A 42,147-nucleotide genomic window follows, 5' to 3' on the forward strand; every position below is an offset into this window, starting at 1 on the left:
ACGACCTCGGCGCGCCCGACCGCGTGGTGCGCAGCCGCATGCACACGCTGGAGGTCATCAACGACCGCTTTGCGCGCGGCCTGCGCGGCGCGCTGCTGAACTTCATGCGCCGCAGCCCCGACATCACGGTCGGGTCGGTGCAGATCCAGCAGTACGGCGAATTCGTCCGGCACCTGCCCGTGCCGGCGAACATCAACATGCTGCACATGAAGCCGCTGCGCGGCACCGCCCTGTTCGTGTTCGACCCGAAGCTGGTGTTCCTCGTGGTGGACAACCTCTTCGGCAGCGACGGCCGCTACCACGTGCGAGTGGAAGGCCGCGACTTCACGCGGACCGAGCAGCGCATCATCAAGCGCCTGCTGGACATCTCGCTGCAGTGCTATGGCGATGCCTGGCAGCCGGTGTACCCGCTGGACTTCGACTACGTGCGCGCCGAGATGCACGGCAAGCTGGCCAACATCGTCGCGCCCAACGAGGTGGTGATCAACACCACCCTCCAGATCGAGTTCGGCCCCATCGGCGGCTTCCTGCACGTGTGCATCCCCTACTCGATGATCGAGCCGATCCGCGACCTGCTGTCCAACCCGATCCAGGACGAGGTCGAGGTCGACAAGCGCTGGGTCAGGCAGATGTCCCGGCAGATGCAGGCGGCCGACGTCGAACTCACGGCGGACTTCGTCACCATGTCATCGACCATCGGCGAGATCCTCCAGCTTCAGGTAGGCGACGTGCTGCCCATCGAACTGCCGTCCAGCGTCACCGCCAGGGTCGACGGCGTGCCGGTGATGGAGTGCGGCTACGGCACGTCGAACGACCGCTACGCACTGCGCGTGCAACACATGATCACTCACCAAGACAGCGACTCGAAGAACGACCATGACTGACAACACCTCTTCGGCCAGCGACGCGGACGACTGGGCCAGCGCCCTGGCCGAGCAGACCGCCGCGGCCTCCGCGCCTGCACCCGAGCCCGCACCGGCGCCAGCGACCGCGCAGGTCTTCCAGCAGATCCAGGAGACGGCCTCCAGCGCCGTCAACGTCTCGCCCGTGGACATCGCGCGGGTGATGGACGTGCCGGTGCAGCTCACGGCCGAGATCGGCCGCACGCGCATCACCATCAAGAACCTGCTGCAGCTCTCGCAAGGCTCGGTGGTGGAACTCGACGGGCTGGCTGGCCAGCCGCTGGACGTGCTGATCAACGGCTACCTGATCGCGCAGGGCGAAGTGGTGGTGGTCAACGACAAGTACGGCATTCGCCTGACGGACATCATCACGCCCTCCGAGCGGATGCAGAAGCTCGCGAAGTAGATGAAGCACCTCCAGCCTCGCCCACTTCGTGTGGCTCGGACACCCCCTTCCAGGGGGCAATCCCGGCGGCCAGGCGGAGCCCGTTCCGCGGGATTTCCGGGCTTCGGCGCGCGCCTGCTGGCGGCGGCGATGACGCTTGCGGCGCTGCCGGTGCATGCGGCGCTGCCCACGGTGCCATCGCATGGCGTCGAGGCATCGGCATCGGCATCGCCGGTGGTCGGTGCGTCGGGCCTGATGCAGGCCGGCCTCGGCATGGCAGTAGTGCTCGGACTGATCTTTCTCTGCGCCTGGCTCGCGCGCCGCTTCGGCCTGCAGCGCTTCGGCGGCGGCCATGTGGTGAAGGTCGTGTCGAGCTCCAGCGTCGGCCAGCGCGAGCGCGTGGTCGTGGTCGAAGTCGGCGCCACCTGGCTCGTGCTCGGCGTCACCCCCAGCCAGATCAACACCTTGCACACCCTGCCGGCGCAGGCCGTGCCCGGCAGCGCGTCTGCCGGCCAGGACGCGCAGGCGTTCAAGCCCATCGACCTGTTCGCGCAGAAGCTGTGCGAATCCCTTACCGGCAAGCCCCGCCCGGCCCCATGATGCGCAGCGCCTTTCGTCGAAGCCTTCAGGGCGGCATGGTGCTGCTCGCGGCCACGCTGCCGATGGCCGCATGGACCCAGGGCCTGCCCGGCCTGATCAGCACCCCCGGCCCCGGCGGCAGCCAGACCTGGTCGCTCAGCGTGCAGACGCTGGTGCTGCTGACCTCGATGTCCTTCCTGCCGGCGCTGCTGCTGTGCATGACGAGCTTCACCCGCATCCTGATCGTGCTGGGCCTGCTGCGCACCGCCATCGGCACCCAGTCCTCGCCGCCCAACCAGATCCTCGTGGGCCTGTCGCTCTTCCTGACCTTCTTCGTGATGTCGCCGGTCTTCGACAAGGTCTACAACGAGGCCTACAAGCCCTTCTCCGAGAACAAGATCGGCACGGACAAGGCGCTGGAGCGCGGCATCGAACCCTTCAAGACCTTCATGCTCCGCCAGACCCGCGAAAACGACCTGGCCCTGTTCGCCAAGCTCGCGAAGGTGCCCGAGATGCAAGGGCCGGAAGACGTGCCCTTGCGCATCCTGCTGCCCTCCTTCGTGATCAGCGAGCTCAAGACAGCCTTCCAGATCGGCTTCACCATCTTCATTCCGTTCCTGATCATCGACCTGGTGGTCGCGAGCGTGCTGATGTCGATGGGGATGATGATGGTGCCGCCCGCCGGTATCGCGCTGCCCTTCAAGCTGATGCTGTTCGTGCTGGCCGATGGTTGGCAGTTGCTGATCGGCGCCCTGGCCCAGAGCTTCTATCAATGAACCACCCCCAGGCTCCGCGCACTGCGTGTCGCTTCGCCACCCCCCTCGAGGGGGCAACGCCAGCGGCCCGGCCAAGCCGGTTCCGCGGCGTTTCACGAAGAGGCGATGGGCGTCTTTTGCGGTACGCGAAGGAGAAATGACATGACACCCGAAACCATCATGTCGATGGGCAACCAGGCGATCCAGGTGTCGCTGGTGCTCGCCGCGCCCCTGCTGCTGGTGGCGCTCGTCGTCGGCCTGGTCATCAGCATCTTCCAGGCCGCGACGCAGATCAACGAAGCCACGCTCTCGTTCATCCCGAAGCTGCTGGCGGTGTTCGCCACGCTCGTCATCGCCGGCCCCTGGATGCTCGGGCAGATGCTGGACTACATCCGCGCGCTCTTCATGAGCATCCCTCAGCTCGTGGGCTGATGCCTCCGGTCTTCTCCGTCACTTCGGCCCAGCTCACCGCGTGGACGGTGATGTTCCTGTGGCCCTTCATCCGCATGCTGGCGCTGGTGAGCACCGCTCCGATCTTCAGCGAATCGTGGGTGCCGCGGCGCATCAAGGTGGCGGTCGCGGCGATGCTCGCGCTGGTGCTCGGGCCCACGCTGGGGCCGATGCCAGCGGTGCCGGTGGTCTCGGCCGGAGGGGTGTGGATCATCGTGCAGCAGGTGCTCATCGGCGCGGCCATGGGTTTCACCATGCGCATGGTGTTCACCGCCGTGCTGGCGGCCGGCGAATACATCGGCCTGCAGATGGGCCTCTCGTTCGCGTCCTTCTTCGACCCCATGAACGGCGGCGCCACGATGGTGGTCGCGCGGCTGCTGAACATGCTGGCGATGCTGATCTTCGTGGCCGTCGATGGCCACCTGATGCTGATCGCGACGCTGGCGGAGAGCTTTCACACCTTGCCCATCGCCGACGCGCCGCTGTCCGGGCAGGGCTGGATGTTCCTCGTGGCCGGCGCGTCCCAGATCTTTGCGAGCGGGCTGATGCTGTCGCTGCCGCTGGTGACCGCGCTGCTCACCCTCAACCTCGCGATGGGCATCCTCAACCGCGCCTCCCCGCAGTTCAGCATCTTCGCGGTCGGTTTTCCGCTGACGCTGCTGGCGGGCATCTGGATGCTGCAGTTGCTGATGCCGCACCTGGGCGCTTTCCTCGAACCGCGCTTTGCGGCGGGGTTCGAGTCCATGATCCAGTTCACCCAGGCATTGCGGCGTTGATCTCTACACGTGGTGGGAATAGTTCAGGTACTCGAACGCGGAAATCGACGGCATTCCGGAATGAATGCCCGAGTCGACATGGCCGTCGGGGCGATGATTGCCGTCCGCGCCCCGAACCTGGTGAAGCGAGAAGTCGCCGCGGATATCCCCCTCGCCGACATGGTCCTTGTGTTCCATCGTGCCGTTGGAGTTGAAGTTCAGCCCGACCCGGTTCCCCGCGGCGCCGAGCTTGTCGAACACCGGCTCGACGATCTCACCCTGGAGCTTTGTCACCGCAGCGTCGATCGCGTTGTCGAGAAGATCCACGCCCGGCAGTGACGTGCCAGTGGCTCTCTCCGTCGAGCGAAGAAGATCGACAGCCAAGTCCACAGGGCTTGCGAACAGATCGATGTCGTGATGCAGGTGGCCTTCGAGGTTGTTGACGGCGTAGCTGTAGACATTGCTCAAGACGTCCTGCACGTCGTCCGGTCCACCGGCTGTCTGCACCTTTCCGTCGTTGTCCCAGATCTGAACCAGGTCATGGGGATCGGAAGCAATGTTCACGAGGATGCCGGCGGATCCTTCAACCACGTTCTCGACGAGATCGGCGGCTTGGCCACCCTTCATCAGGAAGTGGTCTCCCACGATTCCCACGTCCTTGAACACCGTCGACAGCACGTCCGAAGTGATGTCACCCGCGTAACTCAGGACCGGACCTTTCCCAGTCATCCGTTGCGGCGTCTCGATGACGGCTTGCGCAACCTTGTCGTATGCAAACTCGATCGTGTTGTAACCCAGGTTGGAAGAATCGGTGGGATCCGGAATGACCGTCATGACAGCATCCGGAAGAAGGCGTTCAGCGGAAGTGGACGCGAGGGGATTGGACGGCACCAGGAATGGATGCCAGGAGTTTTTGAGATTCATGTGACAGCAATGGACCTTATTGGTTTTAGATTGGCAATTGAAAGCTCCTCATTGGGTCGCAATTGAGAAGCGGCGCCATCATACGATCCACGCAATTGACACTTGATGACCAATTGCGGCGATCATCGGCGTCCGAAAGGGCACGAACGACATGGCCGACAAGATCCTGGTTTTCTACGGTTCCTATCGCTCCGACCGCATGGGCGTGCGTCTCGCCGACTACGTGGTCGCCGGCCTCCGGGCCCGGGGCGCCGATGCGGAACTGATCGACGCCAAGGATGTCGACCTGCCCATGCTCGACCGCATGTACAAGGAGTACCCGCGAGGCACGGCGCCGGCCGCCATGGAAACGCTGGCGGGCAAGATTCGCGGCGCGGATGCGTTCGTCTTCGTGACGGGCGAATACAACTGGGGGCCGCAACCGGGCCTGAAGAACCTGACGGACCATTTCCTCGAGGAGTGGTTCTGGCGCCCGGCTGCGGTCGCCAGCTACTCCGCGGGCCGCTTCTCAGGCGTTCGCTCGGGCACGATCTGGCATTCGATCCTGTCCGAGATGGGAATGGTGGTCGTCTCGAGCACGCTCGCGGTCGGCCCGATCTCCCAGACGCTGGACGCCAACGCCAAGCCCACCGGCGGCGCCGGCGAGGCGCTGGATCGGTCCTTCGGGCGCTTCGCGGATGACCTGGCCTGGTGGACCGAGGCCGCGCGGGAGCAGCGGGCGCGCAAGGCGCCTCCCTACTAAGAAGCGCTACCCCGCATGAGGCAGCACAGGAACATCACAGCCCAGGTCTTGAAGCCGCTTGATGAGGCGGTGGATGGTCTTGGATCGATCCTGGCGGTCGAAGTGGTCGGCGCCGAGGTCGTTGTACTCGGTGCCGTCACGAAGCATGTGGTAGGCGGCGGTGAGCATCGAGGCGGCCACAGCGAGGATGGCTTTCTTGGCTCCGCGGCGTGCCTTGATGCGCAAGAACTGCGCTCGCAGGTAGCTGGTCTTGACGCGCACCGCGGCCCAAGCGGCGGTCACGAGGGTGGTCTTGATCCAGATGCCGCTCTTGCGCACGCGGCTGGAGCGGCGCTTGCCGGCACTCTCGTCGCTGCGCGGACACAGGCCGGCCCAGGAGATCAGATGGCCGGCAGTCGGGAAGCGCGACATGTCCACGCCGATCTCCGCCACCACGACGCTGGCCGTCAGATCAGAGATCCCCGGCATCGTCGCGAGCAGGCGGGCGCGCTGCCGGATCGGCGCCAGCGCTTTTCCCACGGCCGCATCCAGTTCGGCCAATGTGCGCTGCAAGGCATCGATCACCTGCAGGTGCAGCCGCAGCATCGTGCGATGGTGCTCAGTGATGCGTCCGCGCAGCGCCTCGCGCAACTCGGCGCTCTTGTTGCGCGCCGTGCCCTGGGCCAGCGCGGCCAGCAGCGCCGGATCGCTCTGGCCGGCGACGATGGCGTCGAGCATGGCTCGCCCGCTCTTCCCCAGCACATCCGACAGGACACTGCCGAGCTTGAGGTTGGCGTCCTCGAGCACCTTCTGGATGCGCAGCGAGTGCTGGGAGACCTCCCGCACGAGTTGCTTGCGCGTGCGGGTGAGGTCGCGCAGTTGCTGGATGGCCTGCGGCGGCACGAAGCTGGAGCGGATGAGGCCGTGCGCGAGCAGATCAGCAATCCACATCGCGTCGTTGACGTCGGTCTTGCGCCCAGGCACGTTGCGAATGTGCGCCGCGTTGGCCAGCACCAGCTCGAACTCGGCCTCCAGCACGTGCCACACCGGCTTCCAGTACACGCCGGTGGCCTCCATTGCCACGTGGGTGCAGTCGTGCTCGGCCAGCCAATCTGCCAATTCGAGCAGCTGGGTGGTTGTGGTGCCGAAACTGCGCACCTCCTGATGCATGGGCGGCGAGACGCAACGCACGCAGGCCACGATCGTGTCCTTGTGCACATCCAGGCCCGCACAGCGCGGGTAAAGCACTTGCATGAGAACCTCCTGGCAGTGGATGGGCACCGCAGGCAGTCCTCGTCATCGAACTCTACTAAGCGTGCTTCGGGGCGTCGCCGCCCTCTGCCACATTCCGGGGTGCTCGCAGGACTGCGGGTCCAACTACTGAACGGGCTTGTCGCACCAAGGGGAAGCCGACCTCGTCAGCAGCGCCCGAATTCATCCTACAACCGCCCGCCATCTGTCGCCAGCCACGTCCCGCGCTTCATGCCCCGGGGTCGGGCCCGACCGATGGCGAACTACTGACTCGACGCGCACGAGGAGAAACCATGACGCCTGACGCACCGCTCCTCGCCAGCCAGCTCGTCGTGCGGGTCTGTCTCTTCCTGGCAGCCGCCATCGCGCTCTTCGGCGGCACGGTCCAGATGGTCCTCGGGCAACCCGACACCAGCCCGCGCCTGGACAACGTGCACCGCTTCATGGCCGGCATCTACTTCTCGATGGGCGTCATCTGCGCCTGGGCCGCGGTGACCATTCGCCAGCAGGGCGATCTGGTCTACCTGATCGCACTGGGCATTCTTCTGGGGGGCTTCGGGCGGCTCGTTTCCATGTCCAAGGTCGGCTTGCCCCAGCCCAAAGGCGTCTGGATCGCCTACCTCACTCCGGAGCTGGTGCTTCCCTTCGTCATCGCCATCGCGCACCACGCACGCGGCTGAAGCCCGGCCGGCTCAGTTGCCCGACGCGACGGCCTGCTGCGTGCAGTTGCCAAACTCGCAACGCAGCGCCATGGAACGCCCGTCGGCGCATGCCACGCTGTACCGCTCGAAGCCGGGCCCCTTGTCCTCCAGCACGGCTCTGGGCGCGACGCCGCAGTTGTGCGCCTTCGCAAAGTTCTCGGCGACGTAAGTGTCCTGGCCAGTCTTGCGGGCCGGCGACAGCGGGGCGGCCTTGGCCGAAGCCATGTAGGTCACCGTCACATTCGGATCGAGGTTCTTGTAGCCCCTTCGAGCCATGCAGTTGACCAGGGCGGTCTGTTGCATCTTGGGGTCTGCGGGCACGCCGTTCGGGCTCTCGGTCACCACGGCGGCGATGCCGCCGATCGCCGCGGCGGCCAGGACACCCATCGGGAAGACGACTGCCACGCCCACCGCGACGGCGTCCAGGACATCCGTGTTGGTGGGCCCCGTGCGCATGATCCGGATTTTCTGGGCGGCCTCCCGGCAGGCATCGAGATCCAGCGCGTAGGTGGTCGGCGAAACGCCTTCCATGTCCACCATCGGAACGTACGCGGCGCCCTCGCCTTTGCCGGGTTCGGTCGATGTCGGCGCTGTGGCACAGCCGCAGACCAGCGCGGCCACGAAAGTGGCACTCACGACTCTGCGCATTGATCGCTCCTCGTTGATCGCAACTGGGCCGCGATTTGATCACACGATTTGTTACCCGCCTAGGATTTTCCGGGCCGCAAAGCGCCTCACGATGTCGGGCTGTGGAGAAAACAACAGGAGATGCCATGGTCGTCCAAGGCGGTTGCCATTGCGGCAACATTTCCTTCAACCTCAACTGGGAGCCGGAGCCCACCGAGATCCCGGCGCGGGCCTGCGACTGCTCATTCTGCAGCAAGCATGGCGGCGTCTGGACTTCCCATCCCGCCGGCGCGCTGAGCGTCAGGGTCGACGACGAATCTCACGTGTCCCTGTATTCCTTCGGCACGCACACCGCGCAATTCCACGTCTGTTCGCGATGCGGCGTCGTGCCGCTGGTGACCAGCACGGTCGACGGGCATGTCTACGCAGTGGTGAATGTGAATACCTTCACCAACGTGGCGCCGTCACTGCTCCGTGCGGTCCCCGTCTCGTTCGGCGGCGAGAGCACCGAATTGCGGCTCGCCCGCAGGCAACGCAACTGGATTGCAGATGTGCAGTTCGTTGCGGCAGGCCGCTGACCCCGCGCGGACCTCAACGCGTCGGCCGCGAACCCATGGCCGTGAGCACGCCCAGGCCGATGAACGAGGTACCCGCCAGCCGGTTGCCCCAGACGGCGTGCCGCGTCGCACCGCCCAGGCGCGGGCCGATGAGGCTCGCGGTCAGCACGTAGATGAGGTCCGTGCAGGCGGCGATGCCGATGAAGACGCCGCCCAGCGCCAGGGTCTGCACCAGCGGGCTGGCGTGCGAGTCCATGAACTGCGGCAGGAAGGATGCGAAGAACAGGCTCGTCTTCGGATTGAGCATCGCCACCAGGAAGCCGTCGCGGAACACGCGGCGCAGCGGCTGCGCCGGCGGGGTTTCCGGCGTCGCGGCCGCGACGGCCGGCGTGGCACGCCACATCCGGATGCCGAGGTACACGAGGTAGGCGGCACCCGCCCACTTCACCACCGTGAAGGCAGCGGACGAAACGGCGAACAGGGCCGCCAGCCCGAGCGCCGCACCCACGGCATTGGCGAGGTTGCCGAGCGCCACGCCCAGCACGGAGGCCAGCCCGCAGGCGCGACCCTGCGACAGGGTACGAGCAACGATGTAGACGACGGCAGGGCCGGGCGTGAGCGCCAGCACCAGGCTCGCGCCGATGAATGCAAGAAGCAGGGGTGTATCGGGAAGCATGGGAACTCCAGTCCTCGGAACTCGCAAGTATCGCGCAGGCCCCTCACCCATGCATTGCCGTTATGACCATTGGCGCAATTGCCATGGGACATTGGCGGCGCACTGCTTCTAGACTGCTGCCGCCGGCGATCCTCCGGTGCCATCCGTTCTTCGTCCCATGCCCATTTCCCGTGTTCCGTCCGCCCTTTTTTCTCTTCGACGTGCCGTCGCCGCGATCGTGTCGGCCCTGGCCTGCACCACCCCGGCGCTGCATGCGGCGGACGCGCCGCTGCAGCTCGACCTGATCCTCCGTGGCGGCACGATCTACACGGGCGACGACGACGAGCCGGTGACCGGCGACGTGGGCATCGCGGGCGACCGCATCGTGTTTGTCGGCAGGCCGGAGGCCGGCCGCTTCAGTGCGCGCCGCACCATCGACGCCACCGGGCTGGTCGTGGCGCCGGGCTTCATCGACGCGCACACGCATGCGGACCGCGATCTCTTCACCGCCGATGCGAAGAAGCGGCTCAACGCCCCCTTCCTGACCCAGGGCGTGACGACAGCCGTCATCGGCAACGACGGCTTCGGCGGCTTCGACATCGCGGCGCAGGCCGAGCGGCTGCGCAGTTCCGGCGTCGGCACCAATGCCGCGATGTACGTGGGCTTCGGCCCGGTGCGCATCGACCAGTTGGGCGAGGCCAATCGCGCTCCGACGCCCGCCCAGATGGAGGCCATGAGGAAGCACGTCGCCCAGGCCATGTGCGAAGGGGCGCTGGGCTTGTCGACCGGTCTCTTCTACAACCCGCAGAACTTCGCGAAGACGGAGGAAGTGATCGAACTCGCCAAGGTAGCCGCGAAGCACGGCGGCCTCTACGACAGCCACATCCGCGACGAGTCCATGTACAACATCGGGCTCAAGGGCTCCATCGACGAAGTGATCCGCATCGGGCACGAGGCCCGGCTGCCGGTGCACGTGGCCCACATCAAGGCGCTCGGGGTCGACGTGCAGGGCCAGAGCGGCGACATCATCCGGCGCATCGAGGCGGAGCGCTCGCGCGGGCTCGACATCACGGCAGACCAGTACCCGTGGACCGCATCGAGCACGCGCTTCTCGGCTGCGCTGATTCCGCCGTGGGCGCTCGACGGAGGACGCGCAGCGCTCCTGAAGCACATCGACGACCCTGCGGCGCAGGACCGCCTGCGCGCAGGCATCCGCGAGAACCTGCGCCTGCGTGGCGGCCCCGATGCCATCCTGTTCTCCGCGGGCAGCACCAAGTACGTCGGCAAGACGCTCTCCCAGGTGGCCGACTCCACCAAGGCCGATCCGGTCGACGCCGCCATCGCGGTGCTGAAGGAGACGGACCTGCTGATCGCCTCCTTCAACCAGAGCGACGACGACATCCGCGCCTTCATGAAGCGGCCCTGGGTCATGACCTCGTCAGATTCGTCGGAAGGCCATCCCCGCGCCTACGGCACTTTCGCGCGCAAGTACGACCAGTACGTCGCCAAGGAGCACGTCATCGGCCTGGCGCAGTTCATCCGCAGCAGCACCTCGCTGACGGCCGACACGCTGGGACTCGCGAAGCGCGGCCACCTGCGCCCCGGCTACTACGCCGACATCGTCGCCTTCGACCCGGCGCGTTATGCCGCCAAGGCCACCTACACGCAGCCTGCGCTGCTGTCCGAAGGCGTGGTGACGGTGCTGGTCAACGGCGAGGTGGCCGTCGACGGTGGCAAGCCGACCGGCATCGCCGCCGGCCGCCCGCTGCTGCGTACGCCCAAGGCGGGAAGCTGCCCGGCCCGATAGCGCGACACTGGAGGCCATGAAGAACCTCGATGCCACCCAGCTCGCGCTGATCGACACCTGCGCCCAGGCTTCGCTCGAACTCCTGGAGCGCAATCTCACGCCGCACGGCATCCTGGCCGCGAGCCGTACCGAGGCGGCCGTGGCGCGGCGCTACACGCGCGTCTTCGGACGCGATGCCGCGATCTGCGTGATGGCGATGTGCGGCAGCGGCGTGCCGGCGCTGGAGCAAGGCGCCGTGGCGAGCATCGACGCGCTCGCCGCACAGCAGGCGCGCAACGGGCAGATCCCCAAATACGTCGATCCGGAAGGCCACGATGCCGATTTCTGGTACCTGGGCTGCATCGATGCCACCCTGTGGTGGCTGATCGCGGTCGATCACCTGCGCCGCCACGGCAGCGTCGGCCCCACGCACTGGAGCGACGGAGTCGACCGCGCCATCGCCTGGCTGCTGGCGCAGGAGCACCAGCACTTCCGGCTGCTGCAGCAGAACGAGGCCAGCGACTGGGCGGACATCATGCCGCGCTCTGGCTACGTGCTCTACACGAACGCCCTCTGGTATGAGGTGAAGCGGCGATTCGCGCTGGAACACGCCGACGCGACGCAGCACCACTTCAACCATCTGTTCAACCCTTTCCAGCGCGACCTGCCCGAATACCACCGCGCGCGGCTGCTGCGCCACTACGCGCGGCGCGGCCGGCGCGATCCGGGCCTGTACCTGAGCTTCGTGAACCTCTCCGTGGTCGGCGACGAGGGCGATGTGTTCGGCAACATCCTGGCGATCCGGAGCGGGCTGGCCGATTCAGCCACCGCGCGCCGCATCGTCAAGACCATCGCTGCGGCGAATGCCTCCGACCCGTACCCCGTGCGGGTGATCCTGCATCCGCTGACGCGGCAGCACCTGCTGTGGCGGCCCTACATGGCGCGCCACCAGCAGAACATCGTCCACCAGTATCACAACGGCGGCATCTGGCCCTTCGTCGGCGGCTACTGGGTGATGGCGCTCGCGCAGGTAGGCCTGCACGCACGGGCCTGGACCGAACTCGCCCGGTTGGCGCAAGCCAACGAATGGGGCCATTGGCGTTTCACGGAGTGGTTTCACGGCCGCACGCTGGCGCCGATGGGGATGGCGGGCCAAAGCTGGAACGCGGCGACTTTCCTGCTGGCACGGCGCGCGCTCGAAGACGCGTCAAGCGCGCGGGCCTGACGCTTCCGGTCCGGCGTCAGTCACTGTCCGACACCTGGACGGGCGCTTGGCCCTTGCGCAAGGAGGGGCGCGGGCCTAAAAAGGCGGCTTGCCTCGCAAGGACAGCCACCGTGAGTTCAGTCTCCCCGTTCGACGACACCGATGCCTATCTCTTTCGCGAGGGAACGCATTCACGCCTCTATGACACGCTGGGAGGGCGCATCGCCCCCGACGGCGAAGGCGCTTCATTTGCGGTGTGGGCCCCCAATGCACGTTCGGTGTCCGTCATCGGCGAGTGGAACGCCTGGGACGGCTATGCGGATTCGCTCGTACCCCGCTCCGATTCGACCGGCGTGTGGGAAGGCCGCTGCCAGGACGCGCGGCATGGGCAGGCCTACAAGTTCAGGATCGTGTCCCAGGGCGGGCAGGTGCTCGAAAAGGCCGATCCGCTCGCGTTCTACTCCGAAACGCCACCGGCGAACGCCTCCCGGCTCTGGGCGCTCGACTACACCTGGGGCGACGACGCATGGATGCAGACCCGAGCGCCGCGAAACAGCCTCGACGCCGCGATGTCCATCTACGAAGTGCATCCCGGCTCGTGGCGCCGCGAGAACGGCCAACCGCTGGACTATCGCGCGCTGGCCCATGCGCTCGCCGACTATGCGGTGTCCGTGGGATTCACGCACGTGGAGCTCATGCCCATCACCGAGCACCCGTTCTATGGCTCCTGGGGCTACCAGACGACCGGCTACTTCGCCCCGACCGCGCGCTACGGCACGCCGCAGGACTTCATGTACTTCGTCGACCACCTGCACCAGCGGGGCATCGGCGTGCTGCTCGACTGGGTGCCCTCGCATTTCCCGACCGATGCCCACGGTCTCGCGTCCTTCGACGGAACGCAGCTCTACGAGCATGCCGATCCGAGGCAGGGCTATCACCCTGAATGGAATTCGGCCATCTTCAACTACGGCCGCGACGAGGTCCGCAGCTTCCTGATCTCCTCCGGTCTCTTCTGGCTCGACCGCTATCACGTGGACGGCCTGCGCGTGGATGCAGTGGCATCGATGCTCTACCTCGACTACGCGCGCCAGGGCGGCGAATGGATACCCAACCAGCACGGCGGCCGCGAGAACCTCGATGCGGTCGCCTTCCTGCAGGAACTCAATCGCGCCGTATACCGCGAGCATCCGGACGCTTTCACGGTGGCCGAAGAATCGACCGCCTGGCCCCAGGTCTCGCGCCCGACGAACATGGGCGGCCTGGGCTTCGGCATGAAATGGAACATGGGCTGGATGCACGACACCCTTGCCTACATGCACGAGGACCCGGTGCACCGGCGCTATCACCATCACCGGCTGACCTTCTCGATGGTCTACGCCTTCACCGAGAACTTCGTGCTGCCGCTCTCGCATGACGAAGTGGTCTACGGCAAGGGCTCGCTGATCAACAAGATGCCGGGCGACGCGTGGCAGCAGTTTGCCAACCTGCGCTCGCTGCTGACCTACATGTGGGCGCATCCGGGCAAGAAGCTCCTCTTCATGGGTGGGGAGTTCGCGCAGCGTGCCGAGTGGACGCACGAAGGCCAGCTCGACTGGGCCGCCCTCGAATCGCACGAGAACCGGGGCGTACAGCATCTTGTCGGCGAACTCAACCGCCTCTACCGCGCCGAACCGGCCCTGCACGAGCTCGATTTCTCCGCCGACGGCTTCCAATGGCTCGAACCCAACGACCACGAGCAAAGCGTGGTGGCATTCCTGCGGCGCTCGCGTGCCGGAGACGCCGTGCTGGTCGTCAGCAACATGACGCCGGTGCCCCGGCAGAACTACTGCGTCGGCGTGCCCCAAGGCGGAACGTGGCACGAGCTCCTCAACAGCGACGCCGCCACCTTCGGCGGATCGGGCTGGGGCAACCTGGGCGCCGTCGAGGCCGCGCCGATGCGCTCGCACGGGCAGCGCCATTCGGTCTGCCTGACGCTGCCGCCGCTGTCCACGCTCTTCCTGAAGGCCGGCGATGCTTAGCCGGCTTTTCTCCAGGACCGCCACGCCTGAACCCGCCGCCCCGGCGCCGGATGGCCGCAGTCGCGCCGTCGTGGATGCGGTGCTGCCGGTGGTGGACGGCGGACGCTTCGCAGTCAAGCGCGTGGCGGGCGAGGCCGTGCGCATCACGGCGCACGTCTTCACCGACGGGCACGATGTTCCGCGAGTGATGCTCCATTGGTGGAAGGACGGCAGCGAGCGTCGTCACGAACAGCCCATGAAGCTGCGCTACAACGACGAATGGCACGCCGAGTTCACGCCGCCGGTGCCGGGACGGTACGTCTACACCGTCTCCGCATGGGTCGACACCTTCGAATCGTGGCGCCACGAACTGATCCGCCGCGTCGATGCGGACGACATCCGCCTCGCCGCTCGCACCGGTGCACAGGAAATCAAGGCGGCCGCCGAACGGGCGAGCGGTGAAGACAGCGATGCGCTCTCAGGATGGGCACGCGCGCTCGAAGAAGGTGCAGCCGATGCCGCCATGGACGCGACCGACCTCAAGGCACTGGCGCTCGACGAAGCCTATGCCGAAACGGCGGCCCGGCATCCCGACCGGCGGCTCGAATCGCACTTCGCCACGGAGCTTCCCCTGGTGGCGGACCGTGAACGCGCGCGATTCAGCACCTGGTACGAGCTGTTCCCGCGTTCGGCCGGCGACACGCCGGGAGAGCACGGCACCTTCCGCGACGTCGAGAAGCGGCTGCCGCTGGTCGCGGCGATGGGCTTCGACGTGCTGTACTTCCCTCCGATCCATCCGATCGGCCGGCTCCAGCGCAAGGGCCGCAACAACGCGCTTGTCACCGAGCCCGGCGACGTTGGCAGCCCGTGGGCCATCGGCGCGGCCGAGGGCGGGCACAAGGACATCCTGCCGGAGCTGGGCACGCCGGAGGACTTTCGGCACCTTGTGCGCACGGCCGCGCAGCTCGGCATCGACATCGCCATGGACATTGCCTTCCAGTGCGCTCCGGACCATCCCTATGTGAAGGCGCATCCAGAGTGGTTCCGATGGCGCCCGGACAACACGGTGCAGTACGCGGAGAACCCGCCCAAGAAGTATCAGGACATCTACCCTTTCAACTTCGAGAGCACGGACTGGCAAGCGCTCTGGGCCGAGCTCAAGTCGGTGCTGGACCACTGGATCGGCGAAGGCATCACCGTCTTCCGTGTCGACAACCCGCACACCAAGTCCTTCGCCTTCTGGGAATGGGCCATCACCGAGGTGAAGCGGGCGCATCCGGAGGTCATCTTCCTGGCGGAAGCCTTCACGCGGCCCAAGGTGATGCACCGGCTGGCCAAGCTCGGCTACTCGCAGTCGTACACGTACTTCACCTGGCGCAACACCAAGGAAGAGCTGACCGAGTACTTCACGGAACTCTCGCAGGGCCCCGGCAAGGAGTACTTCCGGCCGAATGTCTGGCCCAACACGCCCGACATCCTGCACGCCGCGCTGCAGACCGGCGAGGAGCCTGTCTACAAGGCGCGCCTGGTGCTCGCGGCCACGCTTTCGGCGAGCTACGGCATGTACGGGCCCGCCTTCGACCTGATGGAGCACAAGCCGCGCGGACCTTCGAGCGAGGAGTATCTCGATTCCGAGAAATACCAGCTTCGCCACTGGGACTGGAGCGCCGAGCAGGGCCTGCGCCCCTTCATTGCGCGCGTCAACCACATCCGCCGCTCCAACGATGCGCTGCACTCCGACCACACGCTGAAGTTCCTGCACATCGACAACGAGCAACTCATCGCCTACATGAAGCTGTCGCCCGACGGCGACCGGGCGGTGGTCACGGTGGTCAACCTCGATCCGCACCACACCCAGATCGGATGGCTGCACCTCGACCCGTCCGAGATCGGCGTGCCGGCGGACCGCCCCTTCCAGATGCATGACCTGCTGAGCGACCAGCGCTTCATGTGGCGCGGCAGCCATCACTACATCGAACTCGATCCGCACCGCCTGCCTGCCCACGTCATGGCCGTGCGCCGGCGCGTGCGCGACGAGCGGGACTTCGACTACTACGCATAGGGCCGTGCCGATGAACGCTCCCCTGCCCGCACTCGCGCTCGAAACCACCGAGATCGACACTTCCCACGACCCCACGTGGTACCGCGATGCGGTGATCTACCAGGTCAACGTCAAGGCCTTCGTGGATTCGAACGACGATGGCGTGGGGGACTTCAAGGGCCTGGCGACCAAGCTCGACTACGTCAAGGACCTGGGCGTCAACACCATCTGGCTGATGCCCTTCTACCCGTCGCCCCTGCGCGACGACGGCTACGACATTGCCGAGTACGAGGACGTGCACAAGCAGTACGGCTCGCTCGACGACTTCCGCGAGATGCTCAAGGAAGCCCACCGGCGCGAGCTGCGCGTGATCATCGAGCTGGTCATCAACCACACATCGAGCGAGCATCCGTGGTTCCAGGCCGCGCGCGCGGCGCCGCCGGGCTCGCCCGAGCGCGACTTCTACGTGTGGAGCGACTCCGACACGCTGTACTCGGGCACGCGCATCATCTTCACGGACACCGAGAAGTCCAACTGGACCTGGGACCCCGTCGCCAAGGCGTACTACTGGCACCGTTTCTTCAGCCACCAGCCCGACCTCAACTTCGACAACCCGCAGGTTCTCGAAGCGGTGTTCCGCACCATGCGCTTCTGGCTCGACATGGGCGTAGACGGCTTCCGGCTCGATGCGATTCCCTACCTGATCGAACGCGACGGCACGACCAACGAGAACCTGCCCGAGACGCACGAGGTCATCAAGAAGCTGCGCGCCGCCATCGACGCCAACTACAAGAACCGTTTCCTGCTGGCGGAAGCCAACATGTGGCCCGAGGACGTGCGCGGCTATTTCGGCGAAGGCGACGAATGCCACATGGCCTACCACTTCCCGCTGATGCCGCGCATGTACATGGCGATCGCGCAGGAGGACCGCGACCCGATCGTCGAGATCATGCAGCAGACGCCCGACATCCCCGAGAACTGCCAGTGGGCCATCTTCCTGCGCAACCACGACGAGCTGACCCTGGAGATGGTGACCAACCGCGAGCGCGACTACATGTACACCACCTACGCGGCGGACATGCAGGCGCGCATCAACCTCGGCATCCGCCGCCGCCTGGCACCGCTGATGGACAACGACAAGGACCGCATCAAGCTGATGAACAGCATGCTGCTGTCGATGCCCGGCTCGCCGATCATCTACTACGGCGACGAGATCGGCATGGGCGACAACGTCTTCGTCGGCGACCGCAACGGCGTTCGCACGCCGATGCAATGGAGCCCCGACCGCAACGCCGGCTTCTCGCGCGCCGATCCGCAGCGCCTGTACCTGCAGCCCATCATGGACGCCATGTACGGCTACGAGGCCGTCAACGTCGAGGCCCAGTTGCGCGACAAGAGCTCGCTGCTGCACTGGACACGCCGCATGCTCGCGGTGCGCAAGACCAGCCGCGCCTTCGGCCGCGGGCGCCGCACCTTCCTCAAGCCCGGCAACCGCAAGATCCTCGCCTACCTGAGCGAGCACGACGACGACGTGATCCTGTCAGTGTTCAACCTGTCGCGGGCTGCGCAGCCGGTGGAGCTTGACCTGTCGGCCTTCAAGGGCCGGGTGCCGGTCGAGATGCTGGGTCGAACCTCCTTCCCGCCCATCGGCGAGCTGCCCTACCTGCTCACGCTGACCTCGCATGGCTTCTACTGGTTCAAGCTCACCGACGAGGCGCCGATGCCGAGCTGGCACCAGGAAGGCGTGGCCCTGCTGGACCGCCCGGTGCTCGTGCTCTTCGACGGCTGGACCAGCATGTTCAGGGACCGTGTCGTGCCCTGGCGCATGGGCTTCGCCGAGCGGCTGAGCAAGCAGTTCGAGACCGACACGCTGCCGCCGCACATCGAGGCGCAGCGCTGGTACGCGACCAAGGGATCGCACATCAGCCGCGCGCAACTGGGCGACCACGCGGTCTGGGAGATCGACGGCCATAGCTGGATGCTGCCGCTGCTCTCGCTGAAAGGACCGCCCGAGCCCGCCACTTACTTCATGCCGCTGGCGCTGGCATGGGAAGACACCGACGAGGACCGCATGAAGGCGCTGCAGCCGGCCGCCATCGCCAAGGTGCGACAGCAGGCGCATGTGGGCGTGATGGCCGACGCCTTTTTCGACGCACCCTTCTGCCGCGCCTTCGTGCGCGCCATCGTGCGCGAGACGAAGCTGCCCACGGCCCGCGGCCAGCTGCACTTCCGGCCCACGGCACTCGGCCGCGAGTTCCCGGTCGAGGTCATCGACGAGCTGCCCGTGAGCCCGCCGAGCCCGGTCAGCAGCAACACCGTCGTGACGCTCGGCGAGACGCTGTTCCTCAAGGGCTACCGACAACTGCGCGCGGGCGTCAACCCGGAACTGGAGATGGGCCGCTTCCTGACCGAGGACGCCGGCTTCGTGCACGGCGTGCCGATCGCAGGCGCGCTCGAATACGTGGGCGCGGACGGCACCGTCATGACCCTCGCCCTGCTCCAGGCCTATGTGCCGAACCAGGGCGACGGATGGGAATACACGCTGGCCTACCTGGAGCGCGTGCTGGGCGAACTGCGCGACACCGACGGCGGCCTGCCCCCCGACCCGCACGGCGCCTTCCTCGCGCTGATCCGCATCCTCGGCGCGCGCACCGCCGAGCTGCACAACGCGCTCGGCCTGCGCACCGGCAACCCGGCCTTCGACCCCGAGCCCATGACCGAGGCCGACTTGCGCCACGCCCGCGAGACCGTGCGCGCCGAGGCTGTCGCGACGCTCCGCCAGTTGGGCGATGCCGACCTGTCCAGCCTTCCCGCCAGCGCACGCGAGGATGCCGCCGGCCTGCGCGGCATGAGCGCGGCCATCGACAGCTTCATCGACGCCGTGCCGCTCGAAGGCAAGAACACATGGCGCACGCGCTTCCACGGCGACTACCACCTCGGCCAGGTGCTGCTGACCCGCAACGACTTCGTGATCATCGATTTCGAGGGCGAGCCCGCCCGCCCGATCGAGGAACGCCGCACCAAGCAATCGCCGCTGCGCGACGTCGCCGGCATGCTGCGCTCCTTCAACTATGCACGCTGGAGCGCCTTGCGCCGCGCGGCGCAGAATGCCGATGAACTGGTGCGCCTGGACACCGCCGCGCAAGCCTGGGAGCACGAGACGCGCGCCGCCTTCCTCGCCGGCTACAGCCAGGCCCTGGCGCCGACGGGAGGGCCGGCCGATACGCAATTGCTGGAACTCTTCGAACTGGAGAAAGCGTTCTACGAACTGCGCTACGAGCTGAACAACCGTATCGACTGGGCCCCCGTTCCACTGACGGGCATCCTCGCCCTGCTCAGGCGGACCGCAGTTCGCTGACGGCACCGCACACGCCATCCCGGGAGAACCTCCATGGAAAGCTTCTCGATCCATCTCGAGCCCTTGCGCGCCTTCATGTTCCAGGTCGGCGCCCTGTTGCCGCGGCTGCTCTTCGCCGCGCTGGTCGTGCTCGTCGGCTGGCTGCTCGCCAAGGCCGTGCGCTTCACGGTGATCCGCGGGCTGCGCGCCATCAACTTCCACGTGCTCACCGAGCGCTCGGGCATCGACAACTTCCTGCGCCAGGGCGGCATGGTGTCGGATTCGACGGTCGTCTTCGGTGCGCTGGCCTACTGGCTGGTGATCCTGATCTCGCTCGTGGTGGCCTTCAACGGCCTCGGCCTGAGCTACGTGACGGACCTGCTCGGGCGGGTGATGTGGTTCGTGCCCAATGTCTTCGTCGCGCTGCTGGTGCTGGTCTTCGGCGCCTACTTCGCCAAGTTCGTCGGCGATGCGGTGATCACCTACGGGCGCAACGCCGGTGTGCAGGATGCCGTGCTGCTCGGCAAGGTCGCGCAGTACGCGATCCTGCTCTTCGTGGTGTTGATCGCGCTCGACCAGATCAAGGTCGGAGGCGACATCGTCCGGCAGAGCTTCCTGATCATCCTCGCGGGCATCGTCTTCGCGCTGGCGCTGGCCTTCGGACTCGCGGGCAAGGACTGGGCCGCGCGGCGCATCGAGGAATGGTGGCCGCGCGACCGGGAACGGCCGCCCCCGCGCACCGGCCTGCGCGACGCGGCCCCGCGTGAGCAGCCGCCCGCCGCGCGGCCGCACGTGCCCGCCTGGCCGGCGCGCAGCACCGACCGCGATCGGCCGCATCCGTGAGCAAACACAACAACCACGCCCGGCTGGACGCCGTCTGGCCCGGACGGCCCTATCCGCTCGGCGCGACCTGGGATGGCCAGGGCGTGAACTTCGCGATCTTCTCGAAGCACGCCGAGAAGGCCGAGCTGTGCCTGTTCGACGACAAGGGCCGCCACGAGCGCCAGCGCATCACGCTGCGCGAGCGGACCAACGACGTCTGGCACTGCTACCTGCCCGAAGCGCGCCCCGGCATGGCCTACGGCTACCGCATCCACGGGCGCTACAAGCCCGAGGAAGGCCACCGCTTCAATCCGCACAAGCTGTTGCTCGACCCCTACGCCAGGGACCTGATCGGCGAGCTGCGCTGGAGCGATGCGCTCTACGGCTATTCGGTCGGCAGCAAGCGCCAGGATCTTTCCTTCGACCGCCGCGACAGCGCCGCCTTCATGCCGAAGGGCCGCGTGCTCGAAACCGCCTTTACCTGGGGCGACGACCGCCGTCCCGAGGTGCCGTGGCAGGACATGGTCATCTACGAGATGCACGTGCGCGGCTTCACGATGCGGCATCCCGGCATCCCGGAGCACCTGCGCGGCACCTATGCGGCGCTTGGGTGCGCCCCCGTCATCGACTACCTGCAGCGCCTCGGCGTGACCACGCTGGAGCTGCTGCCGGTCCACGCCTTCCTGAACGACAGGCACCTGGCCGACAAGGGGCTGCAGAACTACTGGGGATACAACACGCTGGGCTACTTCGCGCCGGAGGTACGCTACAGCGCCTCGGGCAAGGTGAAGGAGTTCAAGACCATGGTCAAGACCCTGCACTCGGCCGGCATCGAGGTGATCCTCGACGTGGTCTACAACCACACCTGCGAGGGCAACCACCTCGGCCCCACGCTCTCCATGCGTGGCGTGGACAACGCTTCCTACTACATCGCCAACGCCGCGCAGCCGCGCTACTACGACGACTTCACCGGCTGCGGCAACACCGTCAACCTCGAACAGCCGCGCGCCCTCCAGCTCGTCATGGATTCGCTTCGCTACTGGGCCGAGGAGATGCACGTCGACGGCTTCCGCTTCGACCTGGCCTCCGCCCTGGCGCGCGAGGCAGGCAAGGTCGAGAACCTCGGCGGCTTCTTCGACGCGATCCGCCAGGACCCGACGCTCAACCGCGTCAAGCTCATCGCCGAACCCTGGGATCTGGGCCACGGCGGCTACCAGGTCGGCAATTTCCCGCCGGGCTGGGCCGAGTGGAATGACCGCTATCGCGACGGCATCCGCGGCTGGTGGAAGGGCGATGCGGGCGTGGCAGGCGAAGTCGCGCACCGTCTCGCGGGCTCGCAGGATCTCTACGGCTGGTCCGGCAAGGGGCCGCATGCCAGCATCAACTTCGTGACCGCGCACGACGGCTTCACCCTGCACGACCTGGTCTCCTACAACGAGAAGCACAACGAGGCCAACGGCGAGGACAACCGGGACGGCAACGACAACAACCTCTCGTGGAACTGCGGCGCAGAAGGGCCGACGGACGACACCGAGATCAACGCGCTGCGCGAGCGCCAGAAGCGCAACTTCCTCGCGACGCTGCTGCTGTCGCAAGGCGTGCCGATGCTGCTGGCCGGCGACGAGCGGGGCCACACGCAACGCGGCAACAACAACGTCTATTGCCAGGACAACGAACTGACGTGGCTGGACTGGACGCCCTCGCCCGAAGCCGATTCGCTGCGGGACTTCGTCACCCTGCTGATCCGCACACGGCGGCTCCATCCCTCGTTCCGGCGTCGCAGCTTCTTCCGCGGGCAGCCCGCCGGCGACGGCGAAATCAAGGACGTGGTCTGGCTGCGCCCCGATGGCAACGAGATGACGCCGCCGGACTGGGGCGAGCACGTGCGCTGCCTCGGCATGATGTTCTCCGGCACCGGGATCATCGACGTGGGGCCGCATGGTGAATCGTTGCAGGACGACGATTTCCTGCTGCTGCTCAACGCCTACCACGAGCCGCTGCCCTTCACCCTGCCCTCGCGCCCCGACGATCGCTGGACCCGGCAGGTCGACACTGCGCGGGAGAACTCGCTGTCGCTGCTGCTCACCGAGTCGACCTATTCACTGCAGTGCCGCTCGCTGGCGCTGCTGCGCCGCAGCCTCGTCGCGCCATGAAGCACGCCCATTCGATGCCCTTCGGCGCAGAGTTGCTCGAAGGCGGCGGCGTTCGCTTCCGGATCTGGGCGCCGGACGTGCCGGAGGTCGTCCTCGAACGGCTGCACGGCGGGACGTGGCAGCCGACGTCCATGCAGCGCGGCGATGGAGGCTGGCACGAGCACGTGAGCGCCGAGGCGGCTGCCGGGGACCGTTACCGCTACCGGATGCCCGACGACCTTCGGGTGCCGGACCCGGCATCGCGCTTCAATCCCGACGACGTGCACGGCCCGAGCGAGGTGATCGACCCGCGCGCCCACGAATGGACCGACGACGCATGGACCGGCCGTCCCTGGAAGGAAGCCGTCATCTACGAGATGCACGTCGGCGCCTTCACGCCCGAGGGCACCCTGGCCGCGGCTGCGCAGCGGCTGCCCTGGCTCGCATCGCTCGGCATCACCGTGATCGAGCTGATGCCGCTCGCCGACTTTCCCGGCCGCCGCAACTGGGGCTATGACGGCGTGCTGCCCTTCGCACCCGACGCCAGCTACGGCACGCCGGCCGACCTCAAGGCCTTCGTCGACGCGGCGCACGGGCTGGGGCTGATGGTGCTGATCGATGTGGTCTACAACCACTTCGGCCCCGAAGGCAACTACCTGCATGCCTACTGCCCCCAGTTCTTCAACCCGGCGCACCAGACGCCGTGGGGCGCCGCGATCAATTTCGACGGTGCGCATTCGCGCACCGTGCAGGACTTCTTCGTGCACAACGCGCTGTACTGGGTCGAGGAATACCGCTTCGACGGGTTGCGCATGGATGCCATCCATGCCATCCGCGACGCGTCCACGCCGCCGATCGTCGAGGAGGTCTGCGCCGCCCTCCACCACGGCCCGGGCCGGCATCGGCAGGTGCATGTCGTGCTGGAGAACGACCTGAACGAGGCCCACCGGCTGGAGCGCGACGAGGAGGGATCGCCGCTCGCCGGCACCGCGCAATGGAACGACGATCTGCACCATGCCGCGCACGTGCTGCTGACCGGGGAAGGCGACGGCTACTACGCGGACTACGCGCAGCGCCCGCTTGAACAATTCGGGCTGGCGCTGGCGCAGGGCTTCATCTACACGGGCCAGCCCTCCGCGTTTCGCAGCGGCGAGCCGCGCGGGGAGCCGTGCGATCACCTTCCGCTGGCGGCCTTCGTCTCCTTCCTGCAGACCCATGACCAGGTCGGCAATCGCGCCCAGGGCGACCGCATCGATGCGCTGGCCGACCCCGCGCGCCTGATGGCGGCGCGTGCCTGCGTGCTGATGTCGCCGCACACGCCGATGCTGTTCATGGGCGAGGAATACGGCGCCTCCACCCCCTTCCAGTACTTCTGCGATTTCGGACCCGAGCTGGCGGCGGCGGTGACGGCGGGCCGGCGCGAGGAATTCGGCGGCTTCTCGGCATTCGCCGGCGACACGGCGCAGATGCAGATCCCGGACCCGAACAGCGAGGCAACCTTCGCGGCGTCGAAGCTCGACGAATCGGAACGTGTCCTGCCCGATCACGCGGAGGTGCTCGGCCAGGTGCGCGCCCTGCTCCGGTTGCGGCAGGCCGAGCTGGTGCCTCGCTTCGGCGCCGGCACCCGCATCCATCAGTGGTCGTGCGAGGGCGACGCACTGCGCATCGTCTGGCAACTCGACGAGGCGCACGGCGGCGACGCGGGTTCGCCGGCCTTCCTCCATGTGCTGGCCAACCTCGGCACGGCCGAGGCCGAGGTGGCATGGCCGCCGGGGCGGGTCATCCACAGGATGGGCGCGCAAGCGAGCGAGGTCGGCGGCGCTTCGCTCGTGCTGCCGCCGGGCGGCGTGTGCGCCACGCTCGAAGAGGCGCAGGATGCATGAGCGCGATGTGCCGTCCGGCAGCGAGGAGGACGCGCTTCGCCGGCTGAGTGCGCGCTACGGCATCGCCACCGAGTATGTCGATGCGTTCGGCCATCGGCACTCCGTCACCATGGAAGCGCTCGCCGCGCTGCTCTTCGACGCGGGCTTCGTGGCGCGCGGCACTGACTTCGCGGCGGCCGAGGCGGCTGCCGAGCGCGAACAATGGCTGCGCCCTCTTCCACCCGTCCAGGTGGTGGCCACGGGTTCGGAGTCGTTCTCCGTCGACCTCCGCCTGCCTGCACGGATAGCGCACTTCAAGTGGCGCCTGGTCGATGAAAGCGGCACATTCCATGAAGGCGCCGTCGAGACCGCCCGGCTCCACCTCGCTCAGCGCACACGAATCGACGGGGAAGACTACGCGCTCTACCACCTTCCCCTCGCCCTGCCGCTGCCCCAGGGCTACCACCGGTTGAGCATCGTGACCCTGCCCGGCGAAACCCTCGTCGTCTGCGCGCCGTCCCACTGCCACCAGCCCTCCGTGCTCGAAGGCGATGCGCGGGTCTGGGGGTTCACGCTGCAGCTCCACGGGCTCCGCTCGGCCCGCAACTGGGGCATCGGCGATTTCACCGACCTGGCCGACTTCGTCGAGCATGCCGCCCGCCAGGGCGCGGACGTGGTCGGGCTCAATCCACTGCATGCGCTCTTCCCGCACAACCCGGCGCATGCGAGTCCGTACAGCCCCTCGTCACGCGCACAGCTCAACATCCTCTACATCGATGTCGAGGCGGTGCAGGACTACGTCGACTGCGCGCCGGCACAGGAGCGCGTGCACTCCACCCGCTTCCAGGCGAGGCTGTCCAGGCTGCGCTCCGAAACACTGCTGGACCATGCCGGAGTGGCGGCGGCCAAGCATGAGGTGCTCGATCTCCTGTACCGACGCTTCCGCGAGCGGGACGAGGCCGACCCCGAGGTCCGCGCCTTCGTCCGATTTCGCGAGCAGGGCGACGAGGCGCTGCACCGGCATGCCCTCTTCGAAGCGCTGCAGGCGCACTTCCACGAGGCCGACCCGGGCGTCTGGGGCTGGCCCACCTGGCCACCGGATTTCCGCGATCCGGCGTCTCCGGCCGTGCGGCATTTCGCGCACGACCACGCGGAGCGCGTCGGCTACTTCGAATATCTCCAATGGCAGGCGGCGCGTCAGCTCGAAGCGGCGGGCGCGCGCTGCGCCGCCCTGGGCATGGGCCTCGGCCTCTACCTGGACCTGGCGGTGTCGGTGGATCGCGCGGGTTCGGATGCCTGGCGCCACCGTAGGAGTTTTGCGCTGGATGCCCGCGTCGGCGCACCGCCGGACGCCTTCAACCTCGAAGGCCAGGACTGGGGCCTGCCGCCGCTTCGCCCCGACCGGCTGCGCGAGTCGCAGTACGCGGTCTTCATCGAGTCGCTGCGGGCCAACATGCGCGGCGCTGGCGCGATCCGCATCGACCACGTGATGATGCTGATGCGGCTCTTCTGGATTCCCGCCGACGGCACACCGCGCGACGGTGCCTACGTGCACTACCCGGTCGACGAGCTGTTCGCGATCCTGGCAGTGGAAAGCCAACGCCACCGCTGCCTGGTGATCGGCGAGGACCTGGGCACCGTGCCCGAGACGATGCGCGAGACGCTGCGCCGCTTCGGCGTGCTGTCGTACCGCTTGCTGTACTTCGAGCGCAACGGTGACGGCGGCTTTCGCTCGCCGGCCGACTACCCGCGCGAAGCCGTCGCGGCAGTCAGCACCCACGACCTGGCGACGCTGGCCGGATGGTGGACGGCACGCGACCTGCAAACGCGCCAGGGTCTCGGCCTGATCGCGGACGCGGGGGCTTTCGAAGGGCAGCTTCGCGAGCGCCATGGCGAGCGCCGGCTGCTGGCGGAAGCGATGGGCCGGCAGCATCGGCCAGTGCATCTCGATCCGGCGCAGGCATCGCTCGACGCTCCGGCCATCGCCGCCGTGCACGGCTATCTGGCGGCCGCTCCCTCGAAGGTCATGATGGTCCAGCTCGAGGACGCGCTCGGCGAGGTCGAGCAACCCAACCTCCCGGGCACCACCGTGCAGCACCCGAACTGGCGACGCAAGTACACGCAGCCCGTGGAAGTGCTGTGGCGCGACGAGACGATGCAGCAGGTCTGCGCCGCGCTGGCCCGCGTCCGGCCGCATGCAGCCGCACAGGCGGAGGCCCGGGCCGGCAGCGGCCGGCTTTCGCGCGTGCCTCGCGCCACCTACCGCCTCCAGTTCCACAGCGGCTTCGGCTTCGACGACGCGGTGCGCATCGTCCCGTATCTCGCGACCCTGGGCATCAGCCACGTGTACTGCTCCCCGATCCACCGTGCGCGGCCGGGCAGCATGCATGGCTACGACGTGGTCTCGCACGACGAGGTCAATCCCGAGCTGGGCGGAATTCCCGCCTTCGAGCGCTTCACACGCGCGCTCAAGCAGCACGGCATGAGCCAGCTCATCGACCTGGTGCCCAACCACATGGGCGTGCTCGGCACCGACAACCGCTGGTGGATGGACGTGCTGGAGAACGGCATGGCGTCCCGGCACGCGATGCACTTCGACATCCAGTGGCGCTCGCCGACGCCGGGACTCTCCGGCAAGGTGCTGCTGCCGGTGCTCGGCGACCACTATGGCAACGTGCTGGAGCGTGGCGAGTTGCAAGTGCAGTGGAAGTCGGATGCGGGCGAGTTCGCGGTCCGCTACTTCGACCATCTTTTTCCGTTGTCCGTGAAGACCTGGTCCGCTCTCCTGGATCACGCCGCAGCCTCAGCGGGCGACGATGAAGCGAAGCGCCGGCTGGCCGACATGGCGGCCGCGCTCCATGGCATGCCCGCCGGGCAGCACGGCAGTGACGAAGCATGGGCGGCTGGCGAAGGAGAAAGGCAGCGCTTCAAGTCCCAGCTCGCCGCGCTGGCCGCCGAGCGGCCCGCGGCCGCGCACGGCCTCGCAGAAGCCGCCGGGGCGCTGAACGCGCCCGCGCACCGCAACGCGCTGCACGATCTGCTGGAGGTGCAGGCCTATCGACTCGCCTACTGGCGCACGGCCGCCGACGAGATCAACTACCGCCGCTTCTTCGACGTCAACGAACTCGCGGCGCTGCGCACCGAGCGCAAGGACGTGTTCGAGGCGACCCACGCGCTGGCACTGGAACTGGCCGCGCGCGGCTCGGTCGATGGCCTGCGCATCGATCATCCCGACGGCCTGCAGGACCCGGCGCAGTACTTCGACCGCCTGCAGGACGGCTTCTGCGCGCGGCTGGGCAAGCTCCCGCGGTCGGTCGATATTCACGGACGCCCCGAACGGCCGCTGTACGTCGTGGCGGAGAAGATCGCCGCGCCGCACGAGGACGTGCCAGTCTCGTGGGCCGTGCACGGCACCACCGGCTATCGCTTCGCCAACGTCGCCAACGCCGTGCTCGTCGAGCATCGCTCGGCGCGCCACCTCGAAAGGATCTGGCGCGTCTTCACCGGCATGACGGAGCGCTTCGATGAGGTGGTCTACGGCGCGAAACGCGAAGTCGCGGGCGGAACGCTGGCGTCGGATCTCGAAGTGCTCGCCATCGCCTTGCTGGGCATCGCCAAGAGCAATCGCCGCACCCGCGACTACACGCTCAACACGCTGCGCGAAGTGATCGCGACCGTGGCGGCCTGCTTCACCGTCTATCGCACCTACAACACCGGGGAAGCAAGCCCGCAGGACGTCCACTACGTCGAGCAGGCGATCGACGCGGCGCGCGAGCGGCTGAAGCTGCCCGATGCCACCGTCTTCGACTTCGTGCGCTCGGCGCTTCTCGGCCAGCCCCCGGCCGACGCCGGCCCGGAGACGGCTCGGGACGCCGTGGCCTTCGCGCGCCGCTTCCAGCAGTTCAGCGCGCCCGTCGCGGCCAAGGGGGTGGAGGACACGGCCTTCTACCGCTACTTCCCCTTGAGCTCGCTTAACGAAGTGGGCGGCGAGCCGGACCGCGTCGGTATGACCCGCGCGGAGTTCCACGAGGCATCGGGCGACAGGCAGCGCCGATGGCCGCACACGATGCTGGCGACGTCCACGCACGACAACAAGCGCTCGGAGGACGTGCGGCTGCGCATCGACGTGCTGTCGGAACGCCCTGGGCTCTGGCGGCTGGCGTTGCGGCGCTGGCGCGCGCTGAATGCCCCGTTGCGCGGCACGGTGGCGGCTTCGCACGAGTACCTGCTCTACCAGACATTGCTCGGCACGATGGCGGCCTCCGACGAAGGCCCGGCGGCGCACGAAGCTTACGTGAGCCGCATCGTCGACTACATGCTGAAGGCCGCGCGCGAAGGCAAGGCCGGGACGAGCTGGATTCGCCCCGATGCCGCGTACGAGGAAGCGCTGGAGCATTTCGTGCGAGGTGTGCTCGCACCCGCCGGGCCGGTCTTGCCGGAACTGCAGCGTGCCGCCGCTCGCGTGGACCACTACGGGGCGCTCAATGGCATCAGCCTGACGCTGCTCAAGTACGGCTCGCCGGGCGTGCCGGACATCTACCAGGGCTGCGAACTCATCGACCGCAGCCTCGTGGACCCCGACAACCGCCGTGCCGTCGACTACGACCTGCGCCTGCAACGGCTTCAGGAACTGCAGGCGCTTGCCTCCGCGCCCGATCTGGAGGCAACGGTGTCCGGGCTCGCCGCCTCGGCGCCAGACGGCCGCGCCAAGCTCTGGGTCATCGGCCGCTTGCTCGCGCTTCGCCGGGAGGACCCCGAGCTGTTCCGCGACGGCAGCTACGAGCCGCTTGAAGTGAGGGGCGAGCACGAGCGGCACGTGCTGGCCTTCATGCGGCGACATCACGGTCGCATGCTCGTGGTCCTTGTCGTGCGGCTGTTCGCCACCCTCGACAGGGACGGCGGCAGACAGCTTCCCCTTTCCGCCGCCTGGGGCGACACCGAAGTCCTGCTGCCCGTGGGCCGAGACGCGTGGCAGTTCGAGGATTGCCTCACCGGCGCGTCACACGCCATCACCGGCCATCGGCTTGCCCTGGCGCCCGTGCTTCGCGCATTTCCGGGTGCAGCGCTCGTCGCGCGCGACGCTCCCTGAACCCCGCAACGGGTCCGTAGGAATCGCCCTACGTGCGGCATCGAATACCGCTGCCGGACTATCGCGGCCACAGGCGTATTTAGACGGGTGCGACACACGACGGAGACAAGAGAAATGGCGGAAGCAATTTATTGTTTCGATACGGCGACCGTGAGGTTTGCAATCCACGCGGATGACGGCGCAAGAGTCATTGCGGAGATCAGCGAAGACCCGCTGCGCGACCTTTTCGGAGCAAGGGACGGTGGCGACAGTCTGGTCGCGGCCTATGCCCGGAACGCGATCCTGATCGACGAGCGGGCCATGGAACTCCACCGCATCGGCAGGCGGCCGGTGCTGCTGGAAACACATGATTTCGAGTTGACGACTCAAGACACAGATTGAACCGGGCGTATCCGGGAAGCGCTCTCGCCTTCTCGTGATCGTTCGTCCTACGCCAGCCCGACGGGGATGGCGTTGAGATGCCCGCCATCATGGGCGCTGCACCTCGACAGATCCTTCGCCTTCTTCAAGCTGCGGCGTTCGCGCGCATCCAGTGCGAGTGCATCCGCCTGTCCAGGGCAGGCGGCCCCGAGCGCTTCGACTACCAGCGCCGCATCGTGGCCTACACCCGGGAGCTGGAATTCCTCGACCATGCCCTCGCCCCCGATGAAAGGTCGGCGGTGCGGCTGGAGCGCGCCCTGTTCCTTCGGTTGCTCCTGGCGAGCGCACCGAAGCGCCTGGCATCGTGGAGCGACAAGGAGACTCTGGACGACATGCCGCCCTCCCACCTCTTCGAGTGGGTGGCGCATGACGACGAGCGCATGGAACTGGCCGAGATCGAACGCACCATGACTCCGCAGGAGGCGTTGCGGTACGCACACGCCCGCCTTCACCTAGCTTCGCAAAATTCGAATTGAAACCCTTCCAGGAGGTCCCCGAAATGTCACTCTTGCAGAACGAGGCCCCTTCATTCGACTCCATCGACGTCCCACGAACCGGCCAGGCCGGCTACGTCATGGAATGGGTCATCGACCCTGCCAACTATTGCAGCGAGCATGAACTGATCACGCGCCGCGCCTTGGCCGAGCGCATCTCCGGACTGCTGGGCATGCAGTATTTCGGCCCTGTGAGCCGTCGTCCGCCGCCCTCGGGGCCGCTGTACTTCATTCCGAGCGATACGGTGGAGAGCCATCGCGCGCAGGCGATCGGCATCCGCAGCGAGAGCGATTTCTTCGGCGGCGCCGTGCCATTTGCCTATGTTGCGACCAAGGCCATCAGCCACGCGCTGCACGATCAGGGCGCCGCGTGCCCGCGGGATTGGGTGGAGTCCTTTGCACCGCGAGTCGCCAAGTGCGTGCTGCCCGGCTATTCGGCCTTCAGCGAGGACGACGCGCGCACAGCGGGCCGGGCGCTCCTGCGCGACGGCGCCGTGCGCGTGAAGCCGGTGCGCGCCACCGGCGGCAACGGCCAGACCGTCGTGCAGGACGCGGCATCGCTGGACCGTACCCTTGCCGGCGTGCCCCACATGGATACCGATGGCGTGGTCCTCGAACGCAACCTCCGTGACCCCCGCACGCTCAGCATCGGCCAGGTGAAGGTCGGCGCGCTGACGATGAGCTACTACGGCCTGCAGCGACTCACGCGCAATCATCGCGGCCACTGCGTCTACGGCGGGTCCGACCTGACCGCAGTGCGCGGTGGCTTCGACGCGCTCAACGCGATGCAGCTCGAACCATCGCTGCGCCTGGCCATCGAACAGGCCGCGGTCTATCACGCCGCGGTGGTCGAGAGCTATCCTGGATTCATGGCATCGCGCATCAACTACGACGTGGCTCAGGGCCCTGACGATACGGGGCAGTGGTGCTCCGGCGTGCTGGAACAATCCTGGCGCGTGGGTGGCGCGACCGGCGCGGAAGTGGCGGCGCTGGAGGTCTTCAAGTCCCAGCCTGAGCGCTCGCTGGTGCGCGCTTCCTGCTTCGAGGTCTTCGGCGAAACGGAGCTGCCGCCGGGGGCCTGCGTCAACTACAGCGGGCATGACCCGGAGGTGGGCCGGCTGACCAAGTACAGCTTTGTGGAAGCGCATGCCGACGCGACATAAGCAGGTCGACATCGCCGTCGACGGGCAGCACATCGACGGCACGCTGGTGGCGGCATCCAACGCCGTGCCGGGCGTGCTGCTCGTGCACGGCTGGGACGGCAGCCAGGAGCAATACAAGGCGCGTGCCCATGAAATCGCCGCCCTGGGCTGCGTCTGCCTCACCTTCGACCTGCGCGGCCACGCCCGCCATGCTGCACAGCGGCAATCGGTCAGCCGGGAAGAGAACCTGCGAGACGTGCTCGCGGCCTATGACGTGCTGGTCCACCATCCGACCGTGGACCCGGAGTCGATCGCGATCGTCGGCAGCAGCTACGGCGGCTACCTGGCGGCCATCGCCACGACGCTCCGGCCGGTTCGCTGGCTGGCGCTCCGCGTTCCGGCCCTCTACCGCGACGAGGAGTGGGAGGTGCCCAAGGGCAGCCTGAGCCGCAGCGACCTCGCGGAGTACCGCAGGTCGCTCGTCGCGCCGCCGGAAAACCGTGCGCTGGCCGCCTGCTCGCAGTTCCGCGGCGATGCGCTCATCGTCGAATCGGAGCACGACAAGACGGTGCCGCATCCGGTGATCGAAAGCTACCTTGCGGCCTTCAAGCATGTCAAGTCGGTGACCTACCGCTGTATCGCGGGCGCGGACCATGCGCTGTCGGACGAACGAAGCCGGCAGGCCTACGGCATGCTGCTGGTGTCCTGGATGACGGAGATGACTCTCGGCGCCCGCGCCGCGAGCGGCCTGCTGCGACCCGCGCCGAACAGCCCGGCATAGCCGCCAGTGCGAGATGGGCGAGCGCAGGCCTACATCCCGGCGGCATCCGTCCTGATCACGTGGGCGTGCTCGCGATGCGATACAGAGTTGTCAGCCATTCCACAAAGGAGCATTCAATGACCACCGAATCAACCAGCAACGTGATCTCGTCCGAACGAGTGGAAGCCACCGCCGTGTACAACCAGGCCGGCGACAAGCTGGGGTCGATCGACGACCTCATGATCGACAAGATGTCCGGCCAGGTCCGTTACGCCGTCCTCGAATTCGGCGGCTTTCTCGGCTTGGGCACGGACCGCTATCCGCTTCCCTGGAACATGCTGAAGTACGACACGTCCATGGACGGCTATGTCGTGCCGCTGGACAAGAACGTCCTGGAGGGAGCGCCGCGCTACACGCAGGAGCAGGTACCGGATTACACGACCGACTACAACCGCCGCGTCAACGATTACTACGGCGTGACCTGGTAGCGCACAAGCCCGGGTCGGCACCGCGTGCCGAGGACCGGCTACTCGCCGAAGACTTCCTTGATCGCGTCCGCAGCGTCCCGCTGGCTGGCGTCCTTGTATCCCCGGACCGCGTCCGCGCACTCGTCGGCGACCAGCATCCCGAAATCGCGCAGGCGCATGGGCAGCGAATCGCCGGGCCTGATCAGCGTGGCGGCCGTTGCGCAGCGCCTGAATATCTCTTCCGGGGCTTCAATGTTGATCGCCATGGCCTGTCTCCGTTCTATCGCTCACCCATCAACGTGTCGCGCGAAGAAGTCGGATCTTTCCGCCCTTGAGAAATGGGCTTTGGTCACCGCTTCAAGAGGAGAAAATGTAGCACCAAATGCTTAACTTTCCCCCACTCTTGAAGGGTTGCGGAGGGAGTTCAGCGGCAGCAGCCGCCGACCGCCTTGGGCGTGCGCTTCTCGATGGGTGCCCGCTCGTAGCGGTCGTGATGCCGCACCCAGTCCATGGCGTAGAGCGGATTGCTTTCGTTGCGGCCGTTGGGCGTGAGATCGAGCAGGCTGTAGGTGCCCATCATCGCTTCCACGCCCCGGCCGTAGGTCGAGTAAGTGCGGAAGACTTCGCCCGCATCGTTCCTGTAGAAGACGCTGACGCCCGGCGCTTCCTCGCTCGGGAACGGCTGCATGTCGAAGTTGTAGTAGACCTCGTCCCTGGCCAGCTCGTCCTTCGTGAAGCTCACGCCGAAGTCGTGGTTGAAGTCGGTCCCGTACGAGGACACCCACTTGAAGCGCCAGCCCATGCGGCGGCGAAAGGCCTCGATCTCGGAAAGCGGCGCGCGCGAGACGGCCATCAGCGTGACGTCGCGATGCTCCAGATGCACCTGCATGCCGTCGACGTGATCGGCCATGTACGAGCAGCTCTTGCATCCCTCCTCCCACCCCGGGCCGAGCATGAAGTGCTGCACCAGCAACTGCCGTCGGCCTTCGAACAGATGGCCGAGCGTGCGCCAGCCCTCGGGCGTGTCGAACACGTAGTCCTTCTCGATGCGCACCCACGGCAGCGCGCGGCGCTCGCGGGCAATCTGGTCGTGCAGGCGAGTCACTTCCTTCTCGCGCGCCAGCAGCACCTTGCGCTCGGCGACCCAACGGTCCAACGGCACGACGGGATGGTTCACGGTGCCGGCTTCGGCCATGGCGGTGTTCATGGTGTGCTCCTCGTGTGGTGTGCGCTCAGGCTCCGGCCTTGGGCCGACGAACGGCGCGGACCTTGCCGCTGTGGCCGCCGCCGCAATAGAACAGGTCTCCCCCGTCGGATTCCAGTCCGCTGATGCCGATGCCCGCCGGCATTTCGAGCCGCTCGAGCACCGCACCGCTCTCGGGGTTGACGCGGCGGATCTCGCTCTCGTCCGCTTCCCAGGTCGCGTGCCACAGCTCGCCGTCGACCCAGGTCACGCCGGTGACGAAGCGGTTGGACTCGATGGTGCGCCGGACCGCACCGGTGTCGGGATCGATCTGGTGGATCTTGCGATCGCGGTACTCCCCCACCCACAAGCTGCCCTCGGCCCAGGTGAGCCCGGAGTCGGACCCGTGGCCGGGAGCCGGGATCGACGCCAGCACCTTTCCGGTGGCGGGATCGATCTTGTCGATGCGTGCTTCGGCGATCTGGTAGAGGTGCGTGCCGTCGAAGGCGGTTCCCGCGTCGCATGCAAGGTCGAGCGAGCGCGTGGGCTCTCCGCTGCCGGGATCGAAGGCGACCAACCGGGCTCCAGTGGCGGCCCAGACCCTTTGCCCGTCATGGGTCACGCCATGGATGCGATCGGCGCCGTCGAACGGGCCGTATTCTCGGACGATCTCGGCGGCACGCGGCTTCGCCTCGGGTCGGTCTGGTGTCTTGCTGGTCATCGTTGGCTCCTTCAGGGCGTCTCGAGCCTCGGATTGGCCCGCGAACCAACTCTATTCAATCGGCAGCGAAGCGGGGAGTAACAAGATCGTCGTGAATCCCGCCAGCGGCGGCGACAGCCAGCGCTGCGCCCGTGCCCGCCCGATGGATCGCACACGTCCGTCGGCCTCCAGCTCGGCGAGCGCGCGCTGGACGGTGCGCTGGCTCGCCCCCAGTGCCAGCGCCAGGGCAGAGGTCGACCAGGCCGCGCCATCGGTGAGCAGCGCCAGCAACGACGCCTGCTCGCCATCGATGGGCGGCGCCAGCACGGCGACGCGGCGCCCGCCGCCCGGTCGAAGCACGAAGCCTCGGGCAGTGGCCTCGATGTGCGCGAGCGGCTTGGCGAGCGCACGCAGGCGTCCGATCTCGACCCGCAGGCGTGCCCGGTGCGTGTCGTCCGGATCGCGTGTCCGGAACGCGCATTCGATCAGGGCTTCGCGATCGACGTCGCCGGGCCACCCTTCGGCGAGCGCGCGCATCAGCACGAACAGCACCGGCCGGCGCGCCAACGACAGCCACGCGTTACCGGCATGCAGCCCGCGACGGCAGGCGTCGATCACCAGCGTGTCCGAGACCAGGAGCGCTGCGACCTCGTCGAGGCGCAGCTCCTGCTCGCCGTCGGCGGAAAGGCAGCGGGCGGCGGGACGGTCGAAGGTAGCCCGCGCCTCCGCCACCTCGGCCAGGAGCGCCGGCACGCGGGCGCGATGGGCCGCCTCGTGCGCGCGGCCGAGCGCCGCTTGCGCCGGGCCGGTGCGCAGCGAGCGCAGCGCCAGCTCGGCCGCGCTCAACTCGGCCACGGCCGACAGCGCCGGCGGCAGGCTGGCTGCATCGAGACCGGACAACGCGGCTCCGGCTTCGTCGAGACGGCCGAGCAGCAGGAGCCGGCGCGCCGCGATCAACCGCGCCTGCAATGCATTGGCGCGATCGGCGTGCGCCTCCAGCGTGGCCTCGGCCGCCGCCAGCGAGCGTGACGAGCCGCCCAGGTCGCGCATGGCCAGGGCCACCTCCGCCTCGGCGACGACGCAGCGGGCACGGGACAGTTCCTCGTGCGCGCCGAAGGCCCTGGCGGCCCGCCGCAGGAGCTCGCGGGCACGGGGATGCTCGCCGAGCTGGGCCATGGCGATACCGCGCAGCGCCAGGGCGGGCGGATCTTCGCGCAGGGCGACGCGCTTGAGGGCACCGAGGGCATCGCCGGCAGCGAGCGCGCGCGCGGAGGCCGCGATCAGTGAGTCCATGACGACAGACTACCCGACTGAACCACAGTCGGCCCATGTCTTGCGGTCAAGGCGGCGAGCAGACGCTGACCACGATCTTGCAAGGCTCGGTGGGCAGATGGAGGTCGCACTGGCCGATGGCGGCGGCGCCTGCAGCCTTTGCGGTGGGAGCGATGGCCGTGCCCCATTCGCCATAGTTGCCGGCCGCCAGGGCGCCGCAGGAGCGATCGAAATAGGCGCGCACCTCGCACGTGCCCGCGCGACGCGCCGCGCGATCGCATTGCGCACGCGCCGCACGTTCCGCCGCGCTGCGCGAAGCGTGGTTGTACGAGTAGCCGTACCACCCCGCCTGGGACGCGATGGCGCCCCAGCTCGGGTTGGGGTTGTCCGCCGGCGCGGCGCCTGCACCCGGCGCGACGCATCCGCACAGAAGCGCGAGGGCCCAAGAAACGAAAAAGCGCATGCCGCACATTCTCAAGCCTCGGCGTTCTCGCAGACGGGACGCCGATGCATGCACCCGGACCCTTGCAGGCTTACAGGTAGTTGAACAATGCGATCGAGTTCAGCTTCGTGAAGGTGAGCTGGGTCGCCTGCAGAGACGACTGCCGCTGGTAGAACTCCGAGATCGCCGCGACGGGGTCGAGGTCCTCGATGGCCGAGAGATAGCTCTTGTCCATCAGGTCGCGCGATGCGCCGCTGTCGTCGAGTGCGTCGAGTTCGTTCATGCGCGAACCCACGGACGACTTGATCGTGAGCACGTTGTCATGGGCATTGGTCACCTTGACGTTGGCCGTGCTCAACGCGTTGAGCAGCTTCGCCTTGCCCTCCGCGCCGGTGCCGGTCAGCGGCGTGCGCAGCGCGGTGACCAGTTCGCTGATCGAGGCAAAGACGTCGGTGCCGGCGTTCTTGGCCGTCGTGACGTTGAAGCTGTCGCCGGCCGCCGGCGTGCCGGTGACGCTGATCTGCAGGCCGCCGAAGGAGATCGGCTCACCCGCGACGAACGCGCCGGCCGCTGCCACGACGGGCGGGGTGTCGTTGGTGGTGACCGAGTAGTTGCCGGCCGCATCGAAGCTGATCTGGAAGTCCTTGCCGAAGCTCGGATGGGTGGCATCGACCACGCCGACGGAGCTGAACACGCCCGAGCCCGCGTTGGCGGCACCGCCCGAGGTCACATAGCCCGCCCCGCCCTGCACCGACTGGAACACCGAGCGGCCATCGTCGGAGGTCGGGATCTGACGCGCGACGTCGACCTGCATGAGGCGCTGCCCCTGGTCGCCCAGGTACTGGATGCCCCCGCCGGACTGCACCACGAAAGGCGCGTTGGCGCTCTTGTAGCCGGCGAACAGGAACTGGCCGTTGCCGTCGTCGGAGTTGGCGAGGCCCACGAGCTGGTCGAGGTTGCTCTGGATGGTGGTGGCCAGCGCGGCACGGTCGGCGTCCGACAGCGTGCCGTTGCCTGCCTGCACCGTCAGCGTCTTGATGTTCTGCAGGATGGACGTCGCGCCATCGAGCGCGGTTTCTTCCCGCGTGAGCGACAGCATCGCGCGGTCTCGGCTCGTCGCGTACTGGGCCGACTCGGCCAGCGTCTGGCTGACACCGAGCGCCCGCGCCGCGCCCACCGGGTCGTCACCGGCGGTGAGGAACTTGGTTCCGGCTGACAGCTTCTGCTGCACCTGGAACAGGTTTTGCTGCTGCAGGCCCATCGCGCTGATGCTCTGCTCGAAGAATGAACTGGTGCTGATGCGCATCACGGCTCCTTGAATTCGGTCTGGTTAAGGTCAGCTGCGGATGCCGAGGATCGCGTCGAAGATGGTCGAAGCGGTCTGGATCACCTTGGCATTGGCCTGGTACATCTGCTGGAACATGAGCAGGTTGGCGGTCTCCTCGTCCTGGTTGACGCCGGAGATCGACTGCTGGCTCGCCTTGATCTGTCCGGTCACGCTGTCCTGCGTCTTGCTCGCGACCTTGATCTCCATGGCGCGGTTGCCGACCTGGCTCACCAGTTGCGAATACGCGCCGTTGAAGGTGGTGGTTCCGCCGCCCATCGTGGCCTTGCGCTGCAGTGCGCCGAGCAGCAGCGCATTGGCGGGGTCGGACACGCCGCCGGTGTTCTTGCCGATGGTGAAAGTGTCGCCCGTCGCCGGGGCGCCGCCGAGGCTGACGGTGATGCCGTCGAAGCTGATCTTGGCGCCTGCGGTGTAGGGCACGGGTGCACCGGCCGCGTAGTTGTTGACGGTACCGTCGGCCAGGGTCACGGTGATGGCGGAGGTCGCAGGGAAGCCCGACAACGAGTTGGTCGCGCCGTCGTAGCTCAAGGTCACGTTCGCGGCCAGCGGCGATGCGGGGTAGCCCGAACCGATCGTCGCGGTGCTGATGGCCCCGCTGCCCTGGTTGCCAGCGGTGTTGCCGGTGATGATCGGGGAGCCTGCGGCCACCTTGGCAGGGTCGAGAACCGCCACATCCATGTCGCGCGCGCCGGTGCGCGTCGGCTGGAGCAGGAAGGTGTCGCCGGGCGTGGCCCCGAGTCCGCCGGTGGAAAGGGTCACTCCGTCGAGCGTGACGGGAAAGTCGGAGTCGGCATTGATGCTGAACACCTGCTTGTCGGACAGCCGCGTCACGGTGTACTTCGGCGTGCCTCCCGACACCTCGATCGAATAGTCGCTGGTCGTGAGCTGGCTGGCATCGGTCACCGCCGCGCTGACGGGCCACGTGCCGGTGTTCTTCGCGTTCGAGAAGATGCCCGGCTTGGCCACCGTGAAGAAGTCCTGGCCGAGCGCCCCATTCAGGTCGACGCCCAGGTTGTGCTGGTCGTTGAACGCGCTGGCGAGCGAGATCGAGAGGCGGCCGATCGCGTTCTGCGTCGGGATGAGCGTCTCGGTGCGGAAGGTCATCAGGCCGCCGAGCGAACCACCGTTGAGGACGTTGTCCTTGAGTTCCGACACGTTGCCGGCGAGCCCCACGAGCGCCACCGCGGTGCGCGTCGGATCGGGTGCGGACGGGACGGCCTTCATCGAGGCGGCCCGGTCGCCCACGACAAGGGACTGGCCGCTGCCGATGAAGACGTTGTACTTGCCGTTGTCCTGCTCCAGCACCTTGACGTCGACGATCTGGCCCAGTTCGCTGACGAGCTGGTCGCGCTGGTCCAGCAGGTCGTTGGGCGGCTGGCCGCCGGCGACGGCGCTCATCATGCTGATCTGCTGGTTGAGGCTGGCGATCTTGCTGGCGTAGGTGTTGATCTGCTCGACACTGCCCGAGATCTGCTCATTGACCGACTCGTTGAGGTCGGTGAGGTACTGGTCGGTCGATCGGAACTTGCTCGACAACGATTGCGCCGAGCTGATGAGCTGCTGGCGCGCCGCCGAGTCTGCCGGCGTGTTGGCAACCCCCTGCACTGCCGTGAAGAAGTTCTGCATGAGCGGGCTCAGGCCGGCGGTCTTGTCGGCCAGGAGCGAATCGATGCGGTTGATTTCGGTGCCGTAGGAGGCCAGCGCCGCCGAAGCCGACTGGGCCGAGGCGAGCTGCGCGGTGAGGTAGCGGTCGTAGCTGCGCGTGACCGTGGTGACGCGCGCACCGCTGCCGATGTAGCCGGAACCCGAGCTGATCGCCGGGTTGGTCGAGACCTGTGCCACCTGGCGGCTGTAGCCTGCGGTGTACACATTGGCCGTGTTGTGGGCTGTGGTCACGAGCGCGGTCCGCGCGACGCCGAGACCGCTCAGGCCCGTGAAGAACAAGTTTCCTGACATGTGGCTTTACCTGTAGGGGGTGTTGGGTGCGGCATCGTGTCGATGCCTGCTTGTGTTCTATATCGGCAGCAGGTGCACAAAGTTGAGGGCCGCGTCCCTAGCCGCGCAGCCGGAAGACGCTCACGACCTGCGAGAGGCCGCCGGCCTGCTCTTGCAGCGATTGCGCGGCGGCAGAGGCTTCCTCGACCAGCGCGGCGTTCTGCTGCGTCACCTGGTCCATCTGCGTGATCGCCTGGTTGATCTGCTCGATGCCCGAGGTCTGCTCCTGGCTCGCCGCCGTGATCTCGCCCATGATGTCCGTCACCCGCTTCACGCTGTCGACGATCTCTTCCATCGTCTTGCCCGCTTCGGCCACCTGCTTGCTGCCTTCCTCGACCTTTTCCACCGAGTCGCCGATCAGCGTCTTGATCTCCTTGGCTGCGGCGGCCGAGCGCTGGGCCAGGCTGCGGACTTCGGAGGCAACCACGGCAAAGCCACGGCCTTGCTCGCCGGCGCGCGCAGCTTCGACCGCCGCGTTCAGCGCCAGGATGTTGGTCTGGAAGGCGATGCCGTCGATCACCCCGATGATGTCCACGATCTTGCGCGACGACGCATTGATCGAGCCCATGGTGTCCACCACCTGGCTGACCACGCTACCGCCCTTCACCGCCACTTCGGACGCCGACACCGCCAACTGGTTGGCCTGACGCGCGTTGTCCGCGTTCTGCTTCACCGTGCTGGTGAGTTCTTCCATCGACGCGGCCGTCTGCTCCAGCGAGCTTGCCTGCTCCTCGGTGCGTGACGACAGATCCTGGTTGCCGCTGGCGATCTGCCCCGACGCGGTGGCGATGGTGTAGGTACCTTCACGCACCTGGCCGACCACCTGGGCCAGACTTTCGCGCATGGCTTCCACCGCGCGCGTGATCACGCCCATTTCGTCTCGGCGGTCCGACAGGAGCTGCTTTGACAGGTCGCCGCCGCCAATGACTTCGACATGCGCGCCCAAGAGGCTGAGCGGCCTCACCGTGCGGCGAATGAACATGACCAGCCCAAGCCCCAGCGCCAAGGCGGCGAGCGCGATGCATCCGCCGAGCCAGGCCAGTTGCCGATACAGGCCGCCGAGCACGTCGGAGGCGGGCACCTCCGCCACGACCAGCCAGCCGGTCGCCTCGCTCCTGGCGACAGACGCACGGCGTTCCCCGTTGCTGCCTGGCACGAGCACGGCCGGTGCACGATCGATCCAGAGCGCGTCTTCGCCCTTCAGGCGCTGCAGCCAGTCGGCCTCCTGCCCCGGCAGGATTTCAGCCAGCTTCTTGCCGGCGGCCGTCGGATGCAGCACCAGCGTCGCCTCGGCCCCCTTCGGGTTGACGACGTAGAGACCGCCGTTGTCGAAGATCCGGGTCTGGTTCACCGCTTCGCCGAGCGAGGCCTGCTGCCGCGAGATGTCGAGGCCGATGTAGAGCACCGCCACGACGCGGCCGGACGCATCGCGCACCGGGTCGTAAACCGTGATGTAGGGCTTGCCGAACAGCGTGACGCGGCCGACGAAGCGCTTGCCCTGGCGCAACACCGGGTAGGCGGCGCTCTTGCGGTCGAGCAGGGTCCCGACGGCGCGCTCTCCGTTCTCCTTCTTGACCGAGGTGGTGATACGGCGGAAATCCTCGTCCTGCGCCACGAACACCGTCGCATTGGCGCCGGGGAAATCCCGCGCGAAGCCATCGACCTCGGCGGTGGTCGTGCTGTCGATCGGCGATCCGTTGCTGGTCAATACCCAGCCGGCCGGTTCATCGAGCTGGAAGGCCGATGCGAACTGCCGCCGGAATACGCCGAAGGCGCTTTCCGCGGTCGACTGCATGGTCTGGTCGAAGATGTCGAGGGAGCGCGCGATGGCCTCCGCCTTCGCGTTGGCATACTGCGCCGCGGCACTCTGCCGCTGCGAGGACGCCAGGGCGTAGAACGCGCCCAGGAGCAGCAACGTCATTCCGAAGATCGCCACCCCGGCGCGCAGGCTCAAGGTCCGCGCGAGCGAGACGAAGGCCGGCGCGCGCCCTTCACGGTTCTTCAAGCCACTCGATTCCATCGACATCACTCCCTGTTTCCGTCTAATTGCAACTATTCATGCGTGGCGCCCTGGGCCACGGCCAGGCGCGGGACGTTTTTCCCGCGCCGAACGCTCGATCCGGTGCGCGCCTTCGACGCTTGCGGGCGCGCAGCCGCCAGCGACGTGATCCGCGCCGGCGAAGCGTCATCGCCGCCGAGCCTGAAGATGCTGACCGCGTCCACGAGGCTGCCGGCCTGCTCCTGCAGCGATGCGGCCGCGGCAGCCGCTTCTTCCACCAGTGCCGCGTTCTGCTGCGTCACCTGGTCCATCTGCGTGATCGCCTGGTTGATCTGCTCGATGCCCGAGGTCTGCTCCTGGCTCGCCGCCGTGATCTCGCCCATGATGTCCGTCACC

The 42,147-nt window shown here is 67.4% G+C and carries 35 protein-coding genes and 1 pseudogene (1 of these 36 only partly in view); 23 read left to right on the plus strand and 13 right to left on the minus strand.

Annotated features, from left to right (window positions below):
- From fliM to fliR, 6 genes are all read left to right on the plus strand, one after another.
- Positions 1-884, plus strand: the 3' portion of a protein-coding gene (gene fliM, locus QTH97_RS05400) for a flagellar motor switch protein FliM (RefSeq protein WP_286567020.1). 118 nt of this gene lie to the left of the window's left edge; the window shows 884 of its 1,002 coding nt (coding positions 119-1,002); its start codon lies beyond the left edge, outside the window; it ends in the stop codon at positions 882-884.
- On the plus strand, positions 877-1,308 hold the full coding sequence (fliN, locus tag QTH97_RS05405) for a flagellar motor switch protein FliN (RefSeq protein ID WP_286567021.1): 432 nt from the start codon (positions 877-879) through the stop codon (positions 1,306-1,308). Before fliM ends, fliN begins: the two co-directional genes overlap by 8 nt.
- Positions 1,309-1,437: 129 nt before the next feature.
- Positions 1,438-1,887: a flagellar biosynthetic protein FliO gene (fliO, locus tag QTH97_RS05410; protein ID WP_286567022.1), complete on the plus strand. Its 450-nt coding sequence runs from the start codon at positions 1,438-1,440 to the stop codon at positions 1,885-1,887.
- Positions 1,884-2,642 carry a flagellar type III secretion system pore protein FliP gene (fliP, locus tag QTH97_RS05415; protein WP_506555384.1) on the plus strand — a complete coding sequence of 253 codons (759 nt, stop codon included), beginning with the start codon at positions 1,884-1,886 and terminating at the stop codon, positions 2,640-2,642. Before fliO ends, fliP begins: the two co-directional genes overlap by 4 nt.
- 141 nt (positions 2,643-2,783) lie before the next feature.
- A complete protein-coding gene (gene fliQ / locus QTH97_RS05420) occupies positions 2,784-3,053 on the plus strand; it encodes a flagellar biosynthesis protein FliQ (RefSeq protein ID WP_286567023.1) in 270 nt (89 codons plus the stop codon).
- The gene (fliR, locus tag QTH97_RS05425; RefSeq protein WP_286567024.1) at positions 3,053-3,847 is read left to right on the plus strand and encodes a flagellar biosynthetic protein FliR; all 795 of its coding nucleotides are present in this window, start codon (positions 3,053-3,055) and stop codon (positions 3,845-3,847) included. The genes fliQ and fliR overlap by 1 nt, the downstream gene beginning before the upstream one ends.
- Before the next feature lie 3 nt (positions 3,848-3,850).
- Here the strand turns inward: fliR and QTH97_RS05430 are convergent, their stop codons facing one another.
- Positions 3,851-4,660, minus strand: coding sequence for a hypothetical protein (locus QTH97_RS05430; RefSeq protein ID WP_286567025.1), 810 nt, complete (start codon positions 4,658-4,660; stop codon positions 3,851-3,853).
- Between the two features lie 241 nt (positions 4,661-4,901).
- Here QTH97_RS05430 and QTH97_RS05435 point away from each other — a divergent pair, with 241 nt between their 5' ends.
- Positions 4,902-5,492 carry an NADPH-dependent FMN reductase gene (locus tag QTH97_RS05435; RefSeq protein WP_286567026.1) on the plus strand — a complete coding sequence of 197 codons (591 nt, stop codon included), beginning with the start codon at positions 4,902-4,904 and terminating at the stop codon, positions 5,490-5,492.
- 6 nt (positions 5,493-5,498) lie between these two features.
- On the opposite strand, the gene QTH97_RS05440 is transcribed toward QTH97_RS05435, so the two are convergent.
- Complete coding sequence (locus QTH97_RS05440) at positions 5,499-6,725, minus strand: IS110 family RNA-guided transposase (protein ID WP_286567027.1); 1,227 nt, start codon at positions 6,723-6,725, stop codon at positions 5,499-5,501.
- A 290-nt stretch (positions 6,726-7,015) separates the two neighbouring features.
- Between QTH97_RS05440 and QTH97_RS05445 the strand changes: the two genes are divergently transcribed.
- Positions 7,016-7,402, plus strand: coding sequence for a DUF4345 domain-containing protein (locus QTH97_RS05445; protein WP_286567028.1), 387 nt, complete (start codon positions 7,016-7,018; stop codon positions 7,400-7,402).
- 12 nt (positions 7,403-7,414) lie between these two features.
- Here the strand turns inward: QTH97_RS05445 and QTH97_RS05450 are convergent, their stop codons facing one another.
- Positions 7,415-8,071 (minus strand): hypothetical protein, encoded by a 657-nt coding sequence (locus tag QTH97_RS05450; protein ID WP_286567029.1) that lies wholly within the window; start codon positions 8,069-8,071, stop codon positions 7,415-7,417.
- A gap of 125 nt (positions 8,072-8,196) precedes the next feature.
- Between QTH97_RS05450 and QTH97_RS05455 the strand changes: the two genes are divergently transcribed.
- Complete coding sequence (locus tag QTH97_RS05455) at positions 8,197-8,628, plus strand: GFA family protein (RefSeq protein ID WP_286567030.1); 432 nt, start codon at positions 8,197-8,199, stop codon at positions 8,626-8,628.
- A gap of 13 nt (positions 8,629-8,641) precedes the next feature.
- Here QTH97_RS05455 and QTH97_RS05460 read toward each other — a convergent pair whose 3' ends face one another.
- Positions 8,642-9,283: a LysE family translocator gene (locus QTH97_RS05460; protein WP_286567031.1), complete on the minus strand. Its 642-nt coding sequence runs from the start codon at positions 9,281-9,283 to the stop codon at positions 8,642-8,644.
- Positions 9,284-9,440: 157 nt separating this feature from the next.
- Between QTH97_RS05460 and QTH97_RS05465 the strand changes: the two genes are divergently transcribed.
- From QTH97_RS05465 to QTH97_RS05530, 14 genes are all read left to right on the plus strand, one after another.
- On the plus strand, positions 9,441-11,069 hold the full coding sequence (locus QTH97_RS05465; RefSeq protein WP_286567032.1) for an N-acyl-D-amino-acid deacylase family protein: 1,629 nt from the start codon (positions 9,441-9,443) through the stop codon (positions 11,067-11,069).
- A 16-nt stretch (positions 11,070-11,085) separates the two neighbouring features.
- A complete protein-coding gene (locus tag QTH97_RS05470) occupies positions 11,086-12,273 on the plus strand; it encodes an amylo-alpha-1,6-glucosidase (RefSeq protein ID WP_286567033.1) in 1,188 nt (395 codons plus the stop codon).
- A gap of 110 nt (positions 12,274-12,383) precedes the next feature.
- Entirely contained in the window at positions 12,384-14,270 is a 1,887-nt protein-coding gene (gene glgB, locus QTH97_RS05475; RefSeq protein WP_286567034.1) for a 1,4-alpha-glucan branching protein GlgB, read from the plus strand.
- A complete protein-coding gene (locus QTH97_RS05480) occupies positions 14,263-16,311 on the plus strand; it encodes an alpha-1,4-glucan--maltose-1-phosphate maltosyltransferase (protein WP_286567035.1) in 2,049 nt (682 codons plus the stop codon). The genes glgB and QTH97_RS05480 overlap by 8 nt, the downstream gene beginning before the upstream one ends.
- A 10-nt stretch (positions 16,312-16,321) precedes the next feature.
- Positions 16,322-19,648, plus strand: a complete 3,327-nt coding sequence (gene treS, locus QTH97_RS05485) for a maltose alpha-D-glucosyltransferase (protein ID WP_286567036.1) — start codon at positions 16,322-16,324, stop codon at positions 19,646-19,648.
- Positions 19,649-19,681: 33 nt separating this feature from the next.
- Positions 19,682-20,470, plus strand: coding sequence for a mechanosensitive ion channel family protein (locus QTH97_RS05490; protein ID WP_286567037.1), 789 nt, complete (start codon positions 19,682-19,684; stop codon positions 20,468-20,470).
- The gene (gene glgX / locus QTH97_RS05495; RefSeq protein ID WP_286567038.1) at positions 20,467-22,602 is read left to right on the plus strand and encodes a glycogen debranching protein GlgX; all 2,136 of its coding nucleotides are present in this window, start codon (positions 20,467-20,469) and stop codon (positions 22,600-22,602) included. The genes QTH97_RS05490 and glgX overlap by 4 nt, the downstream gene beginning before the upstream one ends.
- Positions 22,599-24,464 (plus strand): malto-oligosyltrehalose trehalohydrolase, encoded by a 1,866-nt coding sequence (treZ, locus tag QTH97_RS05500; protein ID WP_286567039.1) that lies wholly within the window; start codon positions 22,599-22,601, stop codon positions 24,462-24,464. The genes glgX and treZ overlap by 4 nt, the downstream gene beginning before the upstream one ends.
- Positions 24,457-29,532, plus strand: a complete 5,076-nt coding sequence (gene treY, locus QTH97_RS05505) for a malto-oligosyltrehalose synthase (RefSeq protein WP_286567040.1) — start codon at positions 24,457-24,459, stop codon at positions 29,530-29,532. The genes treZ and treY overlap by 8 nt, the downstream gene beginning before the upstream one ends.
- 114 nt (positions 29,533-29,646) lie before the next feature.
- Entirely contained in the window at positions 29,647-29,913 is a 267-nt protein-coding gene (locus QTH97_RS05510; protein ID WP_286567041.1) for a hypothetical protein, read from the plus strand.
- 77 nt (positions 29,914-29,990) lie between these two features.
- Positions 29,991-30,428, plus strand: coding sequence for a hypothetical protein (locus QTH97_RS05515; protein ID WP_286567042.1), 438 nt, complete (start codon positions 29,991-29,993; stop codon positions 30,426-30,428).
- A gap of 23 nt (positions 30,429-30,451) precedes the next feature.
- Positions 30,452-31,609, plus strand: coding sequence for a DUF3182 family protein (locus tag QTH97_RS05520; protein WP_286567043.1), 1,158 nt, complete (start codon positions 30,452-30,454; stop codon positions 31,607-31,609).
- Positions 31,593-32,369, plus strand: a complete 777-nt coding sequence (locus QTH97_RS05525) for an alpha/beta hydrolase family protein (RefSeq protein WP_286567044.1) — start codon at positions 31,593-31,595, stop codon at positions 32,367-32,369. Before QTH97_RS05520 ends, QTH97_RS05525 begins: the two co-directional genes overlap by 17 nt.
- A 116-nt stretch (positions 32,370-32,485) precedes the next feature.
- A complete protein-coding gene (locus tag QTH97_RS05530; protein WP_286567045.1) occupies positions 32,486-32,836 on the plus strand; it encodes a PRC-barrel domain-containing protein in 351 nt (116 codons plus the stop codon).
- A gap of 38 nt (positions 32,837-32,874) precedes the next feature.
- Here the strand turns inward: QTH97_RS05530 and QTH97_RS05535 are convergent, their stop codons facing one another.
- The 9 genes and pseudogenes from QTH97_RS05535 to QTH97_RS05575 all read right to left on the minus strand — a co-directional run.
- Positions 32,875-33,081, minus strand: a complete 207-nt coding sequence (locus QTH97_RS05535; RefSeq protein WP_286567046.1) for a hypothetical protein — start codon at positions 33,079-33,081, stop codon at positions 32,875-32,877.
- 158 nt (positions 33,082-33,239) lie between these two features.
- Positions 33,240-34,022, minus strand: a complete 783-nt coding sequence (locus QTH97_RS05540) for a DUF899 domain-containing protein (RefSeq protein ID WP_286567047.1) — start codon at positions 34,020-34,022, stop codon at positions 33,240-33,242.
- A gap of 25 nt (positions 34,023-34,047) precedes the next feature.
- Positions 34,048-34,719 carry a Vgb family protein gene (locus QTH97_RS05545; protein ID WP_286567048.1) on the minus strand — a complete coding sequence of 224 codons (672 nt, stop codon included), beginning with the start codon at positions 34,717-34,719 and terminating at the stop codon, positions 34,048-34,050.
- Between the two features lie 51 nt (positions 34,720-34,770).
- On the minus strand, positions 34,771-35,991 hold the full coding sequence (locus QTH97_RS05550; protein ID WP_286567049.1) for a helix-turn-helix domain-containing protein: 1,221 nt from the start codon (positions 35,989-35,991) through the stop codon (positions 34,771-34,773).
- A 46-nt stretch (positions 35,992-36,037) separates the two neighbouring features.
- On the minus strand, positions 36,038-36,433 hold the full coding sequence (locus QTH97_RS05555; protein WP_286567050.1) for a DUF4189 domain-containing protein: 396 nt from the start codon (positions 36,431-36,433) through the stop codon (positions 36,038-36,040).
- A gap of 70 nt (positions 36,434-36,503) precedes the next feature.
- Positions 36,504-37,718: a flagellar hook-associated protein FlgL gene (gene flgL, locus QTH97_RS05560; protein WP_286567051.1), complete on the minus strand. Its 1,215-nt coding sequence runs from the start codon at positions 37,716-37,718 to the stop codon at positions 36,504-36,506.
- Between the two features lie 30 nt (positions 37,719-37,748).
- Complete coding sequence (gene flgK / locus QTH97_RS05565; RefSeq protein ID WP_286567052.1) at positions 37,749-39,713, minus strand: flagellar hook-associated protein FlgK; 1,965 nt, start codon at positions 39,711-39,713, stop codon at positions 37,749-37,751.
- A 97-nt stretch (positions 39,714-39,810) separates the two neighbouring features.
- On the minus strand, positions 39,811-41,757 hold the full coding sequence (locus QTH97_RS05570) for a methyl-accepting chemotaxis protein (protein WP_286567053.1): 1,947 nt from the start codon (positions 41,755-41,757) through the stop codon (positions 39,811-39,813).
- A 47-nt stretch (positions 41,758-41,804) separates the two neighbouring features.
- Positions 41,805-42,147: pseudogene (locus QTH97_RS05575) on the minus strand (methyl-accepting chemotaxis protein); the annotation flags it as partial.

The organism is Variovorax gracilis, assembly GCF_030317115.1.
Taxonomy (GTDB): domain Bacteria; phylum Pseudomonadota; class Gammaproteobacteria; order Burkholderiales; family Burkholderiaceae_C; genus Variovorax; species Variovorax gracilis.

Coding starts and splice junctions, on each gene's coding strand:
- fliN (WP_286567021.1), top strand. CDS start 877: ATGACTGACAACACCTCTTCGGCCAGCGACGCGGACGACTGGGCCAGC.
- fliO (WP_286567022.1), top strand. CDS start 1,438: ATGACGCTTGCGGCGCTGCCGGTGCATGCGGCGCTGCCCACGGTGCCA.
- fliP (WP_506555384.1), top strand. CDS start 1,884: ATGATGCGCAGCGCCTTTCGTCGAAGCCTTCAGGGCGGCATGGTGCTG.
- fliQ (WP_286567023.1), top strand. CDS start 2,784: ATGACACCCGAAACCATCATGTCGATGGGCAACCAGGCGATCCAGGTG.
- fliR (WP_286567024.1), top strand. CDS start 3,053: ATGCCTCCGGTCTTCTCCGTCACTTCGGCCCAGCTCACCGCGTGGACG.
- QTH97_RS05430 (WP_286567025.1), bottom strand. CDS start 4,660: ATGACGGTCATTCCGGATCCCACCGATTCTTCCAACCTGGGTTACAAC.
- QTH97_RS05435 (WP_286567026.1), top strand. CDS start 4,902: ATGGCCGACAAGATCCTGGTTTTCTACGGTTCCTATCGCTCCGACCGC.
- QTH97_RS05440 (WP_286567027.1), bottom strand. CDS start 6,725: ATGCAAGTGCTTTACCCGCGCTGTGCGGGCCTGGATGTGCACAAGGAC.
- QTH97_RS05445 (WP_286567028.1), top strand. CDS start 7,016: ATGACGCCTGACGCACCGCTCCTCGCCAGCCAGCTCGTCGTGCGGGTC.
- QTH97_RS05450 (WP_286567029.1), bottom strand. CDS start 8,071: ATGCGCAGAGTCGTGAGTGCCACTTTCGTGGCCGCGCTGGTCTGCGGC.
- QTH97_RS05455 (WP_286567030.1), top strand. CDS start 8,197: ATGGTCGTCCAAGGCGGTTGCCATTGCGGCAACATTTCCTTCAACCTC.
- QTH97_RS05460 (WP_286567031.1), bottom strand. CDS start 9,283: ATGCTTCCCGATACACCCCTGCTTCTTGCATTCATCGGCGCGAGCCTG.
- QTH97_RS05465 (WP_286567032.1), top strand. CDS start 9,441: ATGCCCATTTCCCGTGTTCCGTCCGCCCTTTTTTCTCTTCGACGTGCC.
- QTH97_RS05470 (WP_286567033.1), top strand. CDS start 11,086: ATGAAGAACCTCGATGCCACCCAGCTCGCGCTGATCGACACCTGCGCC.
- QTH97_RS05480 (WP_286567035.1), top strand. CDS start 14,263: ATGCTTAGCCGGCTTTTCTCCAGGACCGCCACGCCTGAACCCGCCGCC.
- treS (WP_286567036.1), top strand. CDS start 16,322: ATGAACGCTCCCCTGCCCGCACTCGCGCTCGAAACCACCGAGATCGAC.
- QTH97_RS05490 (WP_286567037.1), top strand. CDS start 19,682: ATGGAAAGCTTCTCGATCCATCTCGAGCCCTTGCGCGCCTTCATGTTC.
- treZ (WP_286567039.1), top strand. CDS start 22,599: ATGAAGCACGCCCATTCGATGCCCTTCGGCGCAGAGTTGCTCGAAGGC.
- treY (WP_286567040.1), top strand. CDS start 24,457: ATGCATGAGCGCGATGTGCCGTCCGGCAGCGAGGAGGACGCGCTTCGC.
- QTH97_RS05510 (WP_286567041.1), top strand. CDS start 29,647: ATGGCGGAAGCAATTTATTGTTTCGATACGGCGACCGTGAGGTTTGCA.
- QTH97_RS05515 (WP_286567042.1), top strand. CDS start 29,991: ATGCCCGCCATCATGGGCGCTGCACCTCGACAGATCCTTCGCCTTCTT.
- QTH97_RS05520 (WP_286567043.1), top strand. CDS start 30,452: ATGTCACTCTTGCAGAACGAGGCCCCTTCATTCGACTCCATCGACGTC.
- QTH97_RS05525 (WP_286567044.1), top strand. CDS start 31,593: ATGCCGACGCGACATAAGCAGGTCGACATCGCCGTCGACGGGCAGCAC.
- QTH97_RS05530 (WP_286567045.1), top strand. CDS start 32,486: ATGACCACCGAATCAACCAGCAACGTGATCTCGTCCGAACGAGTGGAA.
- QTH97_RS05535 (WP_286567046.1), bottom strand. CDS start 33,081: ATGGCGATCAACATTGAAGCCCCGGAAGAGATATTCAGGCGCTGCGCA.
- QTH97_RS05540 (WP_286567047.1), bottom strand. CDS start 34,022: ATGAACACCGCCATGGCCGAAGCCGGCACCGTGAACCATCCCGTCGTG.
- QTH97_RS05545 (WP_286567048.1), bottom strand. CDS start 34,719: ATGACCAGCAAGACACCAGACCGACCCGAGGCGAAGCCGCGTGCCGCC.
- QTH97_RS05550 (WP_286567049.1), bottom strand. CDS start 35,991: ATGGACTCACTGATCGCGGCCTCCGCGCGCGCGCTCGCTGCCGGCGAT.
- QTH97_RS05555 (WP_286567050.1), bottom strand. CDS start 36,433: ATGCGCTTTTTCGTTTCTTGGGCCCTCGCGCTTCTGTGCGGATGCGTC.
- flgL (WP_286567051.1), bottom strand. CDS start 37,718: ATGCGCATCAGCACCAGTTCATTCTTCGAGCAGAGCATCAGCGCGATG.
- flgK (WP_286567052.1), bottom strand. CDS start 39,713: ATGTCAGGAAACTTGTTCTTCACGGGCCTGAGCGGTCTCGGCGTCGCG.